Origin of the sequence: Gluconacetobacter takamatsuzukensis, assembly GCF_014174275.1 — a bacterium.
GTDB lineage: Bacteria > Pseudomonadota > Alphaproteobacteria > Acetobacterales > Acetobacteraceae > Gluconacetobacter > Gluconacetobacter takamatsuzukensis.
The window spans coordinates 1-41037 of sequence record NZ_JABEQK010000020.1; the positions used below are offsets into that span (position 1 = coordinate 1).

A 41037-nucleotide genomic window follows, 5' to 3' on the forward strand; every position below is an offset into this window, starting at 1 on the left:
CTGCCGGTGTTTGACCAGCCGGCGCAGCCAGGACCGCCGGGCCGAGGCGCCCCGGCGCGCGGCCCGGGCCCAGTGCCGGGTGGTGTGATCGGGCGCCGGGGCGGGGGGGGGCGCGGGGGGGGGGGGGGGTGGGGGGGGGGGGCGGGGGTTGGCGCCCCCCCCCCCCCCCCGGCCGGCATCAGCCCTTCAGATGGGCGTTGCAGACGCTGTAATAGCCGCCGCCCTTCTGGATCCATTTCAGGCCGCCATTGGCGTTGGTCGCCTTGTTGGCCTTGTACTGGTCCAGGCAGGTGTGCATGCGCGCCTTGCCCGCGCTCTCGCTGGCATATTGCGACGAGACCGCATTGGGCAGGACCGCGCTGCCGGCGGCAGCGGGAACAGCAGCGGCCGGAACGGCGCTGGCGGCCGGGGCCGCCGAAGCTGCGGGCGCGGCAGGTGCGGCAGGCGCAGCCGGGGTCGCCGGGGCAGCGGGTGCCGCCGGGGTGGCGGCCGCAGCGGCGGCAGGCGTCGCGCACTGCGTCGCCTTGAACTCCTTGTAGGTCTGGCCCTTGATGGTGCCGGCTTTCCGTTCGGCGTTGAATTTCTGGTAGCACGCCTGCGCGGGGCTGACGGCATGGGCCTGCGGGGCGACGAGAGGCGCGGCCGGCACGGCAAGAAGCAGGGCGACGGCAATCCGGCCACGAAGCGCGATAGCCATGGGGAGTCCGATCCTTTCCGTTTCAGAACGAGCCGGCGGGCATCATGCCGCGACGGGCCGTTGGGTCTGCATCATCTCCATAACAGCATGATCTGCATACGGAAAGAAAAAGGCCGGACCGGGGCTGATGCCCGGTCCGGCCCGGAAGGGTCGGCGTGAAGGAAGGCGAGGCGGATCAGATATTGATCCGTTCGCCATGCTGGGTCATGTCCAGCCCCTCCTGTTCGTCGTCGCGGCTGACGCGCAGGCCGATGGTCAGGTCGACGAGCTTGAGCAGCACGAACGTCACGATGCCGCACCAGACGATGGTGACGCCCACGGCCTCGGCCTGGGTGACGAATTGCGCGAACGAGCCGACGACCCCGCCCGGATTGGCGTCGGTGGCCGAAAGCGGGCCATAGGCGAACACGCCGGTCAGCAGCGCGCCGACGATGCCGCCGATGCCGTGCACGCCGAACGCGTCCAGACTGTCGTCATAGCCCAGCAGATGCTTCAGCGAGGTGGCGGACCAGTAGCAGATCACGCCGGCCGCAAGGCCGATGATCAGCGCGCTGCCCGGCAGGATGAAGCCCGCCGCCGGGGTAATGGCCACCAGACCGCCCACGGCGCCCGAGATGATGCCCAGCACGGTCGGCTTGCCGGTGCGGGCCCATTCGGCCAGCATCCAGCCCACGCCGGCGGCGGCGGCGGCGATCTGCGTCGTCGCCATGGCCATGCCGGCGCGCCCGTTGGCACCGACGGCCGAGCCGGCATTGAAGCCGAACCAGCCCACCCACAGCAGCGAGGCGCCGATGACGGCATAGGTCAGGTTGAAGGGCGACAGGTCGTCCTGGCCGTAGCCGACGCGCTTGCCCAGCACCAGCGCCGTGACCAGGCCGGCGATGCCGGCATTGATATGGACCACGGTGCCGCCCGCGAAATCGATGGCGCCCAGGCCCGCGACCCAGCCCAGGGGGCTCCAGACCCAGTGGGCGACCGGCGCGTAGACGATCAGCGACCACAGGACGGTAAAGACGCACAGGGCGCTGAACTTCATGCGCTCGGCGAAGGCGCCGGCGATCAGGGCCGGGGTGATGATGGCGAAGGTCATCTGGAACATCATCCAGATGCTTTCGGGAATCGTCATCGTGACCGCGTTGGGGGTGCCCGCGCCCATGGTGAAGCCGATATCCGCACCCTTGGCGATATGGGCGCCGATGCCGTTGAGCATGAAGCGCGACAGGTCGCCGATATAGGGCGTGCCGGTGCCGAAGGCGAGGCTGTAGCCGGCCACCATCCAGACGACGGTGATGATGCAGCAGATGGCGAAGGACTGCATCAGCGTGGCCAGCACGTTCTTGCGCCGGACCATGCCGGCATAGAACAGGGCCAGGCCCGGGATCGTCATCATCAGCACCAGCGCCGTGCTGACCAGCATCCACGACGTGTCACCGGTGTCGATCGCCGGCGGCGCGTCGGCCGCAAGGGCGGGGGTGGACAGGCCGGCCAGGGAAACAGCCGCCAGCGCCGCCGCGGCGGCGGCAAGCGGGCGGGGCGTCGCGCGACAAGCGCTCGGAGTGGTCACAGCGCGTCTTCTCCCGTTTCCCGCGTGCGGATGCGGATGACACTGTCGAGGCTGGAGACGAAGATCTTGCCGTCGCCGATCTTGCCGGTGTGGGCGGATTGCAGGATCACGTCCACGACCTGGTCGACGATATCGTCGGAGACCGCGACCTCGATCTTCACCTTCGGCAGGAAGCTGACGTGATATTCCGCGCCGCGATAGATTTCGGTCTGTCCCTTCTGGCGGCCGAACCCCTTCACTTCCGAGACGGTCAGCCCCTGGATGCCCAGGGGAGTCAGGGATTCGCGAACGTCGTCGAGCTTGAAGGGCTTGATGATGGCTGTGACAAGCTTCATCGCGCCACGTCTCCTTGTTTCAATGTGGTAATCCGTTTCCAGATCCGGAATGATGATCCAAATCGCGATAAGGGCAATACAAAAACCGTGCCAATCACATGCATGGTTGACGGAGCGCGGCGTCTGGTGTGCCTTGCGCCATTCGTGCGTGCCGATATCTGCCTGAATTGTGGGCGGGCGCACCCGAACGGATCACTCTCGCCGCGGGGCCGTCGGGCCGGCACGGCTATCATCAGGACCACAGGCATGACCGCAGGCACGATGTCCCACCCCCAGACCGGCTCCCGGACCGGCGCCGGGCATGACGATGTGGATGTCTGCATCGTGGGGGCCGGGCCGGTCGGTGCCACGCTGGCCTGCCGCCTGGCGGTGGGGGGGCTGCGCGTGGCCATCGTCGATCGCGCGGCCCTGCCGCCGATGGAGGACCCGGCCTTCGACGGCCGCGCCTACGCCATCGCCGCCGGCCCCCGCCGCCTGCTGGAGGAAGCCGGGGTGTGGCCCCTGCTGCCCCTGCAAGCCTGCCCGATCGAGGAAATCCGCGTATCCGACGGCCGGCCGGGCGAGGCCCCGTCGCCCCTGTTCCTGGAATTCGGGCGCGAGGACGCCGCCCAGCCCTTCGGCTGGATGATCGAGGCCCGGGCCCTGCGCGTGGCGCTGAACCGGGCGCTCTATGCCCACGATCTGGTCACGGTCCTGGCCCCCGAGGAAGTGACGGTGACCCGCACCGCAGAGGGCGCGCGGGTGCGCACCCGCTCGGGCTGCACCTTCGGCGCGCGGCTGGTGGTGGCGGCCGAGGGCCGGCGCTCCGCCCTGCGCGACCAGGCGCGGATCGGCATCACCCGACTGCCCTACCACCAGAGCGGCATCGTCTGCGCCGTGGCGCACGAACACCCGCACAACAACCGCGCGCTGGAACATTTCCTGCCCGCCGGCCCGTTCGCGCAGTTGCCGATGGCCCCGACGCCCGAACATCCGAACCTGTCCGCCATCGTCTGGTCCGAAAGCGATGCGCTGGCCCAGCGCATGGTGGGCCTGCCGCACGAGGCCTTCGCGCACGAGATCCAGCGCCGCATGGGCGACTGGCTCGGCCGCGTCACCCCGGTCGGGCGGCGCTGGGTCTATCCGCTGTCCGCGCAATATGCCCAGCGCTATTTCGATACACGGATGGTACTGGTGGGCGATGCGGCCCACGGCATCCACCCCATCGCCGGCCAGGGGCTGAATTTGGGCTTCCGCGACGTCGCGGCGCTGTCCGACATGCTGATCGCCGCCCATGCGCGGGGCGAGGATCTGGGCGCGCCGGCCCTGCTGCGCCGCTACCAGGCCCGCTGCCGGCCCGCCAACATGCTGATGCTGGCCGCGACCGACATGCTGGAGCGCCTGTTCGGCAACGACAATCCCGTGCTGCGGCGGGCCCGCGACCTGGGCCTGGCCGGCGTGCACCGGATGCCCGCGCTGCGGCGGGCCTTCGTACGCCACGCCATGGGGCTTTGACAGTCCGGCCACACATGCGCCCGGCCGCCTCTGGTCAACGGGGCGGTGCGTTCCCATATCGCTCCTTCCGCTGACAGGACCGGTTTCATGCCTGATATCTCTCCGACTTCGCTGGCCTCGGCCCGGGGCGCCCGCGCCGTGGTCGAGCCGACCCTGCTGCCCATCGACCAGGACCGGCTGTGGACCGACATCGCGGCGGGGTGCGAAGGCTGCGCCGATCCGCTGGTGCGCGGGTTGCTGGCCACCGGCATCCGCAACCACGCCACCTTCGCCAACGGCCTGGCCGCGCTGATCGGGCGCAAGCTGGGCGACCGGTCGGTGGCCGACGACGCGCTGTCGGAACTGGTGACCGAGGCCTTCGCCGCCGACCCCGAAATCGTTGCCGCCGCCGCCGCCGACCTGGTGGCGATCCGCGAGCGCGACCCGGCGACGGCCAACTACGCAACGCCGTTCCTGTTCTTCAAGGGCTATCACGCGGTGCAGAGCTACCGCGTGGCCCACTGGCTGTGGAACAACGACCGGCGCTACCTGGCGCTGCACCTGCAAAGCCGCACGTCCGAACTGTTCGCCGTCGACATTCATCCCGCCGCGCGGCTGGGGCGGCGCATCCTGTTCGATCACGGCACCGGGATCGTGATCGGCGAGACCTCGGTGCTGGAAGACGACGTGTCGCTGCTGCAGGGCGTGACGCTGGGCGGCACCGGCAAGAATGTCGGCGACCGCCACCCCAAGGTGCGGCGCGGGGTGCTGATCGGCGCCGGCGCCAAGATCCTGGGCAATATCGAACTGGGCGAGGGCGCCAAGGTCGGCGCGGGCTCGATCGTGCTGGAATCGGTCCCGCCCTTCACCACCGTCGTCGGCAACCCGGCCCGCCCGGTCGGCACGCGCCACAGCGCGCTGCCGGCCTTCACCATGGACCAGATGCTCCCCCCCATAGACTACATGATCTGAAAACCTGCCTGTAAATACGCGCTGGTGGCGATCCGACGCGCGTTTCCTGTGCTCCGATGCTCACGGCCATACAGGCCGCTGCGCTTCGGTGCTCGGAAACACACGACGGGCGCGGCCCTGTGGGCCGCTCTCGCTCACCAGCCCGCATTTCCAGGCAGGTTTTGCGAGCTTGATGCCGAATGCGGGCTGGTGGCGATCCGACGCGCGTTTCCTGTGCTCCGATGCTCACGGCCATTCAGGCCGCTGCGCTTCGGTGCTCGGAAACGCACGACGGGTGCGGCCCTGTGGGCCGCTCTCGCTCACCAGCCCGCATTTCCAGGCAGGTTTCGGGAGCGGTCATCAAGGCCGCGTTACCTGCCTTCCTGACCGCCCGGCGGGATGCCCCTCCGGTCTGGACATGCCGGCCCTTGCACTGAACACTGCGCGGGACAGTGAAATGGAACAGGAAAGGCAGGCGGCCGACATGAAGCATGCATCACGGATGGGCGGGACGCGCGCCCGGTTCTGGACGGCACCCTTGTGGACGGTCCTGTCGCTGGGCGCCCTGCTGGCAGGCACGGCCCCGGCGGCGCTGGCGGCGCAGCCCGTCCTGCTGGAACATGCGACGATCATCGACGGCACCGGCCGGGCGCCGCTGGCCGACGGCGCGCTGCTGATCCGCGACGGGCGGATCGCGGCGGTGGGGGCCGCCGGCACGGTGGCGGCGCCGGGGGCGAAGCAGGTCGACCTGACCGGGCGGACGATCCTGCCGGGCCTGATTTCCGACCACAGCCACACCGGGCTGGTGAAGGGCACCAAGAACGACAGCGCCAACTACACGCGCGAAAACATCCTGACGCAGCTGAAGCAGTACGAACGCTACGGCGTGCTGACCGTGGTCTCGCTGGGCCTCAACAAATCGCCGCTGTTCGACCAGTTGCGGCAGGAACAGCATGCCGGACGCAACCCGGGCGCCGACCTGTTCGGCGTCGACCAGGGGATCGGCGCGCCCGACGGCGTGCCGCCGCAGGGCATGTTCCATCTGGGGGCCGACCAGGTCTATCGCCCGACCAGCGTGGCCGAGGCACAGGCTGCCGTCGATCGCATGGCCGACGAGGGCACGGACCTGGTGAAGCTCTGGGTGGACGATTTCCGCAACGGCGTGCCCGGCGCCAAGGGCTATCCCAAGATCGACCCGGCGATCTATGGCGCGGTGATCGAACGGGCCCATGCGCGCGGCATCCGCGTCGCCGCCCATATCCACGACCTGGCCGACGCCAAGGCGCTGGTGACCGCCGGCGCCGACATCATCGCCCACGGGGTGCGCGACCAGCCGGTCGATACCGATTTCATCATGCTGATGGAACAGAAGGGGGCATGGTACATCCCCACCCTGGACCTGGACGAGGCGAACTACATCTTCGCCGAACATCCCGAATGGCTGGACGATCCGTTCCTGTCCGCCGGGCTGAACCCCGACCTGCGGGCGCAGTTCGCCGATCCGGCCTGGCGGGCCAAGATCCTGGCCGCCCCCCTGACGGCGGCGGCCAGGAAGGCGCTGGCGCTGAACGAGCGCAATCTGGTCACGCTCTATCGCTCGGGCATCCATATCGGCTTCGGTACCGATTCCGGCGCGTCGCCCACCCGCATCCCCGGCTTTGCCGAACATCGCGAACTCAAGCTGATGGTCGCGGCGGGCCTGACGCCGATGGAGGCGCTGGCGGTGGCGACCGGCAATGCGGCCGCGCTGATGCATCTGGATGACCGGGGAATCCTGTTGCCGGGCCGCTGGGCCGACCTGACGGTGGTCTCGGGCGATCCGGCGGCGGACATCACCGCTGTCGACAGGATCGAGCAGGTCTGGCATCGCGGTGCGCGGACCGAAGGACCGCTGGTCCCCCGCTGATCCCGGCCGCCCCCGCGCGCCGGCCGGCGGGTGACGCACGGGGAGCAGGAGCAGCATGGCCCATATCGTGGTGATCGGCGGCGGACCGGCCGGTCTGGCCGCCGCCGAGGCGCTGGCCAGCGGTGGATGCGCCGTGACGGTGCTGGAGCGCATGCCGACCATTGGCCGCAAGCTGCTGATGGCCGGCCGGGGCGGGCTGAACCTGACCCATTCCGAACCGCTGGAGCGATTCCTGACCCGCTACGGCGCCGCGCGCCCATGGCTGGAGCCAGCCTTGCGGGCCTTTTCCCCTGACGACCTGCGCGCATGGGCGGCGGGGTTGGGCCAGCCCTGTTTCGTCGGCAGCAGCGGGCGGGTATTTCCACAGGCGATGAAGGCCTCGCCGCTGCTGCGGGCCTGGGGCGCGCGGCTGGCGGAACAGGGGCTGACGATCCTGACACGCCATGACTGGACCGGCTGGGACGGGCCGGGACGGGTGCGCGTGGCCTCGCCGCAGGGCGAGCGCGTGCTGGACGCCGATGCGGTGGTGCTGGCGCTGGGCGGGGCAAGCTGGGCCCGGCTGGGCGCCGATGGCGCGTGGGCCGGCAGGCTGGCCGGGCAGGGGGTGGACCTGGCGCCGTTCCGTCCCGCCAATTGCGGCTTTCGCACCCGCTGGAGCGACACGCTGCGCGCACGTTTCGCCGGCACGCCACTGCGCGGCATCGCGCTGACGCCCGAGGGCGGCGGCCCCACCGTGCGCGGCGAGGCCGTGGTGACGGCGCAGGGGCTGGAAGGCGGGGCGGTCTACGCCCTGTCGGCCCTGCTGCGCGACCGCATCGCCGCCCACGGCCACGCCCGCGTGTTGCTGGACCTGCGCCCCGACATGACCGAGGCCGCGCTGGCCGACCGGCTGGCCCGGGTGCGGGGGCGCGAGAGTCTGTCCAACACGCTGCGCAAGGCGCTGCGCCTGCCGCCGGTCGCGGTGGCGCTGCTGCGCGAGGAGCCGGATGCACCGCCGCGCGACGCACCGTCGCTGGCCCGGCTGGTCAAGGCCGTCCCCGTGACGCTGACGGCGCCCGATTCGCTGGACCGGGCGATCTCGGTGGCCGGCGGGGTGCGGGAGGACGCGGTGGATGCGCGCTTCATGCTGCGGGCGCTGCCGGGCGTGTTCGTGGCGGGCGAGATGCTGGATTGGGAAGCGCCGACGGGCGGTTATCTGTTGCAGGCATGCTTCGCGACGGGCCGGGCGGCGGCGCGCGGCGTGCTGGACTGGTTGCAGGAGGGGGGCAAGGAACGGTATCCGTCCTGCCCATGACGGTTTCGATCACGATTGGGGATGTGCGGGGCGGCGGACCGGCGGTCATGGACCTGGCGGAATTGCTGTCCACCCGCCTGCTGGTGCAGGGCAATTCGGGATCGGGCAAGTCCCACCTGCTGCGGCGCCTGCTGGAGCAGTCGGCAACGCTGGTGCAGCAGGCGATCATCGACCCCGAGGGCGATTTCGTCAGCCTGGCGGAACGGTTCGGCCATCTGGTGATCGACGGCGCCACCCATACCGAGGCCGAGTTGCAGGCGGCCGGCGAGCGGATGCGCGTGCACCGGGCATCCGTGGTGCTGAACCTGGAAGGCGCGGATGCCGAGGTCCAGATGCGCCGGGCCGCGGCCTTCCTGGGCGGGATGTTCGAGGTCGGGCGCGAATATTGGTACCCGGTGCTGGTGGTGGTGGACGAAGCCCAGCTTTTCGCCCCCGCCGCGGCCGGCGAGGTGACGGACGAGGCACGTCGGGCCTCGCTGGGCGCCATGACCAACCTGATGTGCCGTGGCCGCAAGCGCGGTCTGGCGGGGGTGATCGCCACCCAGCGCCTGGCCAAGCTGGCCAAGAACGTGGCCGCCGAGGCTTCGAATTTCCTGATGGGGCGCACGTTCCTCGATATCGACATGATGCGCGCCGCCGACCTGCTGGGCATGGAGCGCCGGCAGGCCGAGAGCTTCCGCGACCTGGAGCGTGGATATTTCGTGGCGCTGGGCCCGGCTCTGTATCGCCGCCCGGTGCCGGTGCGCATCGGCGAGGTGGAGACCGAAAGCCGGTCCGCCGGGCCCACCCTGCTGCCCATGGCGCCGGCGGCACCGCCCGAGGATATCCGCGACCTGATCCTGGCCAAACTGCCCGAGCGCGAGAGCCTGCCCCGGCCGGCCCGGCCGACAGCCCCGCCGCCGCCCGATATCCTGGCGCAGCTTGCCGCCCACGCGGCCTCGGCGGCGGTGGAGGCCGAAATGGCGGCACCGGTGGTGGAAACACCGGCCGACAAGGCCGGGCAGCGCCGCCGCTTCCTGGCGATCCTGACCGAGATCCTGCGCGACGAGGATGCGGGTTTCCGCCCGCCCCCGGTGCTGTACCAGGATTTCCTGGTCCGCTGCCGGATCGAGGGCATGGGGCGCCAGGCGCTGGACATGCCGCGCTTCCGCCGGCTGCTGGCGACCGCGCGCGCCGGCGTGGATGCCGAGACCGCCGAATCCGAGCGCTGGATGCAGGCCGAGCGCATCGCCGCTCCCCTGCCGGAGGATGTGCGCGGCATCTTCCTGCTGATCGCCCGCGCCGCGATGGAGGGCGCGCCCTGTCCGTCGGACGCGGCGGTGGCGCGCGTCTACGGCACCCATTCGCTGGGCCGCGCCCGCCGCCAGCTGACCTATCTGGAAGAGCAGAACGTCATCGTCCTGCGGGTCGACGGGCTGGGGCGGCGCAGTGCGGCGGTGATCGGGCCGGGGTGGGAGACCGCGCCGTCCGACCCCGGCGAGGCAGCCCCCTGACGCGCCCGGTGCGCCGGAGAGTGACATCGGCGCGGGGCAGGGGCGCGCACGCCGGAGATCCGTTATAACGATAACGTATGGAGTTTTGCCTGCGCGGGCTCTATATTCCGGGAGAGACAGCCATTGATCTCTCAACCGTTCGACGGCCGAGATACGGTGCGCCGGAAGGAGCGGTCATGAATGGGGGGACGCCGGCGTCCATTGATGACGATCTCTAGATCGTGGAGGGCGTGGCGCCCTTTCCGGGCGGCCGAGGCGTCGCACGGGGCCGGGCTGGGCCTGTTTCTCCTGGCGCTGTTCACCGGTCTTGTCGCGATCACCCGCTTCCTCATCGAGGATACTGACGGATTTTCGGCGTTCTGGCCCGCCAATGCGGCGATGCTGGTCGCCCTGCTGATCCTGCCCGAAAGACGCGCCCTGGCCGTCATCGTCGCCTGCGGCGCGATCAACCTCTCCATCAATTATGGCGCGGGCTGGAAAAATGGCGAGGCCATCCAGGCCTGTATACTGAATGTCGTGCAGGTTGCGATGGCGGCCCCGCTGACGCGCCGCTTCTGCGGCGCCCGGACCGACCTGACGCGCCTGCCGCGTTTCGTCGCGTTTTCGATGATCGCGACTGTCACGTCCGCGATCGAGGGCGGGCTCGGCGTCCTAGGCGATCGTTTCCTCCTCGACGACCCGGACCCCATGTTCCGGGACTGGATGCAATGGGCGGCGTGCGATGCGCTGGGCCTGATCATCGCGACGCCGCTCGTCGTCCACCTGGTCCGGAACCTGGACGGGGACAAGGACCTCCGGCGGGTCCGGCCGATGCTCCTCTCGCTCCTGTGCCTCGCCGTCACGATCGCCGGCTTCGTCTGGGGCCATCTGCCGCTGCTGCTGTTCAGCTACCCGCTCCTCACCGTCATCGCCTTCCGGGCGCGGCCGGTCTGGACGTCGCTGACCGTCTTCGGCGTGGCGGTCTGCGCGGCGGCATTCACGCGGCGGGGACTGGGGCCGATCGTGTTCTTCGCGGGCGGCAATGTGCATACGCTCCAGTTTACGGTGCAGGCCTATCTGGTGTCGCTCGTCCTCACGGTGCTGCCCGCGAACGTATCGGTCGATGAAAGCCGGCGCTACCTGCGGCGCATGCTCATCGTGCAGGACCGGCTGCGCCATGCGTCCTCGCATGACGACCTGACCTCGGCCATGAACCGCCGAACCTTCGAGCCGGCGGTCGAGGCACAGATGCGGCTATCGGCGGCGGGGGCGCTGATGGTCGTCGACCTCGACCATTTCAAGCAGATCAACGACAGGTACGGCCACAGCGTGGGTGACGAGGTGCTGCAGGCCTTCACGCAGCGCCTCATCCGGATGCTGCGCGATGTGGACGGGCTGGTCGCCCGCTATGGCGGGGACGAGTTCGTGGCCTTCACCCCCGGCGTGCAGTCGGTGCCGGAGCTGGAGACACTGTGCCTGCGCATCTGTCACGAACTGGCGTTGCCCTATGACATACCGGAGGTCGGGGGCTCGGTCACGGCCAGCATCGGGGCAACCCTGTCCGGCCCGGGGCAGCCGGCTATCAAGGGCGTGCTGCGGCAGGCCGACCTTGCGCTCTACCAGACCAAGGCGGCGGGCCGGAACGGCTATACGATCCAGGTCTGACGGACCGGGGGCGGGCGCTGCCCGCAGGGTGGGGGGCGGATCGGCCCCTCAAACGGCCCTGACCGGCGGATCGTCGACCGGGCGCGCCAGCATGGCACCGGGGGAAGGCGCTTCGTGATCCATCACTTCGCGCAGCCAGTCGGCGACGGAAACCGGCTCGTGCCACCATTGACGCTCCGCCCCGCCGGCGGCGCGGCGGGGCAGGTGATAGCCGGCGCCGGCCAGGCAGGCCCCCAGCATGGCCAGGGCGGCCATCAGATGGTCGGGAATATCCCCCTCGGGGAAGACGGGGCGCAGGGCCCGCCTGAGATCGGTGATCCGGCCGTTCTGCGAAATCGCGACGGTATCGAGCAGATGATGCTCGGTTGCCGTCACCATGGGCGCCTGGAACGGCATGATGCCCGGCCGCTCCATCGTGCCGCCGGCCATCTGGGCCGCGGCACGGGCAAACATGCCGGCCACATGCGGATAATCCTCGGACAGCAGCGACAGCGGCAGGCGCGCCAGTGTGTCGTCGTGCGACGGGTCGGCCGGGGGGCAGGCGGGCATGAAGTGGCGCATCGCATGCAGTGCCAGCCGTTCGCTGCGCGAAAGATCGTTCGTGGATGTCTGCCGATGGGGCATGTCTCTTTCCGGCCGCGATCGTGCCGGCTCCCTTTCTCTGTCCCTTTGTCGAAGGCTAGATGCGGTTAGGTCTTATTTGCATAAACAAGATGGCAACGCACCCATGACGAAGCCGGGTAGGGTACCCCGCCATTGCCTGGCCGGGTTTCTACAGGGCGAGGCCGAGGCTTTCGGGGTGCGGCCAGGGGCTATGGCTCATGCCCATGTCCAGCTCATGCCAGCGCGTCATGGCGATCAGGCCGCCGGTCTCCGCATCCTCGTGCCGGCAATCCCCGCCGTCGGCTTGCGCGTCGGGCATGACGGGGGGCAGCGCGGCGAGGGCGGGCCGGCGGCTGGGCAGCCAGTGCCCGGCACCGGCCAGGCACGCGGCCAGCACCGTCACGGCGGCGGCGAAGCGCGACTGCACGTAATGATGCGGGAAGACCCGCCGCAATGCCGTACGCACCGCCGCCTCGTTTCCGTTCTGCGCCGCCGATGCGGCCTCCAGGAACCCCTGTTCGGTGGCGGTCAGCATCACCGCGCCGGGCATCCCGACATCCAGATGGCCCATGCGCAGCCCGACCATCCGGCGCATCGCGGCGCGGAAGGCCTGCGCGACCCCGTCGAGTTCCGCGCGAAAGCCGGTCATGAGCAGGTCCTGCGCGCCCGGATGGCCCGGGGTGCCGCATTCCGCCGTCTCGCGCCGGGCGACGCAGCGGATCATCCAGACGGCCAGCCTTTCGCTGCATGAAAGGTCGTTCACGAAATACATTGCGTGGCTCATGGGGCACTCCCGGCCGGCGAAGCCGCCGATCTGTTGCGGTGTCGGGGTGTAGTATATGAGAACGATTATCAGTTGCAAGCTAGATTTCCGCCCGCCCGCATGGTGGCCGCGCCAATCCGTTGGACGCGATTCGTCGGATGAGGTTATGCTAGCCATGCAATGAAAACAGACGACAGCCTGGACTCCCCGATCGCCGCAATATGCCGCGAGAAGGGCATGAAACTGACCGGACAGCGGCGCACCATCGCGCACGTCCTGTCCGAATCCGACGATCACCCCGATGTCGAGGAACTCTACCGTCGGGCCACGGCGGTCGACCCGCGTATCTCCATCGCGACAGTGTACCGGACGGTAAGGCTGTTCGAGGAGCAGGGCATCCTGCGGCGCCGGGATTTCGGCGGCGGCCGCGCCCGCTACGAGACGACCGATCACGGCGACCATTTCCACCTGATCGATGTCGATAGCGGCACGGTCATGGAATTCGACGACGAGGAGCTCAAGGCGCTCCTGGCGGGAATCGGCGCCCGGATGGGCTACGAGGTCGCAACGACGCGCCTGGAACTCTACGGGCGCCGCAAGAAGAAAAAAGGCCGCTGACAGGACCGGCCGGCCCCGGAGGCCGGCTCCGCGCCCGTCACGGGTTTCCAAAAATCGCAGCAGACGCGCGCCGGATCGGCACCAGCGCGCATTGCAGTCCGGCTCTCAGGCCAGGTGGTGCCGCTGCGCGCCACTCGCCGGCGCGCTCTCCATGGCGGCGGCCTTCAGCGCATTGCGCAGCAGGCAGAGCATTCCCGGAACACAGTTGCCGCACTGCGCGCGGCATTTGCGCGCGGCATGGATCTCGGCGGGGCGCGACGCGCCCGCGCTGATGGCGGCTTCGATGTCCGTATGGGACAGCGCATTGCACGAACAGACGATCACGAAGGCTTCCGCTCCCGGTCGGATGAGGGGTGTCTTCATTCTTCGTATTGCAATTGAGAGTTGATCGCAATAATGATTGCGGACCACGGAACACCGGCCGTTGCCCGACCGTCGATTTCCCAACCCGTTCCGTGGAACCTCCAGGCGGCATCGATGGCGCTCCTTCCGCTATCCGATGCCGCCACTCCTTTCGCCTCATGACCGGAAGCTGCTGACGATGAGCGAGACAATCGGTTGCGACGCCTCCTGGCACCTCATGCACTCGCAGCCGTCGCTGCTGCTGAACTATTTCGATCCGTCCCGTGGCTTCGCCGGCCAGATCAACACGCTCGTCAGCCGGTTCCAGACCGTGCAGGCCGTGTGCCAGCAGGGCGAGGGACCGGTGCGCCTGACCGAACTGCGCAATGCGCTGGCCTTTCACCTGGTCAGGATGTCGCGCTGGTGGGGGTTCGATTTCTGCCCCCTCGGCCTGACCGGCGTGCGCAATCCACATTTCATGAGCTATGTGAAGGCGCACGCGGCCCGCTCGGTCGAGGACGACGCCCTGCTCGACCTCTTCACCATGCAGCGGCATATGCATGTGGGCGATCCGGGACACATCCTGGTGCTGGGCCGCGATCCCGACAGCAGCGGCACGCTGTCGATCTTCTATGGTGTCGACGGCCAGAAATCCTTTCGCTTCACGACCGGGGCAAACGGCACCGCGCTGGCATGGTGTCGCCACAGCTATCCCGATTTCGCCAGCGCGTGGCTGGCGGCCTGGACCTATCATTGCCCGGCTGGCACCGTATGCGCGAACATGCGCGAGCATCTGGCCGCCGAGCGCGAACATGCCTGGGCGCGGACCTGGCATCGGCAGCATTTCCACCGCTCGGGCGGCAGCCTGCTCGTCCGGCTCTACCTGGATGCGATGGGCCAGCTTTCGGCGTGCCAGTCACGCTTCGGCCGGGCAGCGTTCGAATCCATCGTGAACGCCATCGCCTTCAGGATGGTGCGCCACGCGGTCGAACGGCAGATTTCCATCGCCGGCCTGCTGGAGGAAGGCGCCCCGCAGCAGATGAGCCGGCGCGTGGTCGATGTCGTCCGGCAGCGGGCGCGCCTGTATGTCGCCCGTTCGATCGACGCCCTCCAGCGCCCGAAACTGGAAGCCCTGATCGAAAACGCCGCCCCATGATCCCCGGGCGGCATCGTCGCGTGCCGGGTTCGCCTGCACCACGGGCCGGGCGGTCAGAGCGTCAGCGCGGCCTTGTCGGGCTCGACCCAGCCGGCCCGTGCCTCGGGCCCGAACAGCGTTTCCGGGTTCCAGAACGCGAGCAGCCAGTCGCTCCGGCCGGCGGTGCCCGCCATCAGCGCGTCCAGGATACGGCAAAGCGGCATATCCGCCGGACAGGTTTCGAGAAACATTTTCGCGGCGCGCATCGAGGCGATGGTGATCGTTTCGTGATAGCCGCTCGATGGCGTATTCGGCGTGCCTGTAATCTCGTTATAGGCCCGGATCAGGCCACGCATGATGGCAATGTCCGCGCATTCGGGCCGATGGCGCAGCAGCCACAAGGCGACGGCGAAATGCGCCCTGTGCGTCCAATCCGCCCGTGGCAGGCTGCCGGTCAGGAAATGCGCCACAAGGTCGTCGATTTCGGTATCGTCAGTATAGGCCGTCATGGCGACATGCTTTTGAAGATCCTGCGTGGAAATACGCGGCCGGGCCGCGGGTCGCGTCTGTCGCCCGTGTGCCTGCCGTCGGTGTTCCAGCGTTCATGACCAGTCGGGCCGTCCCGGCTCGCCGGTTAATATCTCCAGACTGGCCCCTGCAAGCCCCGGCCGGCAAATAAAACTCTCTTGACACTATTGCCGGCCGTCATGCGCAGCGCGCTTCCCCTCTTGCACGGAAGGCGCGGCCCGTCCCGATCGTCAGGGTATCTTCATGCCCTGTTCCTGGCCCGGTATTCGGCCAGGTTCGTGCTGCCGGGCAGGCGGAAGCGGCCGACGAGCTGCGTCAGCTTGTCCGTCTCGCCCGCCAGGCGGCGGGACGCGGTGCGGGAATGTTCGGCAACGGCGGCATTGCGCTGCGTCACCTGGTCCATGTTCGTGACCGTGATGTTGATCTCGCTCAGCGTGGCGGCCTGTTCCTGCGCCGCCGTCAGGATCTGGTTCAGGTTGTCGCTGATCTGGGCAATGAAACCGGAAATATCCTGAAGCACCTTTCCGGTTTCGGTAACCCGCTTCGAACCGGTGCGGATATCCGCCGTCGTGGTCTTGACCAGGGCACCGATCTCCTTCGCCGCCCCGGCGCAGCGCAGCGACAGGGCCCGCACCTCGCTGGCGACGACGGCGAAGCCCTTGCCCGCGTCGCCGGCCCGCGCGGCCTCGACGGCGGCGTTCAGGGCCAGGATATTGGTCTGGAACGCGATGACGTCGATCGTCTCGACAATGGCGACGATCTGTTTCGAACTGTCCTCGATCCGCACCATGGCCGCCTGGGTCTGCTGCATGATGTCGGACGAACTGCTGGCCGACCCGCGCGCCTGCACGCCGATCTTCTGCGCGTCGCTGATCTGCTGGACGGATTCGCTGACGCTCTCGGTAATTTCATTGACCGCGGCAGCCGTTTCCTCAAGCGATGCAGCCTGCTGCTCGGTCCGCTCGGCCAGGGTTTCGGCCTCGGTCGCAAGCTGCCCGGTACCCTTGCTGATGCTGCTGCCCGCACCGGCGATTTCCGACAGGGCATCGGCAAGCTGGTGTATCGACTGGTTGAAATTCTGGCGCAGGGGCTCGAATTCGGGCGGCAGGGCGGTGGCGATCTGGCAGGACAGGTCGCCCCGGGCCAGATTGTCCAGCCCTTCGCCCATGGTGCGGATGACGTTGTTGATGTTCCGGATCTTGGCTTCTTCCTCCAGCCTCGTCTTCTGCTGAAGCTCCTCGTGCCGGTCGCGGGCTTCCGCCGCGCGGGCCTCCGCCTCGCGGCCTTTCAGCAGCGTGGTGCGAAATCCTTCCAGCCCCTGGGCGACCATGCCGATCTCGTCGCCGCGCCGCGTGCCGGGCACCTTGTTGTCGTACTGGCCCCTGGTCAGGTCCGAAACCGCCGCCAGCAGGTTGCGGAACGGCGTCTTGATCAGCCGTCCCGAGATGAAATAGACGACGAGAACCGACAGGATCATGAGCAGGACGCCCGAGACCAGCAGGGTGACGATGTTGTTGCGCACCGGCGCGTCCAGCGCGGCGCGGGGAATATCGACGACGAGCGTCCAGACATTGCCGAAGCCCGGGATCTGGAACGGCACCATCACCCGCTCCAGGTCCCCGTCGTGAAAGCCGCGGATGATCCGCACCTTGTGGCTGGAAATCGCCTGCGCCAGCTCGGCTTTTCCATCATCCGCATAGGGCTGGAGCAGCCGCTTCTTGTCGGGATGCGAGATCCAGACCATGTCCTGCGACAGGAGCGAGATGCTGTTGCTGCCGAAGACGTCGGACTTGCCCAGAAGGGTGACGATCCAGTCCAGCGGGGTATCGATGCCGGTAACGCCGATCCTCTTGCCGTCGAAGGTCAGCGGATAGGAAAAGGAGACCATTTCCACGCCGCTGCCCTCGTCGATATAGGGCTCCGTCAGGATGCCGACCCCGCGCTCCATCGGCAGGGTGAACCAGCTCTGGCTGTAATGCTCGTCGACGGCGTTGAAATCGATCGATCCGTCCGGCTTGCGGACGTAATAGGGGTTGAGAATGCCATGGCTGTTGGTGCCGGGCGCGTTGAACGCCTTCTGCCCGTCGAAGCCGCCGGGAATTTCCTCCATCCAGACGGCATAAAGGTTGGGCGAGCGGATCTCGGCCTCGCGCAGCAGGCTGACGATTTCGGCCCGGTTGGCCGTGCCGGCCTTGTGGATCGCTTCCAGGGCCACCTGGTTGGCGCGCGCGATGTCGTTCTGGTCCAGCAACCGCTGGACGATCTGGTCGACGAGGATCTGGCTGCGTGACGTCGCTTCCGAAAAAACGCTTTTTTCGACTTGGGACTTCATCATCCAGGCGGATATCGTCACCGCCATGGCCTGTATGGTGATGAAGGCGAGCCCGCATATCAGAACAATCCGTGCGGACAGGCTGTTCCATAGACGGCGTTCGGAATGACCAGACATAAAAGGCACTATCCTTTTTTGTTCTCACGACCTTCCACGGGGAAGAAATCACATTCCCTTCATCGGTCCGGCGATCGCAGGCGGAAGAATGGCACGGCAGGCTATCGGCAGCCTGCCATGGACGTCGTCACGTCAGTCATGTCGAAAAATCGGGGATATTCGGCAGCGGAAGGCGCAACAGGACGAGCACGGCCCCGGCCGGCCCCGGCAAAGGCGTTCGGAACCGCCTGCCGCACCAGCCCGTATCATCCGCGGTACACGGGCATGTCATGGAAAGGGTCTGACATGACGATCCTGAAAGTTAACGCCTGGCTAACCTAACATATCGTTCGTTTATGTAAATGAAGTAATGTCGCCCGGCAGGCTGTCACACCGCATGGCTGTCCGGCGCATCGCGGTCATGGACCAGCCGGCCGGCCACGTATGTCGCGCGCACGCTGCGGTCGTCCCCCAGCATCATCAGCACGAACAGCAGGTCCTCGATCGTTTCGCACTGTTCGGCCCGCTGGGCCATCAGCGGCGTGGCCGCCGGGTCCAGCACGCACAGGTCGGCTTCCATGCCGGGGGCGATGGTGCCGATGCGGTCGTCCAGGTACAGCGCATGGGCCCCGCCGGCCGTGGCCAGCCAGAAGGCCTGGGCCGGATGCAGCCGCCGGCCGGTCGATTGCGCGACCTTGTAGGCTTCGTTCAGCGTCTGCAACTGCGACAGGCTGGTGCCTGCGCCGACATCGGTGCCCACGCCCACGCGGACCGGCCGGCGCGGATCGAGCGCATCGAACAGGCGAAAGGCGCCGCTGCCCAGGAACAGGTTCGAGGTCGGGCAATGCGCCAGCGCGCATCCGGTCGCATGGCAGGTGTGGAATGTGTCTTCGTCGACATGCACGCCATGGCCCAGCACGCTGCGCGGCCCGACCAGCCCGGCATGGGCATAGACGTCCAGATACGATGCGCGCCGGGGGAACAGCTGGCCGACCCATTCGATCTCGGCCAGGTTCTCCGACAGGTGCGTCTGCATGAACAATCCGTCGCGCTGGCGCAGCAGGCTGCCCGCCAGGTCCAGCTGCTCCTCGGTGCTGGTCGCGGCGAAGCGCGGGGTGACGGCATAGAGCTGCCGCCCGTTCCGGTGCCAGCGGTCGATCAGGGCCAGGGATTCGTCATAGCCGCCCTGGGGCGTATCGCGCAGGTCGGCGGGTGCGTTGCGGTCCATCAGCACCTTGCCCGCGACCATCCGGGTGTTCAGGCGCGCGGATTCGGTAAAGAACGCATCGACCGACTGGGGGTGGACCGTGCAGTACACGGCGGCGCTGGTGGTGCCGGCCCGCAGCAGCTCGCGCAGGAAACGCCGCGCCACGCCCGCCGCGTAATCGGGGTCGGCGAAGCGGGCCTCGGTGGGGAAGGTATAGCGCTCCAGCCATTCCAGAAGCTGTTCGCCATAGGCCGCGATCATGGGCAGTTGCGGGTAATGGACATGGGTATCCACGAACCCTGCGGAAATGATGCCCTCGCGCCAGTGCGTGACCGGCGTATCGGGCGGCAGCGCGTCGCGCAGCGCCGCAAAGGCGCCGAACCGCGTGATGCGCCCGTCCTCGATCAGGATCAGCGCATCGGGCTCGTGCACCAGCGCCCGGGCCGGATCGTCCAGGAAGGGATTGGCGCCGAAGGTGACGGCGCGCCCGCGCAGGGCATGGCGGGCGAGCGAGGGGGGCAGGGACGAAATCATGGTCGGGCACTCGGTCGGATACGATCCGCCCAGTCTCGCCTGTTTTGCCCGGCCGGTGAAGGCAGCCCGCGCCGGCTCGCCCGCAGGGCCGCTTTTCAGGCAGCCTCGGTGCGGCGATAGGGACGGCTGGCGTCCAGAAACGATGCGTTGGCGTCCAGCTCGTTCGAAATGACCAGCAGATAGGCGATGGCGCGGGTCAGCTCGATGCGCGCGCCGATATTGGTCTCGCGCGCCTCGATGCCGCGCAGGCTGGCGACGGCAATGCGCGCGGCGCGCGCGGTGCGGCCGTGCTTTCCCGTCAGCTGCGCCATCCGCCGCAGGACCAGCAGCAGGGGGCGGCGCGCCTGGGGCGGCAGCTGGTCGCGGGCCAGGACGGTGCGCACGCGGATGACGTTCAGCCCGATCGTCATGACCGACAGCGTGCCTTGCAGATAGGCCTCGATGGTGGGCGTGGGGGTGGGCCCGGCATGGCGGATCAGGCGTGCGAACCGGTCGGTGTTCAGCCCGATCCAGTCATGGGTCTGCGGGATCGGCAGCGCCGAGGCCAGATGGTGCAGGTCGTGCAGGTTATGCTCGCGCATGCGCAGGCGCTCGCTCCGGCTGCTGAAGGGCAGCACGGTGCGGAAGATCAGGACCGAGAAGCCGATGCTGGCCAGCAGCGAGAGCGAGGAGTTGAAATACGCGATCTCGTCCAGCCGCCCCTGGTTCGACGGCCCGATCAGGTTGGACAGGAACAGCGTATAGGATGCGGCGGCGCCCGCCGTGGCGGGGTTGCGCGTCGCCAGCCCGCCCGCGATCATCGGCGGTGCCAGGCAGGCCGCCAGGATCTCGAAATCCGCCGGATGCGGCAGTACCAGTACCACCAGCACGAACGAGACCCCGACCGCCCAGAACGCGCCGAGCAGGAAGTTCATGGTGGCGAGCACCGGGTTCTCGCGCGTCGCGAACAGGCCGCAGGTCAGGGCGACCATGATGATGAAGGCCAGGCCGCTCGGCCACGCGGTTACTTCCCAGATCAGGCCGGCCGAGGTGATCGCGACGGCGGCGCGGATGCCGTTATGAAACGCCTCCTTGTAGTCGCGGTGCGATTTCAGGCGGAAATGGAACCGGTCGCCGCGGATGGCGCGGTGGCTGGCATCGAATTCCTCCAGCGCCTGCTGCAACTCCGCCAGCAGTTCCTCCAGCGCGCTGTGCAGGATGCGCCCATCCAGCAGCGCCTGGATTTCCGGGCTGTCGGGCGGGTGCTGGCCGTTGCTTTCCTCGGTCAGCGCATTGACGATCTGCTGGCGGCAGACACCGCGCAGCGCGCGCAGGTCGGCCAGCACTTCCGGCAGGTCCTCGTCCCGCTTCAGGCGCGGCGCCATGCCCTGCAGGAAGGTGCGCACCAGCAGCGAGGTTTCGGTAAAGCCCGGATGCGCCGCGCCCAGCGCGCGCAGGCGCGCGGTCATGCCCAGCCCGCGCGACAGCAGGACCGAGACCGTGGCCAGGGCGGCGCGGGCATGGTCGCCCTCGTGCCCGTGGGGGCCCATCTCGATCTCGCTGAATTCGATCTGGTCGTTGATCGTCAGGATGGTGCCGAACAGCGCGCGCGAGCGCACGAAGGCCTCTTCGTTGCCGGCCAGCAGGTCGGCGATGGCGCCCGAGGTGCTGGTCAGGGCCGTCAGCAGCTTTTCGCGGATATTGCGGCGCGCGGTGTCGGCCAGGTTGTGCGACAGCAGGCCGGCGATCAGGCTCTCGCACGCAATGCCCAGCACGATATAGGTCGAGCGCGACATCGCGATCATGAACACGTCGTTGGGGCTGCGCACCGCGTCCAGCGCGATGATGGCGCAGGTATAGCCCGACAGGACCAGCGCGTAGGACCGGAAGTTGCGCACCAGCGTCGCCACGCCGCAGCACACGCCGATCCAGAGGCCGATCGCCGGAAAGAACAGCCACGGCGCCTGTGGAAAGGCCGCGACCAGGGCAACGGCGGATATGGCGCCGATGGCGGTGCCGACCAGTCGCCATCGCGCCTTCGACAGGCTCTCGCCGCGCGATCCCTGCGCCACGATCCAGACGGTCATCGGTGCCCATTGCGGGCTGTCCAGTTCCATCCACATCGCCAGGATCAGCGACAGGATGGCCGCGGCGGTGGTGCGCAGCGCAAAGCCGACCGCCTCGGCCTTGGGGGCGTACAGCCATCGCAGATGGCTCAGCCGCCCCGCACCCGGCGGGCGCAGGGTCGGGGGGCGCCATGACACGAGGCGTTCCAGCATGCTCAGGGCAAAGGCGGGGAAGACGGGCACGGGGCGTAGGGTTTCCGGCGGCAGGGGCTATTTCGCGATAGACTAGGTCAGGCCTCTCCGGGACGATAGCCAAGCCGTGTATATCAGTCATAGGCATCGGACGTTGCATGGCGAGGACCACGGGCCGGAGGGCAAGGATGACCGATCACTGTTCCAGTCCCCCTCCATGGGCGGATTTGCGCAACCGCGTGGTGGCCGGCGACTGGTTCCATGCCCCGACGCCCGGCCGGATGGAGCGGATGAAGGGTGGCCTGGTCGAAATCGGCGCCGACGGACGCATCGCCGGGGTCTGCCATGCGGGCAGCGAGGAGCATCGCGCGACAATGCGCGAGGCGGCGCGGACGGGCAGGCTGGTGACGCTGGACGGGTTCCTGCTCCCCGGGATGGTCGACCTGCATGTCCATGCGCCGCAATATCCCCAACTGGGCAAGGGGCTGGACCAGCCGCTGGAAGTCTGGCTGCAACGCTACACCTTCCCGCTGGAGGCCCGGTACGCCGACCGCCTGTTCGCGCGCACCGTCTACCGGCGCCTGGTGGCCGACCTGCTGGCGGGCGGCACCACCACGGCGCTCTATTTCGCCAGCCGCCATGTCGCGGCCACCTGCGAACTGGCCGATGCCTGCATCGACGCCCGGCAGCGGGCGCTGGTGGGGCGGGTGGTGATGGACAATCCCGACCAGTGTCCGGATTTCTATCGCGATGCCTCGGTGGCCGAAGGGCTGGCGGCCACGCGGGCGGTGGCGGCGCATATCGCCGCCCACCCCGCCAATGACGGATGGGTGCGGCCGGTGGTGACGCCGCGCTTCCTGCCCTCGTGCACCGACGATATGCTGCGCGCGCTGGGCGACCTGGCGGGGGAATGCGGCTGCCACGTCCAGACCCATTGCGCCGAAAGCGACTGGGCGCGCGAGTACGGCCAGGCCCGTTTCGGGCGCGGCGATGTCGAGGTGCTGGACCGGTTCGGCCTGCTGACCCGCCATACCGTACTGGCCCACGGCAATTTCATCGGCGCGCCCGACATGGACCTGCTGGCCCGGCGGGGCAGCGCGGTGGCGCATTGCCCGCTGTCGAACGCATGGTTCGCCAATGCGGTCTTTCCGCTGCGCGCCGCGCTGGACAAGGGGGTGCGGGTCGGGCTGGGGACCGACATCGCGGGCGGCCCTTCGGCCTCGATGATGGATGCGATGCGCATGAGCGTGGCCGCGTCGCGCATGCTGCGCGACGGCGTCGATCCCGACCGGCCGGCGGCGGAACGCGGGCGCCCGGGCAGCGCGGTGGACATGATGACGGCCTTCCACCTCGCCACCGCCGGCGGCGGCGACGCGCTGGACCTGCCGGTGGGCCGCTTCGCCCCCGGCCAGCATTTCGACGCGCTGCGCATCGACCCCGACGCCCCGCTGGGCACCATGCGGCTATGGGGCGACGAGAGCGACGAGGACCTGCTGGCGACGGCGCTCTATACGGCCTCGCGCGCCAACATCACCCATGTCTGGACCGATGGACGGCAGACCGGGCAGGCGGCGCGCCCGGAACCGGACTAGGGAAACCGAGCCAGGGAATCGGCCCTATCCCGGCTGCGTGGCCAGCAGCCGCTCGATCTCGGGCCGGGTCGGCGCGGCCTCCGACGCCCCCCTGCGCGTCGTGGCCAGGGCGCCGCAGGCGGCGGCGTAGCGCGTGGCGGCCGCCAGATCCATGCCCGCTGACAGCGCAACCGCCAGCCCGCCATTGAAGCAGTCGCCGGCCGCCGTGCTGTCGATGGGCGCGACGGCGAAGGGCGGCACGAATCCGTGCCCCGATTCGTCGGAATAGAGCACGCCCCGCGCGCCCAGCTTGACGATGGCGCGCCGCAGCCCCAGCCCGTGCAGCGCCTCGGCCGCGTGGCGCGCGCTCTCCGGGTCGTGCGGGCGCAGGCCGGTCAGGCGCTCGGTCTCGGTCTCGTTCGGGGTCATCAGTTCGGCAAGCGCGAACAACTCGGCGTCCAGCCCGTCGGCGGGCACCGGGGCAGGGTCGAGAATCAGCCGTCCTCCGGCCTGCGCGACGGCCCGCGCGGCGGCGCGCAGCGTGTCCATCGGGATCTCGCACTGCATCAGCACGATCGCGCCGGGCGCCAGCAGCGGCACCAGGCGGGCGATGTCGGTACCGTCGATCGCCATGTTGGCCCCGCCCACGACGACGATCGTGTTTTCGCCGCCCGAGTCGGTGCAGATCATCGCGAGTCCCGTCAGGTCGCCCGCCGAACGGTACAGGTCGTCGGGCGCCACGCCGTGCCGCCGCAGCGCCGCCGCCGCGAAATCGGCCAGCGGGTCGTCCCCCGTCCGGCCGACAAACCGTACATCCGCGCCCTGTCGCGCCGCTGCCACCGCCTGGTTGGCGCCCTTGCCGCCTAGTCCCAGCCCGGCATCCAGCGCATGCAGGGTTTCCCCCGGAACGGGAAAGTGATTCACCCGCGCGCCGACATCGATATTGACGCTCCCGAATACGAGGATCGGAGGTTTATTACTTCGTGTTACGGACATCGGCTCGTCGTTCCCGTTAAAAATTAAAAATGTTTTTGTAAGAATTATTTGTCTACGCTATCATTTCAAGATATTTATGATAAAGAAGCGACGCGAATCGCTGATGTCGTAAGAAGTCATAATAACAGAATGGAATTTCGGTATGTCGGAAATCGAGCAGGGTGCATCTTTGTTGGAACTCACGGCGCAGATCGTCTCGGCGCATGTTTCGAACAACAGCGTGGTCGCCGACGGCGTGCCTGATCTGATCCGGCAAGTCTACCAGGCGCTTACCTCTCTCGGCCAGGTCGCGCCGGAGCCCGAGAAGCTCCAGCCGGCGGTGCCGATCAAGCGTTCGGTCTTCCCGGATTACATCGTCTGTCTCGAGGACGGAAAGAAGCTGAAGATGCTCAAGCGGCATCTGCAGAGCGCCTATGGCATGACGCCGGACCAGTATCGCGAGCGCTGGGGCCTGCCGACCGACTACCCCATGGTCGCCCCGAACTATGCCGAGCGCCGCTCCACCCTGGCGCGCGAGATCGGGCTGGGCCGGAAGATTACCGCGACGGTCGAAGAAACAGCCTCCGAGGCCGGTGCGGCCGCCAAGCCGGCCCGGCGCGGGCGCAAGCCTGCGGCTCCGCAGGAGTGACCGTGCGTTTCGCCGCACGGGTAGCGCGAATCCCCCATGGCTGATCCCGATCTGGTGGTCGACCGGCTGCGCCTGCGCCGTCGGCTGCTGTTCTGGCGCGTGGGGGCGGTCGTCGCGTTCGTCCTGGCCTGGCTGGGACTCGGCGGCCAGGCGCTGCTCCATCACGGCCCGCTGGTCGGGCGCGACCATCTGGCCCGGGTCCGCGTCAGCGGAATCATCGGGTCGGACAATCGCAAGCTGATCGACCTGATCGACGGCGCCGCGAAGGCCAAGTCGGTGCGCGGCCTGGTCCTGTCGGTCGACAGTCCGGGCGGTTCGGTCAGCGGCGGCGAGGCCCTGCACGACGCGGTGGCCCGCTTCGCCGCGCGCAAGCCGGTCGTGGCGACGATGGGCGGAGTCGCGGCATCGGCGGGGTACATGATCTCGGTCCCCGCGCAGCGGATCTTCGCCGGCCAGTCGACCCTGACTGGGTCGATCGGCGTGATCATGCAGGCGCCCGACGTCTCCGGCCTGCTCGATCGCGTAGGCGTCAAGGTGGACGAACTGGTATCCGGCCCGCTGAAGGGGCAGCCTTCCGCCGTCCAGCCGCTGTCGCCCGAAGGGCGGCAGATGCTCCAGGGCGTGGTGGCGGACCTGTTCGACCAGTTCGTCACGATGGTCGCGGACGGCCGGCACATGCCGGTCGACCGGGTGCGATCGCTGGCCGACGGCCGCCCCTATACCGGCCGGCAAGCCCTGCCGCTGGGGCTGATCGACCAGATAGGCACCGAGCGCGATGCCGTGGCCTGGCTGGCCCGGACCCAGCACCTGCCCGAGGCGATTCCGGTTGTCGATCTGAAGGCGCCCACCGACGGGAAATGGATCCCGCGACTGACTCGCAGCATGCTCAGCGTCATTCTTGGTGAGGAATGGGCAGGATCTGTGGTATCGCAAGGTGTTGCGCTCGACGGGGCTGTCGCGCTCTGGAAACCTTGAATCGAAACGGGACAAGACGGATGACCAAATCGGAGCTGATTGCCGAACTGGCTGCGGCAAATCCGCATCTTCTCGGCCGCGATGTCGAACTGATCGTTCAGACGATTTTCAGCGAGATCAGTGCGGCCCTGGCGCGCGGGGACCGGGTGGAACTGCGCGGATTCGGCGCATTCACGGTCAAGAAACGCGACGCCCGCACGGGCCGCAACCCCCGCACCGGCGAAATGGTGGCCGTGGATGAAAAGGTCGTCCCGTTCTTCAAGGCGGGCAAGGAACTGCGCGAGCGCGTCAATGGCGGCGTGGAGCCGGGCGAGGACTGACCGTCACGGCCTGGCGGTCGCGGCATGCCATGCCTCCGTCCGTCCGGCAGATCCGGCAGAATGTTCTTGATATGTTCTAATTGCTGCTGCTACGAATTCTTCTCCATGAGCGGTGCCGGGACCGCGGAGGTGCGTAGGGTGCGGGACGTGATCTCTGGTCTTCTCGTGGTGTGTGCCGTGGCCTCGTGCGCGGCCCTGCCGGCATGGGCGGGCACTCCCCGCCATGCGCACCACCATCGCTCAGGGCTTGCGGCGCATCTCTGCGCCTCGCATGACGCGGTAATCGGGACCCATGGCCACCGGCTGCGCGTCATCGGCCAGCGGCACTATTTCGCCCCGATCGGGCAGGCCATGTATTATCGCGACAAATCGCATCGCTGCCAGCTCGGCCGCACGGCCCGCCGGCATAGCTGACAGGGCAGGGCGGGCTGCTATCGGAGCCGCCCTTGGCAGCCCCCCGCGCAGGATGACTTTGAAAACCAGCTGCCTAGAGCGGCCGATGAGCGCGCTCCACCAGGCGGCGCCAGACCGAGCGCGCCTGGGCCAGCACCGGATTGGGCTGCGCCGTGGGGGCGGCCAGCACCTTGCGGGCCTCTTCCTTGCGGGCCAGCCAGCTATCGAGGCTGACACCCGCCTTCGCGGCCCGGCGGGCTTCGTAAGCCTGCTTCCCCGCGGCGTTTCCCGGCTTGTCCTGGCTGCTCATCGGTCCTGCGGTTCCTTGCGGGCGTGTTCGGCCCGCTCAGTGGCGGGCATTGATTTCCGACAGCAGGAAGTCGCGGAACACGGCGACGCGCTTCGAGGTCCGCAATTCCTCCGGATAGACGAAATAGGCATCGACCGTCGGCAGCGGGACTTCGGGCAGGATCTTCACCAGGTTCGCATGCGGCCCGGTCGCATAAAGCGGCACCGAGCCGATTCCCACGCCGGCCGCGATGGCCGATGCCATCGCCGGCAGGCTGTTGACCTCCAGCCGCGCGCCCCGCTTCTCGTCGGACGGCACGCCGGCTTCCGCCAGCCAGTTGATGTGCGGCACGGGCGGATGATAGCCGCCGAACAGCACCAGCTTGTGGGCCGACAGTTCGTCGAGCGTCTGCGGGGTGCCGTATTCCTCCAGATAGCTGGGGGAGGCATAGATCGGTAGCGGAAAATCCGCGAGGTGGCGCTGGATCAGGTCGGGCTGGCGCGGCGGGTGCATCCGCACCGCGACATCGGCCTCGCGCATTCCCAGGTCCAGGTCGTTATCTTCCAAGATCAACGTGATCGTGATGTCCGGATTGGTTTCCATGAAGCGATGCAGGCGCGGCGTCAGCCAGCAGGTGCCGAATCCTGTCGTCGTGGTCACGCGCAGGCGGCCGGCCGCCTTTTCCTTGCTTTCGGTCAGCAGGGACTGGGTCATCGCCAGCTTCGAGAAGACTTCCCGCACCGTCTGGTTCAGGGTCTCGCCCTGCTCGGTCAGGATCAGGCCACGCGCATGGCGGTGAAACAGCGGAACCTGAAGGGCTTCCTCCAGCGCCGAAATCTGTCGCGAGACGGCGGACTGGCTGAGGTTGAGTACGTCGCCCGCATGCGTGAACGAACCGGCCTCGGCCACCGCATGAAAAATACGGAGTTTGTCCCAGTCCAATGCTACGCTCCGATCCTGACAGGAGGAATTGTGAAACCAAAGTTACTTTTGGTGACCGAAACCGGCGGTTTGGTCAAGGATTTGATGGGGGTTAGCCCGGGATTCCCGCCAGGAAACGTTCCGCTTCCAGCGCGGCCATGCAGCCCGTTCCCGCAGCCGTGATCGCCTGGCGGTAAATCTTGTCCTGGACATCGCCGGCCGCGAACACGCCGGGCACCGACGTCCGGGTCCCGCCGGGGTTGGTCACGATATAGCCCTCGTCATCCGTCTCGACCTGGCCACGGAAGATGTCGGTATGCGGCGCGTGGCCGATGGCGACGAAGACACCGTCGACCGACAGTTCTTCCAGGGCGCCGGTCGCGGTGTCGCGCAGGGTGATGCCGGTCACGACCGGCGGCTCGCCGTCCGCGACGATCTCCTCGGTCACGCGGTTCCACTTCACCGTGATCTTGGGGTGCGCGAACAGCCGGTCCTGCAAAATCTTCTCGGCGCGCAGGCTGTCGCGGCGGTGGATCAGGTAGACATGCTCGGCATGGTGGGTCAGGTACAGCGCTTCCTCGACCGCCGTATTGCCGCCGCCGATGACGGCCACGGTGCGGCCGCGATAGAAGAACCCGTCGCAGGTGGCGCAGGCCGAAACCCCGGCGCCCTGGTACTGGGCCTCGCCGGGAATGCCCAGCCACTTCGCCTGCGCGCCGGTCGCGATCACGACGGAGCGCGCCAGGTAGACATCGCCCGAATCGCCGACCAGCCGAAAGGGCTCGCCCGCGCCACGCCCGGTCAGCGCGCATTCGGTGATGATGTCGTGGATGATCCGCGTCCCGACATGGGCGGCCTGGGCGGCCATCTGCTCCATCAGCTCTGGGCCCTGGATGCCGCGCGCGAAGCCCGGATAATTCTCCACGTCCGTCGTGATCATCAGCTGGCCGCCGGGCTGGAGACCGGCCACCAGGATCGGCTTCAGGTTGGCGCGGGCGGCATAGATGGCGGCGGTGTATCCGGCGGGGCCGGCGCCGATCACGAGCAGGTCGGTGGAATGGGTATGGGTCATGGACTCGGCACAGGTCTGTTCAAGCTGCATGGGATATGGCCGCGCGGCGCGTCAGGCACAAGCCGCGGCGCACCCCACGTCCGATCGGGATACTCTTTTCGGCGCGGGGCGCATACCGTATCCTGAAGGCTTGATATTCTGGGACGGACAAAACTGACGTGATGGATCTGGATGCGATTGACCGTCGGATCGTAGCGGAACTCCAGGCGGATGGCCGCATGACCAACGTGGAACTCGCGCGTCGGGTTGGCATTTCCGCCCCACCGTGCCTGCGGCGCGTGCGCCGGCTGGAAGAGGAAGGGCTGATTCGCGGCTATCATGCCGATACCGACGCGGCACTTCTGGGCTGGACGATCACCCTCTTCGCCCTGATCGGGCTGGACAGCCAGAAGGAGACGGTCCTGTCGGCCTTCGAGGCCCAGGTCGCCGGCTGGCCGGAGGTGCGGGAGTGCCACATGATCCGGGGCGGCGGCGATTTCCTGGTCCGGCTGGTGGCCCGCGACGCGGCGCATGAAAACCAGCTGACCCGCCGCCTGACCGAAAGCCCGCATGTCAGCCGGGTGCAGACCCTGCAGACCATCCGCACCTCCCTCAGCCGCGCCGGAGTGCCGGTCCAGCCTCTGGCCCAGCCCTTCGGCGACCCCGACGGCGCATGACCCCGACCCGTCCCCCGGGGCCCGTCAGCCCCATATGGGCGGATGCGGCTGCAGACGCGGCGCTGGCCGGCCAGACGCGCCCGGCAGATATCAGCATCGTGGTGCCCTGCTATAACGAGCGCGCGAATGTGCGCCCGATGGTCGCGGCCCTGTCCCATGCCCTGGCGGGGCGGGAATGGGAGGTCATCTTCGTCGACGACAGTTCGCCCGACGGCACGATCGACGAGGTCCGGGCCCTGGCGGAACTGGACGGCCGGGTACGCGGGCTGCTGCGGGTAGGCCGACGCGGCCTGTCCTCGGCGGTGATCGAGGGCGTGCTGTCCTCCTCGGCACGAATCGTCGCCGTGATGGACGGCGACATGCAGCACGACGAATCGTGCCTGGGGCGCCTGATCGACGCCGTGGCGCGCGACGGCTACGACATCGCGGTGGGCAGCCGCCATGTGGAAGGCGGCGACAATGCGGGCCTGGCCAATGGCTGGCGGACCCTCCTCTCCGACTCCGGCATCCGACTGGTGCAGATGGTCCTGCCGGTGCGGCTGGGCGACCCGATGAGCGGCTTCTTCGCCATGCGCCGCGACCTGTTCGAACGCACGGTGCCGCGCCTGTCGGGCACGGGCTTCAAGATCCTGCTGGACGTGTTCCTGTCCGCCCCCCAGCGGCCGAGGGTGCTGGAGGTCCCGTTCGTCTTCCGCCCCCGCGCGGCGGGCGAGAGCAAGCTGGACATCCTGGTACTGCTGCAATTCGTGGCGATGCTGGCGGACAAGCTGTGCCGGGGCTTCCTGCCGACGCGCTTCATCGCCTTCTCGCTGGTGGGGCTGGTCGGCATCCTGGTCAACCTGGCGGTCCTGGAGGTCGCGCGGCGGTTCGGCGCCGGTTTCGCCACCGGCCAGTGGCTGGGCACGCTGGTGGCCATGGTGACGAATTTCTGGATGAACAACGCACTGACCTATCGCGACATGCGGCTGCGCGGGGCGCGGATGTGGCTGGGGCTGGCACTGTTCATGATCATCTGCTCGGCAGGGGCCGCCGCCGATGTCGGCATCGCGCGGGCGATTTTCAGCCGCGACGGGCAATGGGGCATGGCCGGCGCGGCCGGGGCCGCGATCGCGGTGGTGTGGAATTATGCTGTCTCATCGACCCTGATCTGGCGCCAGCGTTGACCGGCAGCGGCGGCCGGGCCGGCCCCGCCCTGTCGCGATGGGGGCTGGTACTTGGCGCGGTGACGATACTGCGCGCGGTCGTGGCCGCCCGGACGCCGCTGTCGCCCGACGAGGCCTATTACTGGGTGTGGTCGCGCGCCCTGGCCCCGGGCTATCTGGACCATCCCCCGATGGTGGCGCTGTGGATCCGCGCGGGCACGGCCCTGCTGGGCAACGGCGCCCTGGGCGTGCGTCTGCTGGCCCCGCTTTCGGCGGCGGTCGGCACGCTGTTCCTGGCCATGGCCGCGCGCGACCTGGGCCATGGAGACGGGCCGGCGGCCGGCCGCATGGTGCGGGCGGGCGTGCTGCTGAACGCCACGCTGGCGCTGGGAATCGGCGCGGTGACGATGACGCCGGACACGCCGCTGCTATTCTTCATGACGCTGGCGCTATGGGCCCTGGGCCGGCTGCTGGCCACCGGCCGGGGCGGATGGTGGCTGGTGCTGGGGACGGCACTCGGCCTGGCCTGCGACAGCAAATATACCGCCGTGCTGCCCGGTGGCGGCCTGGCCCTGTGGTGCCTGTGCAGCCGCTCCGGCCGGGCCTGGCTGCGCACGCCCTGGCCCTGGTGCGGGGCCGCGCTGGCCGCGATCCTGTTCCTGCCGGTCATCGGCTGGAACCATGCGCACCATTGGGCCAGCTTCGTGCGCCAGGGCGGCCGGGCAGGGGACTGGCGGCCGGCGCGCGCGGTGCAGTTCCTCTCGGAACTGGTCGGCGGGCAGGTCGGCCTGATGACGCCGCTGATCGCACTGGCATTCGGCATCGGCCTGTGGCGCGCATGGCGCCGCGCCGATCGCGACCCGGGGGCGGCGGTGCTGCTCTGGTGGATCGTGCCGCCGGCCCTGGTGTTCGCGCAGCACGCGCTGGGCGACCGCGTGCAGGCCAACTGGCCGGTGCTGCTCTATCCGGCCCTGGCCGTCCTGGCCGCGTCCCCCGCCTGGCGCTTCTGGCGCGCGGGGGGGGGGCTGGGGTTTGCGCTGACGCTGCTGGTCTATGTCCAGTCCACCCTCGCGCCCTTCTCGCTCTCGCCGCATCTCGACATCACCCTGCGGCAGATGGCGGGCTGGCAGGAACTGGCGCGGGCGGTCGATAGTCTGGCCGCTCCCGGCGAGATCGTGGCGGCCGACGAATACGGCCTGGCCTCGGAACTGGCCCTGGCACTGCCGCGCCGGACCGTGATCGGGATCGAGCCGCGCTGGGCGCTGTTCGACCTGCCGCGCCCGCCGGGCGGCAGCGGTCTCTTCCTGTGCAGCGTCCGGCGATTGCGCGACCTCGACCTGTCGCCGTTCGGCAGCGCCACGCGGATCGGCACCGTGGAGCGGACGCGCCGGGGCCACGTCGCCGAACGCTACGCCGTCTTCCGCGTGACCCTTACGCCTGCTCCAATGACCGATGCCGCTCGCCTGCCGGCGGGGAAATAGCGCGCCGCTATCCCGCCGCACCGTCCAGCGTGGTGTGGACCAGATCCATCAGCGCGCGGATGCGGAACGGCTTTTCCAGCGTGGGGATGGGCGCAAGGGCGGCCAGGCCCGCCGGATCGCCGCTGATGGCGATCAGCGGCACGCCTCCCGCCTTCAATCGGGCGATCAAACGGTCCGGCGGGCCATCGGGCAGGGACAGGTCGACGATGGCCAGGGCGATCGGCCCCAGTTCCACCGTTTCCAGCGCCGGCTGCACGCCCGCGCAGGCGGTCACGCGCAGGTCCGATGCCTCCAGCGCCGTGCAGATCAGGTCGGCGATGGCGGATTCGTCTTCGACCAGCAGGATATGGCGGCCAGATGTCATGATGCATGGTCCTGTACGGGGATAAGGCGCCGTGGGTCGCCCCCGGGAATGGGCCACGGTGCGGCCCCCCGGTCGGAAAGCGCCAATGTGCCCAGTTCCAGCAGGCCGGGGCTCATGCGTTCGGGGGTGGCGCGGATCTGGTCGAGGGTAAACCACCCCGTGGCCACCGCGTCGTCGGCGGCGTGGATATCGGTCTGGCCGGTATCGGCGCAGCACACGACGGTGATGACGTAATGAAAGCGCAGGCGCCCCTCGGGCGTCCGGTCCAGCACGTCGAACGCCGTCAGCACGCCCTGCGCCCGGGTGACGAACCCGGTTTCCTCGCGCAATTCACGCTCGGCCGCCTGGAACAGGGTTTCGCCATGTTCGATCCGGCCGCCGGGAAAGCCCCAAAGCCCCTGGTCCGGCGGGTTGGCGCGCCGGATCAGCAGCAGGCGCGGGCCACGGACAACAACCGCCAGAATGGCGGCCGACACGGGGGAGGGGGCATTCATGCGGTGATCTTAACCGCATGAACACTCCCGACGCCACCATGCCCAAACGGCCCGAAGCCTGCGGGACATGTGTGCTGGCGAGCGAGACCGCCGCCAGCGCGCATGTCCGCTCAGGCGGTCAGGGGACGACGGGCAGCCAGACGGCCGTCGATTCCTCGCCGCCCCGATGGATGGTCTGGGTAGCGGAGACATAGTCGTGAGCCGTGGCCCGCAGCACGTTGGGGACGAAGGTCTGCGGGTTGCGGTCATAGAGCGGGAACAGCGAGGACTGGATCTGCACCATGATCCGGTGTCCGGGCTTGAACACGTGGTTGACCGCCGGCAGCGTGAAGCGATAGCGCGCCGTGGCGTTCGGCACCGCCGGCACCGAATGGTCGAAACCCTCGCGGTAGCGGCCACGGAAGATGTCCATCGACACTGCCAGCTCGTATCCGCCCATTTCCGGCCGGTCGCCATCGGTGGCGGGCATCACGTCGATCAGCTTCACCACCCAGTCGGAATCGGTGCCCGAGGTCGCCGCGAACAGGTCGGCCACCGGCACGCCGCTGACGCGGACCGACTTGGTCAGCACCGGCGTCTCATAGGTCAGCACGTCCGGGCGGCTTTCGGCCAGCCGCTGGTCCTGCACCAGCCAGGTCTTCCAGCGCGGCGCGTCGCTGGCGAAGCTGAACGGCCGCTCCAGGAACGGCACCGGATGCGCCGGGTCGGACACATAGGAATCCTGCCCGGTGGCCGGGTGGTCGAACGACAGGCTGTAGCCGGCCTGAAGGTAGAGCGGCTTCAGCTTCTGGTTGCAGCTCTTGTCGTCGCAGGCCAGCGGCCAGTGCGGGAAACGGTCCCAGTGGTTCTCGCCGGAATTGTAGATGATGGCTTCCGGCAGATGGGCGTCGGGCGAGCCGGGGCGCAGATACTGGTTGAAGAAGGGCAGCAGCACCTCGGCGCGGAATTGATGCGCGGTGTCGCCGTTCCAGTGCAGCGGGCCCAGTTCCGACCCGTCGTAATTCACCTGGCTGTGGCGCCAGGGGCCCATCACCAGCACATTGGGCACGCTCGGGCTGGTCGCCTTCAGCGCCTGCCAGGAATGGATGGCTCCCCACATGTCTTCCTGGTCCCACAGACCCTGTTCCCAGATGGTGGGAACGGTCAGCGGGTGGCGGGTGATCAGCTTGTCCAGCGCCTGGTCCTGCCAGAAGGAATCGTAGTCCGGATGGGCCAGCATGCGCTGCCACCACGGAAACTGGTCCAGCCCGGCGGCAGAGGCGAACTGCCCGGCCGACCCGGCGCGCAGGAAGTTGGTATAATCGTCGCGATCGACGCGCGGGATGGAGGAGCCAGAGCCCCGCACCGTCATCTGGTCGGTGAAATAGTCCAGCCCGCCCTGGCGGAAGGCGCCGTAATGGTACCAGTCGTCACCCATCCAGCCATCGACCATCGGGCTTTCCGGCGCCGCGACCTTCAGCGCCGGATGCGGGTTCAGCAGCGCCATGACGACCGTGAAGCCCTCGTAGGACGAGCCGAGCATGCCCACGCGCCCGTTGGACTGCGGCAGGTTGTGCACCAGCCAGTCGATCGTGTCCCACGCGTCGGTGACTTCGTCGGTATGGGTGGGGTTCAGCGGGCCGCGCACCGGGCGCGTCATCACGTAATCGCCCTCCGACCCATATTTGCCGCGAATATCCTGGAACACGCGAATATAGCCGGATTCGACGAACACATCGTCGCCCTGGGGCAGCAGGGCCCGCATGCTCGGCGCGTCCTCGACCCGGTTCAGCCGCTTCGACGCGTGATAGGGCGTGCGCGTCAGCAGGATCGGCGCATCGTGCGCGTCCCGCGGGATCACGATCACCGTATGCAGCTTCACCCCGTCGCGCATCGGGATCATGACGTCGCGCTTCACGTAGTCGCGCGCGGCGGTCGGGAAGGTGACGTGGGCGGGGATGTCGCTGCCCGTCTGCACCGTCAGGGACGATGCCGGGGCCGGTGCGGCGGCGGGCGGGGCCGCGTGGCCCAGGCTGCTGATCAGGCCAAGGGCGGTCGCCAGGGCGATCGCGCCGCCCGGGCGATGGAAGGGAAGGGTCAAACCAGGCGCTCCTGCTCTATCCGTCGTTACGGAGATGTCATGCTTTTCGCGTGGTTAACCATGTCGCAACCGGATGGATCAGGCAACCGGCCTTCGTCGCGGCGCGAAGCGCTCTTCGGCCCGGATCAATGGCCCAGAAAATGCTCGGTGACATGCGATTGCGGGCGCGTCAGCACCACATGGGCGCGGCAGCGCGGCGTGCCGTAGGTGCCCCGGATGGTGGCACCGTCCGGGGTGCCTTCGAAGACCATGGCAAAGGGCCGGTGGTTCATGCCGTCGAGCACGAGCTGGGCATGGAAACGGCCGGGCGTCGCATCGCGCCGGCCGCGCAGGGTGTAGGCACCATCGGCAGGCGTGAAGGCGATGCGCCGGCTTTCGATCTGCAGGGTGGAGGGCGCGCGCGTCTCGGGGCAGACCCCCCGGTCGGCGACCAGCGTGCCGGTCCAGATCCCGACAGGGTCCTTCGCCGCATCCTCGGACGCTGCGGCCGCCGGCGACGGGCCGCTCGCCGACAGGGCGAGAAGGACGGCGCCGAATATGGCCGCGTGCCCATGGCCGAGGGAACGGAGGGAAAGCAGAGGGCGGTCCAGTCGGAAGAGGGGCACGTTCGGGCTCCGTAACACCTTGGGTTCACGTTCCAATATGGGGGCGGCGGCCCCGGCGGGCCATAGGGTGCCCCGCGCTCCGGGCTTGCACTATACTCGGCATCGACGCATATCCGGCTCCTGCACGGCCCGCCCGGTCCGCGCAGCGCGCCCTGCGACCGTAACGCCGCGACCGAAAGAGCAACGATGAGCGACGATGTGAAGACCGCCGGTTCCACCCAGACCCCGCAGCAGGATGCGACGACGCTGGAAGGCGCGCTGCATCAGGACCGGATTCTGATCCTGGATTTCGGCAGCCAGGTCACGCAGCTGATTGCCCGCCGCGTGCGCGAAAGCGGCGTCTACTGCGAAATCTGGCCGTTTTCCACCGACGAGGCGCGGATCCGCGCCTTCGCCCCGCGCGGCATCATCCTCTCGGGCGGCCCGGCCAGCGTGCTGGACGAGAACGCGCCGCGCATTCCCGACGTGGTGTTCGCCCTGAACGTGCCGGTGCTGGGCATCTGCTACGGGCAGCAGGCGATGTGCCTCCAGCTGGGCGGCGAAGTGGAAAACCACGCGCATCGCGAATTCGGCCGGGCGCATGTCGACATCATCGAGGATTGCGCGCTGTTCCGCGGCACCTGGACGCGCGGCGGGCGCGAGCAGGTATGGATGAGCCATGGCGACCGGGTGACCAGGCTGCCGCCCGGCTTCCGCGCCGTGGCCGTCAGCGAGGGCGCGCCCTATGCCATCATCGCGGACGAGGGCCGGCGCCTGTACGGCGTGCAGTTCCACCCCGAGGTGGTGCATACGCCCCATGGCGCCGCCCTGCTGCGCAATTTCACCCACGGCGTGGTGGGCTGCCAGGGCAACTGGACCATGGCCGGGTTCCGCGACATGGAAATCGCCCGCATCCGCCAGCAGGTCGGGTCGGGCCGGGTCATCTGCGGCCTGTCGGGCGGTGTCGATTCCTCGGTGGCGGCGGTGCTGATCCACGAGGCGATCGGCGACCAGCTGACCTGCATCTTCGTCGATCCCGGCATCCTGCGCGCCGGCGAGGCCGAGGAGGTGGTGAAGACCTTCCGCGGCCGCTTCAACATCAAGCTGATCCATCGCGACGCGTCGGACCTGTTCCTGTCCGCCCTGGAAGGGGTGACGGACCCGGAGGTGAAGCGCAAGACGATCGGCCGCCTGTTCGTCGAGGTGTTCGAGGAAGAGGCCGCGAAGCTGGGCGGCGCGGAATTCCTGGCCCAGGGCACGCTGTATCCGGACGTGATCGAGAGCGTCAGCTTCACCGGCGGCCCGTCGGTCACGATCAAGTCGCACCATAATGTGGGCGGCCTGCCGGAACGGATGAAGATGCAGCTAGTCGAGCCGCTGCGCGAACTGTTCAAGGACGAGGTCCGCGAACTGGGCCGTGAGCTGGGCATTCCCGAGGCCATCGTCGGCCGCCACCCGTTCCCCGGCCCGGGCCTGGCCATCCGCATTCCCGGCGCGATCGACCGCGACAAGCTGGCGCTGCTGCGCCAGGTGGACACGGTCTTCCTCGAGGAAATCCGGGGTGCCGGCCTGTACGACGCGATCTGGCAGGCCTTCGCGGTCCTGCTGCCGGTCCGCACGGTCGGCGTGATGGGCGACGGCCGCACCTACGATTACGCCTGCGCCCTGCGCGCGGTCACCAGCACCGACGGCATGACGGCGGACGTCTATCCGTTCGACATCGGTTTCCTGAACCGCGTCGCCAGCCGCATCGTGAACGAAGTCCGCGGCATCAATCGCGTGACCTACGATATCACCTCGAAACCCCCCGGTACGATCGAGTGGGAATGATCCCACGTCTGGCATAGGGTGGCATCACCCGGCATGAAAGTGCCTTAAAGCCCGCAGAAATGCGGGCTTTTTTATGTTTTTATCCGGCATTGTCTGGCACCAAACGGTATCGCCAAGCAGTTATTTTTTATGGCATAGTGCGTGGCACTGACTGAGTCTGATGCCATGATTTTTGTTGATACCATGTCGAACACTTTGTGGGTGTCATGGTATTAATTTACCATAACTGATTGAATAAAAAGAGGTTTTTCTGATTATTCTGGCGGTTTTTGATCATGGTATCGTTATGTGGGTGCCACGAACCGATGCTGACCGATACCAAACTGCGCAACCTCAAGCCGATGGATAAGCTCTACAAGGTGAATGACCGCGATGGGTTGTACGTTGCGGTTACGCCTGCGGGGAGCATTTCGTTTCGCTACAACTACGCGATCCACGGCAGGCAGGAAACTTTGACTTTCGGGCGTTACGGCGTTGGAGGCATCACTCTGTCCGAAGCTCGTGAGCAATTAGGAGAGGCTAAAAAGCTGATTGCAGCAGGTAAGTCACCTGCGAAGGAAAAAGCTCGCGAAAAGGCGCGTATCAAGGGCGTGGAGACGTTCGGAGCGTGGGCCGAGAAGTGGCTGCGCGGATATCAGATGGCGGACTCAACTCGTGACATGCGCAAATCCGTCTACGAGCGTGAACTGAAGCCTAAATTCGCCAGTCAGAAGCTTGTGGAGATTACCCATGAAGACCTGCGGGCGCTGACTGACGCCATCGTCGAACGTGGCGCTCCGGCGACTGCGGTCCACGCAAGAGAGGTGATGTTCCAAGTCTACCGGTGGGCTATCGAACGAGGGCAGAAGGTCGAAAATCCGGCTGAACTGGTTCGTCCGACCAGCATAACAAAATTTGAGCCGAGGGATCGTGCTCTGACGCCTGAAGAGATCGGCATGATGTATCAGTACATCGAGCGCATTGGCACGACCCCGTCGATCCGGGCCGCAGCCAAGCTGCTTTTACTGACGATGGTCCGAAAGAGCGAGCTGACCAACGCAACGTGGAGCGAGGTCAATTTTAGTCAGGCGCTTTGGACGATCCCTAAAGAGCGAATGAAGCGGCGTAATCCCCATTTAGTATTTCTGTCGCGACAGGCGCTCGATATTTTCATTGCCCTGAAGACGTTTTCCGGTGGCTCAGATTATATATTGCCGTCTCGCTACGACACCGATCAGCCGATGAGTAGTGCAACGCTCAACCAGGTACTCACGCTGACCTACAGGCTCGCTCAGAAAGAAGGAAAGCCGCTCGCAAAATTTGGTCCTCATGATTTGCGCAGGACGGCAAGCACTCTGCTACATGAGGCAGGTTATAATACTGACTGGATCGAGAAGTGCCTTGCCCATGAACAGAAAGGCGTAAGAGCAGTTTATAACAAAGCGGAATACCGCGAGCAGAGAACAGCAATGTTACAGGATTGGGCTGACATGATTGATGAATGGACAATCAGGCAGCGGTGACATTGGCGTTATTCGGCTGATTTCTTGGCGAGTCGTCTGATAGCTGCTGAAACTGCCTGACGAGATACGCCAAGGTGACGCGCTATTTCAGCCTGATTCATAGTCCCTTGAGTTAGAAAATCGCCGATCATGCTGGTGGGCGATTTAAGAGCCTGAAGTTGGCGGCGAGCTTCTCTCCTGACGTGCGCATGGCTTTCAATATCCCATGTTGGGTGAGAACCGGCGTTAATGACTTGGCTCCAGATTTTCTCAATGAAATCATGATACTCTAATATGAAGCGTCTATCTCGCTGGTAAGCGCGACGGGCATCATCGCTGCGTCTTGGATTATGTGTTTCGCAATAGAGCTTGCTGGGCTTTGCATCTCCGTCCGTCTGCCCCGGTAGTCTAGTGGTCCAAACGGGCTCACCATGCCGAGCCCATTCTGCAAATAGCATTTTTCTTTCAATTTGTTCTCGAAAGCCATCTACAGATCGATCTCCCTGCATTTCAGGAATATCGCAGTAGTGCATCAGCATGCGGGCAGCCTCATAGGGGCCAAATTTGCCTTCGCATGCCTGCTCATAACGCAAGATTAATGCATCAGCTCTTTCCTGAGCTGCGGCATATATAGTCTCTCTCCGCGATACAACTTTGGCATTTCTTCTTTGGAGGCGTTTAACGACCTTTGGTGCCTCTAAAATTGCTGAATATTCAGTAGGTTTTTCGCAGAGTTCGCAGAAACACCATGCATAACTGTCACTGAGCTTGGCTTTGATGCGACCTGAGGAAGTTTCAGACTGTGAAACCATACGTTCAAGATACGGATCAAAAGCGTCCTGCATCTTCATGCTCTTTTTCATCGTTCCACTATATCCTGAATGACAACTAGATTCTAACTATTTTTCAGGTTCCTGCGGGCACTGACCGGTATCGTCAAGCATCTGCACGATATCCAAGGAAAGTGACCATGGAGGGGAAAGTAAAAAGCAAAACGCTTATCGGTCGGAAAAAGCTTCATGCAATGATACCGTTGGCCGAGCGCACTATTTTCAACATGGAGCAGAGAGGAGATTTTCCTCGCCGTATTGCTCTCACCAGTCGAAACGTCGCTTGGGATCTGGCTGAAATCGAGAAGTGGATCGAGGCCCGCAAGATGTCTGGCGCAGTAGCCTCTCGTCCTGGGCGGTATGACGATCCAAACTGTAGCGATTGATGCGGGTGAGCGCTGAGTCCCCTGATCTCGTGGATAAAAAACTGACAGCTAATTGCGTCATCCACGAAGATCAGTCTCAACGACGAGGGGCATATCGACCTACTGGACAACCGGGCCAGGGCGGCCGGCCTCGCGAAACGGCATCATTGCTTTCCACTGATGGTAGTCGGTCTTCAGAAGGGGATGATGCGCAATTCGATTTTTTGGTGCCATCCTTGGTCGATGTTGGCACCAGAGATAGCCGTAGCCTGATGGACGTGGCTTTGTTTCGCGTATCTAAAGGCAAGAAGCGGGCAGGTGGGATCATCCATTATAATTTGCCGAATGGCTACGTGGAGGTCAAAGCTGGCCCTGACGGAATGGCGTCGGTCTGGGATTATGATATTGTTTTAATGCTTGTTTCCCACCTGACGGAAGCAATGAATCGCTATCGAGGCGGCAAGGGAAAGAAGCCGGGCCGTGTGTTTCGGCCTCGGATCGGCGACATTCTTAGGTTTTGTCGCAAGAGTAATGGTTCGCGACAGTTTGCTGAGGTTGAGGCGGCGCTCGACCGTCTTCAGGGAACGATCATAAAGAGTGTGCGAGAAACGTCGCGTTTCGATGGGCGTGTGTTACGCACAGTTGAATCTGAGGGGCTAATCAGTTCGTATGCCGTTATATCGCGCACTGACACTGGGAGAGTTGGTCTGCCTTGAGAAAACTGGTCCGATTCTGAAGAGAGCCCTATGGGGCATATGGATTGGAGGATTACATGGGACGTCAGCGTTTTACGCCTGAGCAGATCATCGCGAA

Annotated in this window: 39 protein-coding genes; 20 read left to right on the forward strand and 19 right to left on the reverse strand. The window is 67.1% G+C overall.

From position 1 onward, the window contains the following. Positions 1-178 precede the first annotated feature (178 nt). The 3 genes from HLH27_RS16535 to glnK all read right to left on the reverse strand — a co-directional run bounded on the left by HLH27_RS16535 (position 179) and on the right by glnK (position 2596). Positions 179-697 (reverse strand): hypothetical protein, encoded by a 519-nt coding sequence (locus HLH27_RS16535; RefSeq protein ID WP_182951169.1) that lies wholly within the window; start codon positions 695-697, stop codon positions 179-181. A 175-nt stretch (positions 698-872) separates the two neighbouring features. Continuing rightward, positions 873-2201: an ammonium transporter gene (locus HLH27_RS16540; RefSeq protein ID WP_220790470.1), complete on the reverse strand. Its 1329-nt coding sequence runs from the start codon at positions 2199-2201 to the stop codon at positions 873-875. Between the two features lie 56 nt (positions 2202-2257). Next, the gene (gene glnK, locus HLH27_RS16545) at positions 2258-2596 is read right to left on the reverse strand and encodes a P-II family nitrogen regulator (RefSeq protein ID WP_012226274.1); all 339 of its coding nucleotides are present in this window, start codon (positions 2594-2596) and stop codon (positions 2258-2260) included. A 246-nt stretch (positions 2597-2842) separates the two neighbouring features. Here glnK and HLH27_RS16550 point away from each other — a divergent pair, with 246 nt between their 5' ends. From HLH27_RS16550 to HLH27_RS16575, 6 genes are all read left to right on the forward strand, one after another. Next, positions 2843-4090, forward strand: coding sequence for a UbiH/UbiF/VisC/COQ6 family ubiquinone biosynthesis hydroxylase (locus HLH27_RS16550; protein ID WP_182951173.1), 1248 nt, complete (start codon positions 2843-2845; stop codon positions 4088-4090). 87 nt (positions 4091-4177) lie between these two features. Further along, complete coding sequence (cysE, locus tag HLH27_RS16555) at positions 4178-5041, forward strand: serine O-acetyltransferase (RefSeq protein WP_182951175.1); 864 nt, start codon at positions 4178-4180, stop codon at positions 5039-5041. A gap of 463 nt (positions 5042-5504) precedes the next feature. Further along, positions 5505-6926 (forward strand): amidohydrolase family protein, encoded by a 1422-nt coding sequence (locus HLH27_RS16560; protein WP_246375974.1) that lies wholly within the window; start codon positions 5505-5507, stop codon positions 6924-6926. A gap of 55 nt (positions 6927-6981) precedes the next feature. Further along, positions 6982-8220 carry a TIGR03862 family flavoprotein gene (locus HLH27_RS16565; RefSeq protein WP_182951177.1) on the forward strand — a complete coding sequence of 413 codons (1239 nt, stop codon included), beginning with the start codon at positions 6982-6984 and terminating at the stop codon, positions 8218-8220. Next, a complete protein-coding gene (locus HLH27_RS16570; protein WP_182951178.1) occupies positions 8217-9713 on the forward strand; it encodes an ATP-binding protein in 1497 nt (498 codons plus the stop codon). Before HLH27_RS16565 ends, HLH27_RS16570 begins: the two co-directional genes overlap by 4 nt. 204 nt (positions 9714-9917) lie before the next feature. After that, positions 9918-11357 (forward strand): GGDEF domain-containing protein, encoded by a 1440-nt coding sequence (locus tag HLH27_RS16575; protein ID WP_182951186.1) that lies wholly within the window; start codon positions 9918-9920, stop codon positions 11355-11357. Between the two features lie 48 nt (positions 11358-11405). Here the strand turns inward: HLH27_RS16575 and HLH27_RS16580 are convergent, their stop codons facing one another. Both HLH27_RS16580 and HLH27_RS16585 read right to left on the reverse strand, forming a co-directional pair. Further along, positions 11406-11981: a hypothetical protein gene (locus tag HLH27_RS16580; RefSeq protein WP_182951188.1), complete on the reverse strand. Its 576-nt coding sequence runs from the start codon at positions 11979-11981 to the stop codon at positions 11406-11408. 148 nt (positions 11982-12129) lie between these two features. Beyond that, positions 12130-12744 (reverse strand): hypothetical protein, encoded by a 615-nt coding sequence (locus HLH27_RS16585; RefSeq protein WP_182951190.1) that lies wholly within the window; start codon positions 12742-12744, stop codon positions 12130-12132. Between the two features lie 159 nt (positions 12745-12903). Here HLH27_RS16585 and HLH27_RS16590 point away from each other — a divergent pair, with 159 nt between their 5' ends. Continuing rightward, the gene (locus HLH27_RS16590; RefSeq protein WP_182951191.1) at positions 12904-13341 is read left to right on the forward strand and encodes a Fur family transcriptional regulator; all 438 of its coding nucleotides are present in this window, start codon (positions 12904-12906) and stop codon (positions 13339-13341) included. Between the two features lie 105 nt (positions 13342-13446). Here the strand turns inward: HLH27_RS16590 and HLH27_RS16595 are convergent, their stop codons facing one another. Then, entirely contained in the window at positions 13447-13665 is a 219-nt protein-coding gene (locus tag HLH27_RS16595) for a (2Fe-2S)-binding protein (protein WP_182951232.1), read from the reverse strand. Positions 13666-13882: 217 nt separating this feature from the next. Between HLH27_RS16595 and HLH27_RS16600 the strand changes: the two genes are divergently transcribed. Then, entirely contained in the window at positions 13883-14839 is a 957-nt protein-coding gene (locus HLH27_RS16600; protein WP_182951193.1) for a hypothetical protein, read from the forward strand. A 53-nt stretch (positions 14840-14892) separates the two neighbouring features. Here the strand turns inward: HLH27_RS16600 and HLH27_RS16605 are convergent, their stop codons facing one another. The 4 genes from HLH27_RS16605 to HLH27_RS16620 form a co-directional block, all read right to left on the reverse strand. Beyond that, positions 14893-15327: a hypothetical protein gene (locus HLH27_RS16605; protein ID WP_182951195.1), complete on the reverse strand. Its 435-nt coding sequence runs from the start codon at positions 15325-15327 to the stop codon at positions 14893-14895. A gap of 260 nt (positions 15328-15587) precedes the next feature. Further along, positions 15588-17681, reverse strand: a complete 2094-nt coding sequence (locus HLH27_RS16610; RefSeq protein WP_182951196.1) for a methyl-accepting chemotaxis protein — start codon at positions 17679-17681, stop codon at positions 15588-15590. A 481-nt stretch (positions 17682-18162) separates the two neighbouring features. Beyond that, positions 18163-19515 (reverse strand): guanine deaminase, encoded by a 1353-nt coding sequence (gene guaD / locus HLH27_RS16615; protein WP_182951197.1) that lies wholly within the window; start codon positions 19513-19515, stop codon positions 18163-18165. Positions 19516-19610: 95 nt separating this feature from the next. Beyond that, on the reverse strand, positions 19611-21803 hold the full coding sequence (locus HLH27_RS16620; RefSeq protein WP_408870866.1) for an FUSC family protein: 2193 nt from the start codon (positions 21801-21803) through the stop codon (positions 19611-19613). Between the two features lie 137 nt (positions 21804-21940). Here HLH27_RS16620 and HLH27_RS16625 point away from each other — a divergent pair, with 137 nt between their 5' ends. Further along, positions 21941-23344, forward strand: coding sequence for an amidohydrolase family protein (locus HLH27_RS16625; RefSeq protein WP_220790469.1), 1404 nt, complete (start codon positions 21941-21943; stop codon positions 23342-23344). A 24-nt stretch (positions 23345-23368) separates the two neighbouring features. Here the strand turns inward: HLH27_RS16625 and HLH27_RS16630 are convergent, their stop codons facing one another. Continuing rightward, positions 23369-24319: a ribokinase gene (locus tag HLH27_RS16630; RefSeq protein ID WP_182951199.1), complete on the reverse strand. Its 951-nt coding sequence runs from the start codon at positions 24317-24319 to the stop codon at positions 23369-23371. 142 nt (positions 24320-24461) lie between these two features. On the opposite strand from HLH27_RS16630, the gene HLH27_RS16635 reads away from it, so the two are divergent. From HLH27_RS16635 to HLH27_RS16650, 4 genes are all read left to right on the forward strand, one after another. Next, positions 24462-24947, forward strand: a complete 486-nt coding sequence (locus HLH27_RS16635; RefSeq protein ID WP_182951201.1) for a MucR family transcriptional regulator — start codon at positions 24462-24464, stop codon at positions 24945-24947. A gap of 36 nt (positions 24948-24983) precedes the next feature. Next, on the forward strand, positions 24984-25922 hold the full coding sequence (gene sppA / locus HLH27_RS16640) for a signal peptide peptidase SppA (protein ID WP_182951203.1): 939 nt from the start codon (positions 24984-24986) through the stop codon (positions 25920-25922). A 20-nt stretch (positions 25923-25942) separates the two neighbouring features. Further along, positions 25943-26242, forward strand: a complete 300-nt coding sequence (gene ihfB / locus HLH27_RS16645; protein ID WP_182951205.1) for an integration host factor subunit beta — start codon at positions 25943-25945, stop codon at positions 26240-26242. Between the two features lie 147 nt (positions 26243-26389). Beyond that, positions 26390-26656 carry a hypothetical protein gene (locus HLH27_RS16650; protein WP_338029939.1) on the forward strand — a complete coding sequence of 89 codons (267 nt, stop codon included), beginning with the start codon at positions 26390-26392 and terminating at the stop codon, positions 26654-26656. A 73-nt stretch (positions 26657-26729) separates the two neighbouring features. Here HLH27_RS16650 and HLH27_RS16655 read toward each other — a convergent pair whose 3' ends face one another. The 3 genes from HLH27_RS16655 to trxB form a co-directional block, all read right to left on the reverse strand. Beyond that, positions 26730-26945: a hypothetical protein gene (locus HLH27_RS16655; protein ID WP_182951209.1), complete on the reverse strand. Its 216-nt coding sequence runs from the start codon at positions 26943-26945 to the stop codon at positions 26730-26732. A 36-nt stretch (positions 26946-26981) separates the two neighbouring features. Next, positions 26982-27866, reverse strand: coding sequence for a LysR family transcriptional regulator (locus HLH27_RS16660; protein WP_182951210.1), 885 nt, complete (start codon positions 27864-27866; stop codon positions 26982-26984). A 91-nt stretch (positions 27867-27957) separates the two neighbouring features. Next, positions 27958-28917, reverse strand: coding sequence for a thioredoxin-disulfide reductase (gene trxB / locus HLH27_RS16665; RefSeq protein ID WP_182951242.1), 960 nt, complete (start codon positions 28915-28917; stop codon positions 27958-27960). Positions 28918-29078: 161 nt separating this feature from the next. Here trxB and HLH27_RS16670 point away from each other — a divergent pair, with 161 nt between their 5' ends. Genes HLH27_RS16670 through HLH27_RS16680 form a run of 3 tightly spaced genes read left to right on the forward strand, consistent with a single transcriptional unit; the run spans position 29079 to position 32196 of the window. Then, on the forward strand, positions 29079-29573 hold the full coding sequence (locus HLH27_RS16670) for an Lrp/AsnC family transcriptional regulator (RefSeq protein WP_182951244.1): 495 nt from the start codon (positions 29079-29081) through the stop codon (positions 29571-29573). Beyond that, positions 29570-30736 (forward strand): glycosyltransferase, encoded by a 1167-nt coding sequence (locus tag HLH27_RS16675; RefSeq protein WP_182951212.1) that lies wholly within the window; start codon positions 29570-29572, stop codon positions 30734-30736. The genes HLH27_RS16670 and HLH27_RS16675 overlap by 4 nt, the downstream gene beginning before the upstream one ends. Beyond that, positions 30733-32196: an ArnT family glycosyltransferase gene (locus tag HLH27_RS16680; RefSeq protein WP_246375975.1), complete on the forward strand. Its 1464-nt coding sequence runs from the start codon at positions 30733-30735 to the stop codon at positions 32194-32196. Before HLH27_RS16675 ends, HLH27_RS16680 begins: the two co-directional genes overlap by 4 nt. Before the next feature lie 7 nt (positions 32197-32203). Here the strand turns inward: HLH27_RS16680 and HLH27_RS16685 are convergent, their stop codons facing one another. The 4 genes from HLH27_RS16685 to HLH27_RS16700 form a co-directional block, all read right to left on the reverse strand. Further along, positions 32204-32560 carry a DNA-binding transcriptional response regulator gene (locus tag HLH27_RS16685; RefSeq protein ID WP_182951215.1) on the reverse strand — a complete coding sequence of 119 codons (357 nt, stop codon included), beginning with the start codon at positions 32558-32560 and terminating at the stop codon, positions 32204-32206. Then, positions 32557-33054, reverse strand: a complete 498-nt coding sequence (locus HLH27_RS16690; RefSeq protein WP_182951216.1) for an NUDIX hydrolase — start codon at positions 33052-33054, stop codon at positions 32557-32559. Before HLH27_RS16690 ends, HLH27_RS16685 begins: the two co-directional genes overlap by 4 nt. A gap of 118 nt (positions 33055-33172) precedes the next feature. Next, complete coding sequence (locus tag HLH27_RS16695) at positions 33173-35101, reverse strand: CocE/NonD family hydrolase (RefSeq protein WP_408870867.1); 1929 nt, start codon at positions 35099-35101, stop codon at positions 33173-33175. 158 nt (positions 35102-35259) lie between these two features. Next, the gene (locus HLH27_RS16700; RefSeq protein WP_338029940.1) at positions 35260-35739 is read right to left on the reverse strand and encodes a hypothetical protein; all 480 of its coding nucleotides are present in this window, start codon (positions 35737-35739) and stop codon (positions 35260-35262) included. A gap of 186 nt (positions 35740-35925) precedes the next feature. On the opposite strand from HLH27_RS16700, the gene guaA reads away from it, so the two are divergent. Further along, on the forward strand, positions 35926-37548 hold the full coding sequence (gene guaA, locus HLH27_RS16705) for a glutamine-hydrolyzing GMP synthase (RefSeq protein ID WP_246375976.1): 1623 nt from the start codon (positions 35926-35928) through the stop codon (positions 37546-37548). 305 nt (positions 37549-37853) lie between these two features. Further along, positions 37854-39050: a tyrosine-type recombinase/integrase gene (locus tag HLH27_RS16710; RefSeq protein WP_182951220.1), complete on the forward strand. Its 1197-nt coding sequence runs from the start codon at positions 37854-37856 to the stop codon at positions 39048-39050. An 8-nt stretch (positions 39051-39058) separates the two neighbouring features. On the opposite strand, the gene HLH27_RS16715 is transcribed toward HLH27_RS16710, so the two are convergent. Then, on the reverse strand, positions 39059-39892 hold the full coding sequence (locus tag HLH27_RS16715) for a MarR family transcriptional regulator (protein ID WP_182951221.1): 834 nt from the start codon (positions 39890-39892) through the stop codon (positions 39059-39061). 107 nt (positions 39893-39999) lie between these two features. On the opposite strand from HLH27_RS16715, the gene HLH27_RS16720 reads away from it, so the two are divergent. Together HLH27_RS16720 and HLH27_RS17265 are read left to right on the forward strand one after the other, a co-directional pair. Beyond that, on the forward strand, positions 40000-40245 hold the full coding sequence (locus HLH27_RS16720; protein ID WP_182951222.1) for a helix-turn-helix transcriptional regulator: 246 nt from the start codon (positions 40000-40002) through the stop codon (positions 40243-40245). A 5-nt stretch (positions 40246-40250) separates the two neighbouring features. Next, complete coding sequence (locus HLH27_RS17265) at positions 40251-40940, forward strand: replication initiator protein A (RefSeq protein WP_338029941.1); 690 nt, start codon at positions 40251-40253, stop codon at positions 40938-40940. Positions 40941-41037 lie beyond the last annotated feature (97 nt).

Excerpts from the sequence above, each read along its gene's own strand:
- HLH27_RS16535 (WP_182951169.1), bottom strand. The coding sequence starts at position 697 with ATGGCTATCGCGCTTCGTGGCCGGATTGCCGTCGCCCTGCTTCTTGCC.
- glnK (WP_012226274.1), bottom strand. The coding sequence starts at position 2,596 with ATGAAGCTTGTCACAGCCATCATCAAGCCCTTCAAGCTCGACGACGTT.
- HLH27_RS16550 (WP_182951173.1), top strand. The coding sequence starts at position 2,843 with ATGACCGCAGGCACGATGTCCCACCCCCAGACCGGCTCCCGGACCGGC.
- cysE (WP_182951175.1), top strand. The coding sequence starts at position 4,178 with ATGCCTGATATCTCTCCGACTTCGCTGGCCTCGGCCCGGGGCGCCCGC.
- HLH27_RS16560 (WP_246375974.1), top strand. The coding sequence starts at position 5,505 with ATGAAGCATGCATCACGGATGGGCGGGACGCGCGCCCGGTTCTGGACG.
- HLH27_RS16565 (WP_182951177.1), top strand. The coding sequence starts at position 6,982 with ATGGCCCATATCGTGGTGATCGGCGGCGGACCGGCCGGTCTGGCCGCC.
- HLH27_RS16570 (WP_182951178.1), top strand. The coding sequence starts at position 8,217 with ATGACGGTTTCGATCACGATTGGGGATGTGCGGGGCGGCGGACCGGCG.
- HLH27_RS16575 (WP_182951186.1), top strand. The coding sequence starts at position 9,918 with ATGACGATCTCTAGATCGTGGAGGGCGTGGCGCCCTTTCCGGGCGGCC.
- HLH27_RS16580 (WP_182951188.1), bottom strand. The coding sequence starts at position 11,981 with ATGCCCCATCGGCAGACATCCACGAACGATCTTTCGCGCAGCGAACGG.
- HLH27_RS16585 (WP_182951190.1), bottom strand. The coding sequence starts at position 12,744 with ATGAGCCACGCAATGTATTTCGTGAACGACCTTTCATGCAGCGAAAGG.
- HLH27_RS16590 (WP_182951191.1), top strand. The coding sequence starts at position 12,904 with ATGAAAACAGACGACAGCCTGGACTCCCCGATCGCCGCAATATGCCGC.
- HLH27_RS16600 (WP_182951193.1), top strand. The coding sequence starts at position 13,883 with ATGAGCGAGACAATCGGTTGCGACGCCTCCTGGCACCTCATGCACTCG.
- HLH27_RS16605 (WP_182951195.1), bottom strand. The coding sequence starts at position 15,327 with ATGACGGCCTATACTGACGATACCGAAATCGACGACCTTGTGGCGCAT.
- HLH27_RS16610 (WP_182951196.1), bottom strand. The coding sequence starts at position 17,681 with ATGATGAAGTCCCAAGTCGAAAAAAGCGTTTTTTCGGAAGCGACGTCA.
- guaD (WP_182951197.1), bottom strand. The coding sequence starts at position 19,515 with ATGATTTCGTCCCTGCCCCCCTCGCTCGCCCGCCATGCCCTGCGCGGG.
- HLH27_RS16625 (WP_220790469.1), top strand. The coding sequence starts at position 21,941 with ATGACCGATCACTGTTCCAGTCCCCCTCCATGGGCGGATTTGCGCAAC.
- HLH27_RS16630 (WP_182951199.1), bottom strand. The coding sequence starts at position 24,319 with ATGTCCGTAACACGAAGTAATAAACCTCCGATCCTCGTATTCGGGAGC.
- HLH27_RS16635 (WP_182951201.1), top strand. The coding sequence starts at position 24,462 with ATGTCGGAAATCGAGCAGGGTGCATCTTTGTTGGAACTCACGGCGCAG.
- sppA (WP_182951203.1), top strand. The coding sequence starts at position 24,984 with ATGGCTGATCCCGATCTGGTGGTCGACCGGCTGCGCCTGCGCCGTCGG.
- ihfB (WP_182951205.1), top strand. The coding sequence starts at position 25,943 with ATGACCAAATCGGAGCTGATTGCCGAACTGGCTGCGGCAAATCCGCAT.
- HLH27_RS16655 (WP_182951209.1), bottom strand. The coding sequence starts at position 26,945 with ATGAGCAGCCAGGACAAGCCGGGAAACGCCGCGGGGAAGCAGGCTTAC.
- trxB (WP_182951242.1), bottom strand. The coding sequence starts at position 28,917 with ATGACCCATACCCATTCCACCGACCTGCTCGTGATCGGCGCCGGCCCC.
- HLH27_RS16670 (WP_182951244.1), top strand. The coding sequence starts at position 29,079 with ATGGATCTGGATGCGATTGACCGTCGGATCGTAGCGGAACTCCAGGCG.
- HLH27_RS16675 (WP_182951212.1), top strand. The coding sequence starts at position 29,570 with ATGACCCCGACCCGTCCCCCGGGGCCCGTCAGCCCCATATGGGCGGAT.
- HLH27_RS16685 (WP_182951215.1), bottom strand. The coding sequence starts at position 32,560 with ATGACATCTGGCCGCCATATCCTGCTGGTCGAAGACGAATCCGCCATC.
- HLH27_RS16690 (WP_182951216.1), bottom strand. The coding sequence starts at position 33,054 with ATGAATGCCCCCTCCCCCGTGTCGGCCGCCATTCTGGCGGTTGTTGTC.
- guaA (WP_246375976.1), top strand. The coding sequence starts at position 35,926 with ATGAGCGACGATGTGAAGACCGCCGGTTCCACCCAGACCCCGCAGCAG.
- HLH27_RS16710 (WP_182951220.1), top strand. The coding sequence starts at position 37,854 with ATGCTGACCGATACCAAACTGCGCAACCTCAAGCCGATGGATAAGCTC.
- HLH27_RS16715 (WP_182951221.1), bottom strand. The coding sequence starts at position 39,892 with ATGAAAAAGAGCATGAAGATGCAGGACGCTTTTGATCCGTATCTTGAA.
- HLH27_RS16720 (WP_182951222.1), top strand. The coding sequence starts at position 40,000 with ATGGAGGGGAAAGTAAAAAGCAAAACGCTTATCGGTCGGAAAAAGCTT.